At 45.1% G+C, this 57,671-nt stretch carries 49 protein-coding genes and 1 tRNA gene (2 of these 50 only partly in view); 26 read left to right on the top strand and 24 right to left on the bottom strand.

All coding sequences use genetic code 11. From position 1 onward, the window contains the following. Nucleotides 1-969 carry the 3' portion of a hypothetical protein gene (locus FKN16_RS03410; RefSeq protein ID WP_046873906.1) on the top strand. It extends 204 nt beyond the left edge of the window, so the window shows 969 of its 1,173 coding nt (coding positions 205-1,173); its start codon lies beyond the left edge, outside the window; its stop codon occupies nt 967-969. Nucleotides 970-1,035: 66 nt separating this feature from the next. Here FKN16_RS03410 and FKN16_RS03405 read toward each other — a convergent pair whose 3' ends face one another. Further along, complete coding sequence (locus FKN16_RS03405; protein ID WP_065645578.1) at nt 1,036-1,524, bottom strand: hypothetical protein; 489 nt, start codon at nt 1,522-1,524, stop codon at nt 1,036-1,038. A gap of 379 nt (nt 1,525-1,903) precedes the next feature. Here FKN16_RS03405 and FKN16_RS03400 point away from each other — a divergent pair, with 379 nt between their 5' ends. From FKN16_RS03400 to FKN16_RS03355, 10 genes are all read left to right on the top strand, one after another. After that, complete coding sequence (locus FKN16_RS03400; RefSeq protein WP_170901995.1) at nt 1,904-2,533, top strand: PepSY-associated TM helix domain-containing protein; 630 nt, start codon at nt 1,904-1,906, stop codon at nt 2,531-2,533. 21 nt (nt 2,534-2,554) lie between these two features. Beyond that, nucleotides 2,555-3,094: a DUF2271 domain-containing protein gene (locus tag FKN16_RS03395; RefSeq protein WP_124007440.1), complete on the top strand. Its 540-nt coding sequence runs from the start codon at nt 2,555-2,557 to the stop codon at nt 3,092-3,094. A gap of 15 nt (nt 3,095-3,109) precedes the next feature. After that, nucleotides 3,110-3,940, top strand: a complete 831-nt coding sequence (locus tag FKN16_RS03390; RefSeq protein WP_170901994.1) for a DUF4198 domain-containing protein — start codon at nt 3,110-3,112, stop codon at nt 3,938-3,940. A gap of 42 nt (nt 3,941-3,982) precedes the next feature. Further along, the gene (locus tag FKN16_RS03385; protein WP_065645581.1) at nt 3,983-4,303 is read left to right on the top strand and encodes a hypothetical protein; all 321 of its coding nucleotides are present in this window, start codon (nt 3,983-3,985) and stop codon (nt 4,301-4,303) included. Continuing rightward, nucleotides 4,300-4,854, top strand: a complete 555-nt coding sequence (locus tag FKN16_RS03380; protein WP_170901993.1) for a DUF6162 family protein — start codon at nt 4,300-4,302, stop codon at nt 4,852-4,854. Before FKN16_RS03385 ends, FKN16_RS03380 begins: the two co-directional genes overlap by 4 nt. Nucleotides 4,855-4,876: 22 nt before the next feature. Beyond that, nucleotides 4,877-5,803, top strand: a complete 927-nt coding sequence (locus FKN16_RS03375; protein WP_170901992.1) for a zinc ABC transporter substrate-binding protein — start codon at nt 4,877-4,879, stop codon at nt 5,801-5,803. Further along, a complete protein-coding gene (locus FKN16_RS03370) occupies nt 5,803-6,531 on the top strand; it encodes a metal ABC transporter ATP-binding protein (protein ID WP_104972215.1) in 729 nt (242 codons plus the stop codon). The genes FKN16_RS03375 and FKN16_RS03370 overlap by 1 nt, the downstream gene beginning before the upstream one ends. Continuing rightward, complete coding sequence (locus FKN16_RS03365; protein WP_104972216.1) at nt 6,531-7,406, top strand: metal ABC transporter permease; 876 nt, start codon at nt 6,531-6,533, stop codon at nt 7,404-7,406. Before FKN16_RS03370 ends, FKN16_RS03365 begins: the two co-directional genes overlap by 1 nt. Before the next feature lie 22 nt (nt 7,407-7,428). After that, nucleotides 7,429-8,298, top strand: a complete 870-nt coding sequence (locus tag FKN16_RS03360) for a zinc ABC transporter substrate-binding protein (protein ID WP_104972217.1) — start codon at nt 7,429-7,431, stop codon at nt 8,296-8,298. Between the two features lie 215 nt (nt 8,299-8,513). Further along, complete coding sequence (locus FKN16_RS03355) at nt 8,514-9,509, top strand: porin (RefSeq protein WP_170901991.1); 996 nt, start codon at nt 8,514-8,516, stop codon at nt 9,507-9,509. A gap of 214 nt (nt 9,510-9,723) precedes the next feature. On the opposite strand, the gene FKN16_RS03350 is transcribed toward FKN16_RS03355, so the two are convergent. The 4 genes from FKN16_RS03350 to speA all read right to left on the bottom strand — a co-directional run bounded on the left by FKN16_RS03350 (nt 9,724) and on the right by speA (nt 16,661). Further along, on the bottom strand, nt 9,724-11,889 hold the full coding sequence (locus FKN16_RS03350; protein ID WP_145534206.1) for a S9 family peptidase: 2,166 nt from the start codon (nt 11,887-11,889) through the stop codon (nt 9,724-9,726). A gap of 310 nt (nt 11,890-12,199) precedes the next feature. Next, nucleotides 12,200-13,405 (bottom strand): multidrug efflux MFS transporter EmrD, encoded by a 1,206-nt coding sequence (gene emrD / locus FKN16_RS03345; RefSeq protein WP_005393574.1) that lies wholly within the window; start codon nt 13,403-13,405, stop codon nt 12,200-12,202. A 411-nt stretch (nt 13,406-13,816) separates the two neighbouring features. Further along, nucleotides 13,817-14,737 (bottom strand): agmatinase, encoded by a 921-nt coding sequence (gene speB / locus FKN16_RS03340; RefSeq protein ID WP_170901990.1) that lies wholly within the window; start codon nt 14,735-14,737, stop codon nt 13,817-13,819. Nucleotide 14,738: 1 nt separating this feature from the next. Then, nucleotides 14,739-16,661, bottom strand: coding sequence for an arginine decarboxylase (speA, locus tag FKN16_RS03335; protein ID WP_170901989.1), 1,923 nt, complete (start codon nt 16,659-16,661; stop codon nt 14,739-14,741). Nucleotides 16,662-16,972: 311 nt separating this feature from the next. Between speA and FKN16_RS03330 the strand changes: the two genes are divergently transcribed. Further along, nucleotides 16,973-17,698, top strand: a complete 726-nt coding sequence (locus FKN16_RS03330) for an MBL fold metallo-hydrolase (RefSeq protein ID WP_046873896.1) — start codon at nt 16,973-16,975, stop codon at nt 17,696-17,698. 66 nt (nt 17,699-17,764) lie between these two features. Here FKN16_RS03330 and FKN16_RS03325 read toward each other — a convergent pair whose 3' ends face one another. The 4 genes from FKN16_RS03325 to FKN16_RS03310 form a co-directional block, all read right to left on the bottom strand. Next, nucleotides 17,765-18,193, bottom strand: a complete 429-nt coding sequence (locus FKN16_RS03325) for a RimK/LysX family protein (RefSeq protein ID WP_005393584.1) — start codon at nt 18,191-18,193, stop codon at nt 17,765-17,767. Nucleotides 18,194-18,255: 62 nt separating this feature from the next. Next, nucleotides 18,256-19,161 (bottom strand): 30S ribosomal protein S6--L-glutamate ligase, encoded by a 906-nt coding sequence (gene rimK, locus FKN16_RS03320; RefSeq protein WP_005393586.1) that lies wholly within the window; start codon nt 19,159-19,161, stop codon nt 18,256-18,258. Nucleotides 19,162-19,460: 299 nt separating this feature from the next. Continuing rightward, nucleotides 19,461-20,369, bottom strand: coding sequence for a LysR family transcriptional regulator (locus tag FKN16_RS03315; RefSeq protein ID WP_046873895.1), 909 nt, complete (start codon nt 20,367-20,369; stop codon nt 19,461-19,463). 529 nt (nt 20,370-20,898) lie between these two features. Further along, nucleotides 20,899-21,144, bottom strand: a complete 246-nt coding sequence (locus FKN16_RS03310) for a hypothetical protein (RefSeq protein ID WP_170901988.1) — start codon at nt 21,142-21,144, stop codon at nt 20,899-20,901. Between the two features lie 167 nt (nt 21,145-21,311). Between FKN16_RS03310 and FKN16_RS03305 the strand changes: the two genes are divergently transcribed. After that, nucleotides 21,312-22,178: an AraC family transcriptional regulator gene (locus FKN16_RS03305; protein WP_104972222.1), complete on the top strand. Its 867-nt coding sequence runs from the start codon at nt 21,312-21,314 to the stop codon at nt 22,176-22,178. 631 nt (nt 22,179-22,809) lie between these two features. Here the strand turns inward: FKN16_RS03305 and FKN16_RS03300 are convergent. Next, nucleotides 22,810-23,148, bottom strand: a complete 339-nt coding sequence (locus FKN16_RS03300) for a 50S ribosome-binding protein YggL (protein WP_005393599.1) — start codon at nt 23,146-23,148, stop codon at nt 22,810-22,812. A gap of 266 nt (nt 23,149-23,414) precedes the next feature. On the opposite strand from FKN16_RS03300, the gene FKN16_RS03295 reads away from it, so the two are divergent. Beyond that, a complete protein-coding gene (locus tag FKN16_RS03295; RefSeq protein ID WP_170901987.1) occupies nt 23,415-25,451 on the top strand; it encodes a PhoX family phosphatase in 2,037 nt (678 codons plus the stop codon). 99 nt (nt 25,452-25,550) lie between these two features. Here FKN16_RS03295 and ascB read toward each other — a convergent pair whose 3' ends face one another. The 3 genes from ascB to FKN16_RS03280 all read right to left on the bottom strand — a co-directional run bounded on the left by ascB (nt 25,551) and on the right by FKN16_RS03280 (nt 30,547). Further along, nucleotides 25,551-26,942 (bottom strand): 6-phospho-beta-glucosidase, encoded by a 1,392-nt coding sequence (ascB, locus tag FKN16_RS03290; RefSeq protein ID WP_170901986.1) that lies wholly within the window; start codon nt 26,940-26,942, stop codon nt 25,551-25,553. Between the two features lie 191 nt (nt 26,943-27,133). After that, entirely contained in the window at nt 27,134-28,261 is a 1,128-nt protein-coding gene (locus FKN16_RS03285; protein WP_170901985.1) for a conjugal transfer protein TraF, read from the bottom strand. A 213-nt stretch (nt 28,262-28,474) separates the two neighbouring features. Beyond that, nucleotides 28,475-30,547 (bottom strand): ATP-binding protein, encoded by a 2,073-nt coding sequence (locus FKN16_RS03280; RefSeq protein ID WP_170901984.1) that lies wholly within the window; start codon nt 30,545-30,547, stop codon nt 28,475-28,477. Between the two features lie 169 nt (nt 30,548-30,716). Between FKN16_RS03280 and FKN16_RS03275 the strand changes: the two genes are divergently transcribed. Beyond that, nucleotides 30,717-32,066, top strand: coding sequence for a sigma-54 dependent transcriptional regulator (locus FKN16_RS03275; protein WP_170901983.1), 1,350 nt, complete (start codon nt 30,717-30,719; stop codon nt 32,064-32,066). Nucleotides 32,067-32,111: 45 nt separating this feature from the next. On the opposite strand, the gene FKN16_RS03270 is transcribed toward FKN16_RS03275, so the two are convergent. Continuing rightward, the gene (locus FKN16_RS03270) at nt 32,112-33,320 is read right to left on the bottom strand and encodes a diguanylate cyclase (RefSeq protein ID WP_170901982.1); all 1,209 of its coding nucleotides are present in this window, start codon (nt 33,318-33,320) and stop codon (nt 32,112-32,114) included. Nucleotides 33,321-33,423: 103 nt separating this feature from the next. Further along, entirely contained in the window at nt 33,424-34,734 is a 1,311-nt protein-coding gene (gene brnQ, locus FKN16_RS03265) for a branched-chain amino acid transport system II carrier protein (RefSeq protein ID WP_006741250.1), read from the bottom strand. A gap of 836 nt (nt 34,735-35,570) precedes the next feature. On the opposite strand from brnQ, the gene FKN16_RS03260 reads away from it, so the two are divergent. The 5 genes from FKN16_RS03260 (at nt 35,571) to FKN16_RS03240 (ending at nt 40,980) form a co-directional block, all read left to right on the top strand. After that, nucleotides 35,571-36,581: a TAXI family TRAP transporter solute-binding subunit gene (locus FKN16_RS03260; protein WP_005374185.1), complete on the top strand. Its 1,011-nt coding sequence runs from the start codon at nt 35,571-35,573 to the stop codon at nt 36,579-36,581. Nucleotides 36,582-36,669: 88 nt separating this feature from the next. Next, nucleotides 36,670-38,793, top strand: coding sequence for a TRAP transporter permease (locus tag FKN16_RS03255; RefSeq protein ID WP_170901981.1), 2,124 nt, complete (start codon nt 36,670-36,672; stop codon nt 38,791-38,793). 8 nt (nt 38,794-38,801) lie between these two features. After that, nucleotides 38,802-40,034: an L-2-hydroxyglutarate oxidase gene (gene lhgO / locus FKN16_RS03250; protein WP_170901980.1), complete on the top strand. Its 1,233-nt coding sequence runs from the start codon at nt 38,802-38,804 to the stop codon at nt 40,032-40,034. A 149-nt stretch (nt 40,035-40,183) separates the two neighbouring features. Beyond that, nucleotides 40,184-40,501, top strand: a complete 318-nt coding sequence (locus tag FKN16_RS03245; protein ID WP_170901979.1) for a GrpB family protein — start codon at nt 40,184-40,186, stop codon at nt 40,499-40,501. Next, nucleotides 40,498-40,980, top strand: a complete 483-nt coding sequence (locus FKN16_RS03240; RefSeq protein WP_170901978.1) for a hypothetical protein — start codon at nt 40,498-40,500, stop codon at nt 40,978-40,980. Before FKN16_RS03245 ends, FKN16_RS03240 begins: the two co-directional genes overlap by 4 nt. Before the next feature lie 40 nt (nt 40,981-41,020). Here FKN16_RS03240 and FKN16_RS03235 read toward each other — a convergent pair whose 3' ends face one another. The 3 genes from FKN16_RS03235 to FKN16_RS03225 all read right to left on the bottom strand — a co-directional run bounded on the left by FKN16_RS03235 (nt 41,021) and on the right by FKN16_RS03225 (nt 43,992). Then, on the bottom strand, nt 41,021-41,419 hold the full coding sequence (locus FKN16_RS03235) for a cystatin (protein ID WP_170901977.1): 399 nt from the start codon (nt 41,417-41,419) through the stop codon (nt 41,021-41,023). 174 nt (nt 41,420-41,593) lie between these two features. Then, nucleotides 41,594-42,592, bottom strand: a complete 999-nt coding sequence (cydB, locus tag FKN16_RS03230; RefSeq protein ID WP_170901976.1) for a cytochrome d ubiquinol oxidase subunit II — start codon at nt 42,590-42,592, stop codon at nt 41,594-41,596. Between the two features lie 11 nt (nt 42,593-42,603). Continuing rightward, entirely contained in the window at nt 42,604-43,992 is a 1,389-nt protein-coding gene (locus tag FKN16_RS03225) for a cytochrome ubiquinol oxidase subunit I (protein ID WP_170901975.1), read from the bottom strand. Between the two features lie 162 nt (nt 43,993-44,154). On the opposite strand from FKN16_RS03225, the gene FKN16_RS03220 reads away from it, so the two are divergent. Together FKN16_RS03220 and FKN16_RS03215 are read left to right on the top strand one after the other, a co-directional pair. Next, complete coding sequence (locus tag FKN16_RS03220; protein WP_170901974.1) at nt 44,155-45,399, top strand: NADH:ubiquinone reductase (Na(+)-transporting) subunit B; 1,245 nt, start codon at nt 44,155-44,157, stop codon at nt 45,397-45,399. A 298-nt stretch (nt 45,400-45,697) separates the two neighbouring features. Continuing rightward, nucleotides 45,698-47,098: a tryptophanase gene (locus tag FKN16_RS03215; protein WP_048624681.1), complete on the top strand. Its 1,401-nt coding sequence runs from the start codon at nt 45,698-45,700 to the stop codon at nt 47,096-47,098. Between the two features lie 74 nt (nt 47,099-47,172). Here FKN16_RS03215 and FKN16_RS03210 read toward each other — a convergent pair whose 3' ends face one another. Next, nucleotides 47,173-47,784: a DUF2913 family protein gene (locus tag FKN16_RS03210; protein WP_047102823.1), complete on the bottom strand. Its 612-nt coding sequence runs from the start codon at nt 47,782-47,784 to the stop codon at nt 47,173-47,175. Between the two features lie 32 nt (nt 47,785-47,816). Further along, a tRNA-Leu gene (locus FKN16_RS03205) sits at nt 47,817-47,900 on the bottom strand. A 562-nt stretch (nt 47,901-48,462) separates the two neighbouring features. On the opposite strand from FKN16_RS03205, the gene FKN16_RS03200 reads away from it, so the two are divergent. Further along, complete coding sequence (locus FKN16_RS03200; RefSeq protein ID WP_005393641.1) at nt 48,463-49,671, top strand: NupC/NupG family nucleoside CNT transporter; 1,209 nt, start codon at nt 48,463-48,465, stop codon at nt 49,669-49,671. A gap of 54 nt (nt 49,672-49,725) precedes the next feature. Here FKN16_RS03200 and FKN16_RS03195 read toward each other — a convergent pair whose 3' ends face one another. Further along, nucleotides 49,726-50,814, bottom strand: a complete 1,089-nt coding sequence (locus FKN16_RS03195) for a DUF3541 domain-containing protein (RefSeq protein ID WP_170901973.1) — start codon at nt 50,812-50,814, stop codon at nt 49,726-49,728. Nucleotides 50,815-50,883: 69 nt separating this feature from the next. Further along, complete coding sequence (locus FKN16_RS03190) at nt 50,884-51,489, bottom strand: alpha-ketoglutarate-dependent dioxygenase AlkB (protein ID WP_170902008.1); 606 nt, start codon at nt 51,487-51,489, stop codon at nt 50,884-50,886. A 131-nt stretch (nt 51,490-51,620) separates the two neighbouring features. Here FKN16_RS03190 and FKN16_RS03185 point away from each other — a divergent pair, with 131 nt between their 5' ends. Continuing rightward, entirely contained in the window at nt 51,621-52,976 is a 1,356-nt protein-coding gene (locus FKN16_RS03185; RefSeq protein ID WP_170901972.1) for a diguanylate cyclase, read from the top strand. A 388-nt stretch (nt 52,977-53,364) separates the two neighbouring features. Here FKN16_RS03185 and FKN16_RS03180 read toward each other — a convergent pair whose 3' ends face one another. Continuing rightward, nucleotides 53,365-54,921, bottom strand: coding sequence for a DUF3612 domain-containing protein (locus FKN16_RS03180; protein ID WP_104973366.1), 1,557 nt, complete (start codon nt 54,919-54,921; stop codon nt 53,365-53,367). 177 nt (nt 54,922-55,098) lie between these two features. Here FKN16_RS03180 and FKN16_RS03175 point away from each other — a divergent pair, with 177 nt between their 5' ends. Further along, complete coding sequence (locus FKN16_RS03175; protein ID WP_170901971.1) at nt 55,099-55,677, top strand: hypothetical protein; 579 nt, start codon at nt 55,099-55,101, stop codon at nt 55,675-55,677. Nucleotides 55,678-55,781: 104 nt separating this feature from the next. Here FKN16_RS03175 and FKN16_RS03170 read toward each other — a convergent pair whose 3' ends face one another. Continuing rightward, nucleotides 55,782-56,795 (bottom strand): GGDEF domain-containing protein, encoded by a 1,014-nt coding sequence (locus FKN16_RS03170; RefSeq protein WP_005393654.1) that lies wholly within the window; start codon nt 56,793-56,795, stop codon nt 55,782-55,784. 367 nt (nt 56,796-57,162) lie between these two features. Here FKN16_RS03170 and FKN16_RS03165 point away from each other — a divergent pair, with 367 nt between their 5' ends. Further along, nucleotides 57,163-57,671: the 5' portion of a DASH family cryptochrome gene (locus FKN16_RS03165; protein ID WP_170901970.1), read on the top strand. Its footprint extends 826 nt past the window's final position; only the first 509 of its 1,335 coding nucleotides appear in the window; it begins with the start codon at nt 57,163-57,165; its stop codon lies off the right edge, out of view.

The following is a 57,671-nucleotide window of genomic DNA, read 5'->3' as shown; positions in this document are numbered from 1 at the left end:
GGTATTTTTTACTGGCAGAATGAACAAACTCAAGCAGCAATTAAGCAACTTGAGTTGGCAGTCAATAGTGGTTTGCTACAAGATGAGCAAGCATGGCAAACCCGAAAAATGTTGGCAGATATACTGCTGAACGAGCAACGCTTTTCTAAGGCGTTACCTCATTACTATGCCTTGAGCAAAAACATTCCTAAAGGTCAAAAAGCGCATGAGCTATGGCTGCGTATTTCCCAATCTCATTATCAACTGAGTCAGTGGCAAAAAGTGCTTTCAGCAATGGCTCGTTATGAGAAGTTTGGTCAGCCAGACAAGCTTGGCGCATTGTCGATAAAGCTTTCTGCTGAGCTAGAACTGAAAAAGTGGAAGCCGGCAATCTCGACCATCAAACGCTTGATCGCGATTGAACCTGAGCGAATTGAATGGTGGCGCCAGCTTGTTGCTCTTTACCTGCGTGTTGATGACAACAAACGTGCTCTGGACTCTTTGGCGTTGGCAAAACTGAAAGGGTTACAACTTAGCCAAGATGACTTAAAGCTGCTGGCACAATTGTACGCTAAACGAGGTATTCCTGAGAGAGCTGCGTTGGTGATGAACGAGCTAGAGGATGTAAACTCGAATAGTAAACTGAAAGCTCAGCAAGCGACGTATTGGCAAATGGCAAAAGAGTGGGAAGAGTCTATCGATAGTTGGCGTGTTGCTGCTCAGTTAGACCGACAGTATTACTGGAACTACTCTCAATTATTGGTGCAAGAAGGCCACTATAAAGATGCCCTTGCCGCGCTCGATAAGGTCAGCGGTCGTAAAGCGGATGTCGCACTTATCAAAACTCGCGCTTACTACAAGCTTAAGCGGTTTGACGATGCACTTGCTAATGCCAAAAGAGCGGATGAGATAAAACCGTCGAATCAGGCAAAAAGTTGGGTTAAGTATCTATCTCAGCTACGCAAAGTAGAATCGACGCAAAACTCATAGCGAACATTTTTATTAAATACCCGAGCTCAGTCTCGGGTATTTTTTGTCTAAAGTCATAAAGGCTATTTACTGTATGAGCTTTTCATAAAAAGCTAATGCATCAAATGGTCGGGAGAAAAAAGGGCTTTTCTCTATATATTCTTGATGTACCTTGCTCAGTGTTTCAAACTTTTCTCTCGATGTAGGTTCGATATGAAAAGTAAGGCTTTCAGTCGATTCTACAAGCTTTAATGTTGAGGTTCTTGAAGCGTTATTTTTTGCTATTAATAGATAATATGCTAGCTCTTGCTTCTCTTTTAATACACAAGCCTCAAAAGCTTTCTCGCTTAAAAACGGCAGAACAGGAGTTAATGCTTCTATATGCTTCTTTGAATACTCTAGGGTTTGTTTGTCAGGTGTATTCTGGTCTGCCATAGATTCGCACAGCTTTATCTTAGCACCATAATTATCAATAGATTGGCTTACGTTTTTAAACAAACTGGCTTCAAATTTTTCACTTGCTAAAGTGGCACTTGAGAAAAGTGATAAGAGTATTATTACAACATTCTTGTTCATATTTTTCCTTCTGAACTGCACCATAACGTTTGGCTAGCATCAGAAAATCTTCTCTATCTAACCCTACACTAACTTCTTAGCTTACCTTTTTAATCTAGCTTATCGATAGCTTTTAAGCTTTTCATTAAATATACATAAAGGCGCATTTTGGTGGAGTCTATCCCACTTTTTAGTATTGGAAATATCATTAAATTTTGAGTCATTAAAATCAATAGGGTTATTATCTAGAGGGTAGGCAATTGGTCACTCATATTGGCGCAAATAGTTACAACATGCGCCAGCCAAGCTGAATTGAAAAAGTAAACAATGTAAATTAAATGCCAATACGAATGATTATCACCTAAATTATGCTCCACATTTATTGGTGATGATTGTTTCTATGCTGCTTAAAAGCAAAGGTGTTCAAACTTGGGCTCGACGCCTACATATCTATATATCGATGGCTCTTCTCTTAGTTACGCTGTTTTTTGCAATAACTGGTATTACCCTCAATCGCCCCGAATTATTTGAACGCCGTGAACCTATCATTCAACAACATACTCTTACGGTTCCACACTCAGTTCTATTCTCACATTCAGATACTTTTCAACCTAATCGTGAAGAACTGGTGGCTTTTTTGACTAAGGAAACCGAGCTTCGCGGCACTCCCTCTGCGTTAGATGTGTATACCGAAGTTGAGCAAGGTGAGTTGTTACTCGGAGAGCTGTCTTTGGATTTTAAAGGCCCGGGTTATAACGCTACGGTCTTTCTTGATATGACTACTGGTGCGGCAGAGGTTGAAACGACGCACTACGGTATTGTTGCGCTGCTGAACGATCTACATAAAGGGCGCAACAGTGGTGGGATTTGGAAGTGGTTTATCGACGTCACTGCGCTTTTGATGGTGTTTTTTGTTCTAACAGGTGTGTGCTTATTACTGCCTAAGAAGAAGACGCTTAGAACGTCAATGCAATGGATGAGCTTTGGTACGTTACTGTCGCTCGTGATTTATTTTGTTGCTGTTCCATAACAGCTTTTTTAGAGAACACTTATGTTGAACACAGGAAGATTTTTCCGCCGTAATCACTTTTGTAAAGCCGCTTTGATCGCGGCTTTTGCTCCTTTCTCTCTTTCTGCGGCTCCTCTACCAGATAACGCGAAGATCGATTTCGAATTCGAACTTCCAAAGATAGACACTTCAATGTACGCACGCCCTTATGTGGCGGTGTGGGTTGAAAACGATCAGCGTAAACCGGTTAAAACCATTCAGTTATGGGTAGGGAAAGACGAATGGTTAAAAGATCTACGCAGCTGGTGGAGAAAAGCGGGTCGTTATGATCGTGAACTTGTTGATGCGGTGACGTCTGCAACGCGCCCTGCTGGACAGTACCGTTTTGTTTGGGACGGAACCAATGATGCAGGAAAGCGTTTGGAGCAAGGAAATTACACGTTGTACGTCGAAGTTGTTCGTGAACATGGTGGGCGAAACTACTTACGTCAAAAAATAACGCTAGCGGACAGTGACGTGCGCTATGAGCTTAAACCAACACAAGAGACGGGTGTCATCACCGTCAATTATCAAGTTAAGTGATTAAAGGACACAACAATGAAAACCAAAATGAAAGCAGTGGCATTGGCGAGTGTAATGGCAATGGGATTGGCTGCAACAACCACCGCACAAGCGCATCCACGTTGGGTTCTGCCTTCTCACTTTACGGTTTCAAAAGAAGGTGGTGACTGGCTGACATTTGATGTTACTGCTTCTCACGGGACGTTTGTTTTTGATAAGCCTGCGGGTAGTGACCAAGCGTTCGTGGTGATGCCGGATGGCCGTTCTGAGCGTCCTAACTTTGTTGTTCGTGGTAAACGTCGTTCTATGTTTGATTTCTTTTTTACGGAAGAAGGCACGCACAAAGTCGCGATCAATAATCAGCCGAGCTACTACACCCAATACAAAGCGGGTCGTCGTGATACGGTGAAGTGGGCGCGAGCAAACAAAGCTGAGCGTGGTGATGTGCTTCCCGAGCAAGCACGTGATGTGGTTACTCAACTAAGCTACACCCGAGCAGAAAGCTACATTACGGTTGGTATGCCAACGGACAAAGCGTTGGAGATTGAAGGCAAAATGCTGGAGATGAAACCGATTACGCATCCATCGGATATCATTGAAGGTGAACCAGTCACTTTCCAGTTTTTCTTCAATGGTGAGCCACAAGAGGGCGTCACAGCGGAGATCACACGTGAAGGCACCATGTACCGAAACCATCAAGAACAAATCGATGTGGTGAGTGATGAAGATGGCAAAGTGATCTTCATGCCAGAGGTCGCAGGGCGCTACTTAATGAAAGCGAACTACAAAGGTGAGTTAAAAGATAATCCATTGGCGGATAAAGCGAGTGCCAATGTTCACCTTACGTTTGAAACTCAACTTAACTAATCGAATTAGGCTCAGCAATCGCTGGGCCATTTTGGAATCATCATGAATAACACTTCTCTTCTCAAAGCTGCTTTGATTTTTTCTGGATTTACTTCTTTTCACGCTGCTGCACATTTCCCTCTGATGAGTTGTCACTTGGCGCAAGATAAAGTGATTTGTGAAGCGGGCTACTCGGATGGATCGACAGCGGTCGACTACGATGTCGAAATGTACGATTACGACGACAATCTGATCGCCAAAGAAAAAACAGATAAGCGTTCCATCGCAGAATTTACTCACCCTGAAACAGATTTCTATTTGGTATTTGATGCCGGACATGAAAGCCCGGTGGAAGTGGATATCGTTGAGCTGAAAGAGAAATGAGTGTACAGAAAGTTCGCCCTGATGATGGTAACCGAGAAGGAAAGTGGGTCGCACTGACAATCGCAGCAATTCTCAGTTCAGCAGCCATACTTATGCCCTACCATCAGGTCGCGACTGAAAAGCCAGACATACAGGCTCATCAAGTTTTAATCACGGACTTACATCAAAACGAGTTGGGTTTGATCGCTGAACTTAAGCTTGCTCATGAAGAGATTCGTGATTTGCAGCTAGAAACTGGAACTTGGCCTGAGGTCTCTGACATGGAGGCGCTTTGGGTTGCTCCATTCGTAAAAGACCAAAATTGGAAGCGCAAAGGGTCTCATCAGTGGAAACGAATCGATGACGGAGTCTACATTGGCATGAAGACAAATGCCCAAGGTTCTGCCTCTATGCTTCTGGATAGCCGTGGCTCTCAAGCTGATATTTGGTTTAGTGATTCTAGCCGATCGTTAAATGCGGAGGTACTAAGCGATCTAGCAAAACGCCGCCAGCATGGCTGGCAACAAATCGTTCTGTCAGATTTCTCTTCTTCCCATTCTCACGCCCATTAAGACAACATAATTGATAAGTACTATGCTCAAACGCTCTCTTTTACGTCGTATTCTTACAGCCACCGTGTTATTGACGGTGTCTTCTACAGGCTTTGCTGCCGATAAACTCAGTATTGGTATTACGCTTCAACCTTATTACAGCTATGTCAAAGCTGTTGTTGATGACAAGGCGAACATCATTCCTCTGGTCGATGCTGGTTTTAACCCTCATAACTATTTACCGCAACCCAATGATCTTAAACGTTTGAATGAAATGGATGCGATAGTGATCAATGGTATTGGTCATGACGATTTTGCACTGAAAGTGATCAAAGCCTCTCAGCGTGATGATCTCGTGGTTATCGAAGCGAACAAAGAAGTGCCTCTGTTACCGGCGATGGGGCAGTCAGTTGGTCAAGGTGCAGTGAACCCTCACACCTTTGTTGGTCTATCGACCACTATTCAAAAGGTTTACACCATCGCGAGTGAGCTAAGTAAACTGGACCCAGACAACGCTACTTTTTATCGCCAAAATGCTCGTAAATACGCGAAAACTTTCCGCCTGATGAAGCGTGATGCAATGTTGTCTCTTGGTGAGTTGGACACGGCTGGTATGAAGGTGGCGACAACCCATAATGCTTACGGCTATATCCTTCAGGAGTTTGGTGTTGACGTCGCAGCTGTCATTGAGCCTGCTCATGGCGTTGAACCAAGTGCCAGTCAGTTGCAGGAAACGATTGAGAAAATTCGTGAATCCGGCATTGATGTGCTGTTTTATGAGCTCAATATGCCGAACCGTTTTGTTGATACCATCGAAGAGGCGACAGGGGTGCAGCTTTATCGCTTTTCTCACATGACTCACGGTGAGTATGAGGCTGATAAAGTCGAGGTTGAGATGCGAGATAACGTGGAAACGCTCATTGAAGCAATGAAGTTTGTTGCGAGCAAGCGAGCAGGGGAAAAGGCGTAATGACAGGTCCTTCCGTTTCCTTAAATAACGTGGGCCTGAAATACGCCGACAATATTATTTTGCAGAACATCAACGCTGAATTCGAGAGTGCGAAATGCCACGTGATTATGGGGCCGAATGGTGGTGGGAAAACCTCTTTGCTTCGTTCGATACTTGGGCTAACACCATTTTCGGGAAACATTGCACTCAATTGGCCAGAGCAATCAGCTGCATCGGGTAAGATAGGATATGTACCACAAAAGGCGATGTTCGAGGCAAGCCTCCCGTTAACCGTGATGGATTTTGTGCTGCTTAATCAAACCCGTATCCCTCTATTTTGGCGACGTAAAACAAAGCAAACTCAACATGCTCTGGCCCAGCTGGATCGTGTGGGCATGGCAACGCGTTGCGATCGTCGTATGGGGCAACTCTCTGGCGGAGAGCAACAGCGTGTTTTGTTTGCGCAAGCTTTACTGGATGAGCCCAATTTATTGGTTTTAGATGAACCTACAACTGGGATGGACGAGCAAGGTGTTCGGTACCTTGAAGGTTTGATTCATGAAGTCGTTGGAGAAGGCAAAACGGTACTGGCAGTACACCATGACGTGACCGCAGTGCGCCGTTTAGACGCGCAGGTCCATGTCGTAAATCGTCAAATTGTGGCGTCAGGGCACCACTCAGATGTGTTAAGTCCTGATCGTATAGAAACATTATTCAAGCACTACACAGCAAAAGTGGAGGCTGCATAATGGATTGGTTACGAGAGTTAGCGGTTAGCGGCGTTGAAGCTGGGTGGTTAAGCGATAGCTTTTCTTATGCCTTCATGGTGAACGCAATTGTGGCAGCGCTGATATTAGGACCGTTACTTGGTGGTCTTGGGACATTAGTCATCGCCAAGCGACTAGCTTTTTTCTCTGAAGCGGTTGGGCACGCTGCGCTTACCGGAATCGCGATTGGTGTGTTGCTCGGTGAGCCGCCAGAGAATCCGATCATCGGATTGTTTAGCTTTTGTATGATTTTTGCGCTGTTGCTTCACTTTGTTCGTAATCGTACCAATGTACCTTACGACACACTGGTTGGGGTTTTTCTTGCGCTAGCGTTAGCGGTTGGTGCTGCGCTGTTAATGTACGTTGCTCGTAAGATCAACATTCACATGTTGGAGAACGTGTTGTTTGGCTCGATCTTAACTGTGACGGACAACGATATCCTTATTTTAGCGATCAGTTGTTTGATCATATTACTGCTTCTTATTCCTACGTTTAACCGCATTTTGCTGACTTGTATCAGCCCGGATATTGCACGTGTACGCGGCTTTAATACCAGCTTTTATGATTACTTATTTGTCATGATGATCACCTTGGTCACCATCGCCGCGGTAAAGATTATTGGCGCGGTATTGGTTGGTGCATTGCTACTGATTCCTGGAGCAACGGCTAGGTTATTGACTAAACGCATGGGCACTTTCGTTCTCCTTTCTTCTTTATTGGCAACCATTGCGTGTTTAGTCGGAACCATACTGCCGATGGAGCTTGAGCTACCAGTGCCATCAGGCGCATCCATCATCATTGTTTCTGCGGCATTTTTCCTAACAGCAACGGTTTACCGAATTATCCAAAAAGCGTAACCCTTTTTATAAAGTAATGAACATGAAGATAAAAAAATTAGCGATAACTTTTGGTTTGGTTATAGCGACGACACTTCCATCGTTGGCAAGCGCCAAAGACATTTTAACCAGCACTCCCGTCACGTACATGTTGTCTGAGCAACTCATGAAAGGTACAGGGATAGAGACTCAGTATCTGCCTCCAAAGCGTTACGGCGTTGAGCGTCTTGAGAACTGGTTCGCAAATAAAGGTACAGAGCAAGTTAAGCAAGCGGGTCAAGCCGCGACGGTTGCTATTACTCTTGGTGCGATTTGGAAACAAGACCCGACTTATGTTTACGCTCGACAGGGCAACATTCACTTGATTGAAATCGATGCATCGCAGGCCATTTCTCCTAGAGCTCAAGGAGTTGCAGTACTGACATTGGAAAACGGGTCAACATCGAAGTACGCGTGGCTGAACCCTACAAACTTAATCCGAATGGCGGGCATTGTTGGAGAGGATCTACAACGTGTATATCCTGAGCACCAAAAGGCGATTCAAACGAATCAACAGGCTTTTATGCTCAATGTGCGTGAACTGCTCAACCAACAACAGGCAGAGATCTTCGATAAAGGCATCGATTCAGTGGTACTGATGAGTGAGTCACTAGAGGACTTTGCCTCTGGCAACCAATTGTTTGTGGTTGGGCGCGAATTTAAGCCAGAACTCGAGTGGACAGAAGAAGACAAATTATCTTTAAAAGCTCAGTTTGAACAAGATAAAACGCTATGGTTAGTTACGGATAAACGACCGTCGAAAACCTTGACATCGCTTATTAAACCGAGTCGTATACTGCAAATTGATGTTATTGACCGCTGGGGCAGTAAGGGTATCAAAACTGAGAAGCCACTCGCACGTTGGGAGATGTGACACGTAAAAAGCCACAGATTTTATGATGGGGAATGAAAAGTTCCCTATTCTTTTGTGACTTAGTTCAAAACGTGAGCATTAATACCACTGGTTGCATAAGAAAGTGTTTGTTTCATTTCTATTTCATTACTACTTTGTTATGTGTTCGTTGCGATTGATTCGGATTTAATCTGTCTCTAAGCGAACCGGTACAAACAACTATACGGATGTTAACAATGAAAATGAAAACTCTAGCCGTTGCAGTGGCGGCACTAGCATGTGGTTCACAGGCCTTCGCAGCAGAAGTTTATAACAGCGATGGTACATCTTTATCGATCGGCGGTCACGTTTCAGTTGGCGTGGGTGAGTACTACGAGGAAGATGTGAAAGTTCATCAAGTGTCTCCACGTATTAACGTCGCGGGTAAGAAAGACATTGGCAACGGTATCACTATCGACGCTAAAGGCGAATGGGCGCTTAACTACCTAAATGGTGGTGAACAGTCATTCAAAACTCGTCTAGGTTACATCGGTGCAACTCACGAGCAGTACGGTCGCCTTGTTGCAGGTACTCAATGGTCACCTTACTACGATGTCGCTGGTGTTGCGGATCTACCAATCGCGTTTGCGAACGACTTTTTGTACGACAACCACGGCAACCTAGGCTCAGCTCGTGCTGATAAAATGCTTAGCTACCGTAAAGGTTTTGAATTTGGTGAAGGCTTTGCTTTCAACCTAGGTCTAGGTTGGCAAGGTGAGCAAACTTCAGATGCAACAACATACGAGCAACGTGGTCAAGTTGCACTGAGCGGTTCTGTAGCTGGCTTTGGCCTAGGCTACGTATACAGCGGCGGTGATGTTAAAAACGCGACTCTAGGTACTAAGAACGCTGAATCACACCTATTCTCTGTAAACTACGGTCAGTACGGTTCAGGTCTATACGCAGCAGTAGTATACGGTATGAACGATTACTTCTACGAGATGCGTAAAGAGACTTCTCAAATTGAAGCTCTTTTGGCATACGGCGTGAACGATTGGACATTCAGCGTTAACTACGAAGGCGTAGAAGACGAAGAAGACAACAAGACAGTTTCAAGCGAAACTGCGCTACAAGCAGAGTACGCTATAACTCCTGCTTTCGTAACGTTTGCTGCTTACCAGTTTGACCTAGGTAACGATTACACTAGCGAAGAGAACGACTACTGGACTCTAGGTGCTCGTTACTACTTCTAATAAATAGGCCAGTTTCTACTGCCTAAACACATTTATTGTGTTAACGCCTACTCGTTGTGAGTAGGCGTTTTTCTTTCTGCTTTCCGTTGGCTATAAGAGACACTGGTAATGATGTCTTAGGTACCCCAACTCTCTGTTTAGAGAGCGCGTCTATAAAAAATGCCCGCAAGTTGCGGGCATTTTTGTTGTTAGAGATGCAGTTCTATTAATACGCTTATTTTTTATCGAGTAAATCGAGGAAGAACGCGTACTCTAACGCATCTTCTTTCAAGCGCTTAAATCGACCAGATGCGCCGCCGTGTCCGGCTTCCATATCGGTTTTGAACAACAAAACGTTATCGTCAGTCTTCATTTCACGAAGTTTGGCGACCCACTTCATTGGTTCAAAGTACTGTACTTGAGAGTCGTGCAAGCCAGTCGTTACCAACATGTTTGGGTAGTTTTGCGCCTTGATGTTGTCGTAAGGCGAGTAACTCAACATATAGTCATAGTATGTTTTGTTATTTGGGTTACCCCATTCATCATATTCATTGGTGGTCAATGGAATTGATTCATCGAGCATGGTGGTTACCACGTCCACAAACGGAACATGTGCACCGATACCGCGATACAATTCTGGTGCTTGGTTGATGACTGCCCCCATTAAGAGACCACCTGCAGAGCCACCAACAGCGAAGACTTTATCTTTCGCGCCGTAGCCTTGTTCAACCAAACCTTTAGTTACATCAATAAAGTCGTTGAATGTGTTTTGCTTGGTGAGTTTTTTACCATCCTCATACCAAGGACGGCCAAGCATTTCAGAACCGCGAATGTGAGCGATGGCGTAAACAAAGCCGCGGTCTAATAGACTCAAACGTGTCGAGCGGAAAGTTGGCTCAATGGTTGCACCATAAGATCCATAACCATATTGGTAGAGTGGATTCGTACCATCCTTCTTAAATAAGTCTTTACGATACACCAAAGAAACGGGTACTTCTTTACCGTCACGGGCTGTAATCATAATGCGTTCTGATTGGTAATTGTCAGGATTAAAATCACCAAGTACAGGTGTTTGCTTCATGATTTCTGACTCGCCCGTTTTTAGATCGAAATCGTAGTAGGTTCCTGGAGTGGTTAAACTGCTGTAATAAATACGAACTTTCTCGTTATCCAGCTCTAGGTTACCTGTCAAATAGGCTGCAAACGCATCGTCATTAAATGTGAGGGGGAATTCTTTTCCTGTTGAGAGCTGACGTACAGTGACGCTTGCTAGGCCGTTAGAGCGCTGCTCATAGACGAGGTGATCATCGAATAGCTCGAAGTCGACAAGTTGAGTGTTGTCGTCTGCGGCAATCACGTCTTGCCACTTAGAGCGATCGTGCATCTCTTCTTGCTTAACTTTCATCAAACGGAAGTTCACGGCTTGATAGTTGGTATAAATGTAATACCAATCGCCTAGCTTAGAAATGCTGTATTCAATGCCATTTTCACGAGGATAAAAAGGCTTCGCCTTTGCTTTAGGGTTGTTCGCATCGATGATGGAGACGCCGCTGGTTTCTGTACTGGAATGCCAGATATAAATATCTTCGCCATCTTTGCTTTTGCTTAGTGAGGTGTAATAGGCGCTGTCGGTTTCTTCAAAAATCAACTCATCACTGCTTTGTGGCGTGCCTAAAACATGACGATACACTTGGTAGCCCAGCAAGGTCTGTGGATCTTTTTTGATGTAGTAAAAGGCGTTGTTATCGTTCTGCCATGCAATCGCGCTTGAGGCGCCTTCGATTTCATCTTGTAGGTAATTGCCTGTTTTCAGGTCTTTGATCTTAAGAGTGTAAACGCGGCGGCTTAATGTATCTTCGCCATACGCTAGTAAGTTTTCATTCGGACTAACGTACAAGCCGCCAATACTGAAGAACTCATGTTCTTTTGCAAGTTCATTGACATCTAAAATGACTTGCTTGTCTTTGCCTGCAAAGTCTTTAGCTCGAAGGTGAACTTCGTATTCGTTATCTCCGGTCACTTCACTTGAGTAGAAGTAGTTGCCTTTACGCACAGGAACGGAGTTGTCGTCTTTTGCTATGCGACCTTTAATTTCTTCAAATAGCTCATTTTGAAGAGCTTCAGTGTGCTTGAGAACGGTTTCCGCATACTGATTTTCTTGCTCTAGGTGCTGCAAAATTTCCGGATCTTTACGTTCGTCGTCACGCATCCAGTAGTAGTTATCAACGCGAGTATCACCATGAATAGTCATCGCGTGAGGGACTTTTTTCGCAACCGGAGCTTGAGTTTGTTGAGCAACGATCTGTGATTGGGAGTATTGAGTCATGCTGGGAGTTCCTTGATTGCTGCATCCGGCGACAAGCGCGACCGAGACGGCCAACGTAGTTAAAGTGAAACGCATCTGTTTTTGTCCTTATTATACACCCAAGTGGCCTCATCCTGAGGGCTGGGCTTTCATTTCGTTAGTGGTTTTCAGTTGTCCATTCTTTGTTATGAGGTATGCCAAAAAGTGAGAATCCTCAATATTTCCGAGTTGGCTACTCAATTTGAAGGGAGCTGAAAACACATTGTGTAAGCAGCTGTTATTTTTAACAAATATCAATTCGAAAGTTAAATCATTCTCATCGGGAAATCGATATAGTGTGATATGAAAAAAGGGACACACTTGTTGAGTGTGTCCCTTTTGGATTTTGAACGTTAGTCGATAATGATCAGATGACTTGCGGCACTTCGTTTGAGTGGTTGTGCGCTCGATTTACCCACATGAGCCCAAGCATTGCAATTACCGACATTGCCATCATCAAAACACCTAGTGGCATCTGGTTATGCGCTGGAAATAGTGATGCAAGCAAGGTCGCAATACCTGCTCCCAAGTTTTGCATGCCACCCAATGTCGCGCCTGCTGTTCCTGCATGGTATGGGAATGGCGCAATTGCTCCGGTTGTTGCTGCTGGGAATAGGATACCCGCACCCAAAAAGTACACGGTTGCGCCACCAACCAGCGTTAACGCCGTGGTTAAACCAAACAAGCCAGGGATGAGCACAATAGCAGAGCCAACAAAAATCGATACCAAGCCCACATTTAAAGCACGACGCTCAGAGCGACGCTGCGCGATGTAGCTAGATAAGCCCGCACCCACCAAGTAACCCGGGATCGGCAAGATAAACAGCAAACTTACTGTGGTCGCTGGTAATGCCAATACACCACCTAGCAATACCCCAGCTGCTGCCTCGAACACACCTACGCCAGCAAACGTCGCAACTAGGCAGATCAAAAAGCCTTGGAAGCGGCGATCTGATAAAACGTGTTTGTAGCTTTTGGCTACTGGTTCGAACTTGCGTTTCTCTTTTGGTAGCGTCTCCATCATGCTGGTCATCATGGTAATCACCACTGCAATGCCAAACAGCGCTAAGAATAGGTAGCTAGAGCGCCAGCCAAACGCTTCGGTTAAGTATCCGCCAAGCACGGGGGCCAACAATGGTGAGAAAATCACACACATGCTGATTAAGCTATTTGCTCTGTGTAGCTCAGAACCTTCAAAACAGTCGCGAGTCAGAGTGCGTGACATCGCACCACCGCAGCCAATACCTAAACCTTGGATGAAACTACCAATCAAGAACCATTCAAATTGGTGTGCAAAGAGCGCCACCAATGTACCTACGATGTAGATAAGTAGGCCTGCTATGATGATTGGCTTGCGACCTAAGCGGTCCGATAACGTACCGTACACGAATTGCGATAAGCCATATGGAATTAGGTAACAAGCCATCACCGCTTGAAGTGATGACGCAGACACCAAAAACTCACCCGCCATATGACCGATTGAAGGCACGTACATTGTTTGGGTCATTTGACCCACGGCAGTCAATATTGCGATTAAAAAGGTAAGTTTCGCTAATGGAAACGAAGCAGACATTTGCGTATCTCTCCAAAAAATTTAAGACGTAAAAACCCTTAGCGCTCTAATGCAGAGTGCCAACAGACTTTTGGTGTTACGGGGCTATTTGCGCGAGATATTAGTCTTTGCGTGTACAATTAGCAATCGAAAAGTGTGAAGTTGAGCAAGATAAAAATCTATAATATGCATTAGAAAAACTAATCTTAATTTGCATTCGGAAATAGGCTGCTTTTCTTTGTTGAATTACGTTAAATCTCTTATTTGTTGTGAATGTAAACCTACTTATAGGTCATTGGTTTTTATGGTTAAAATCGAGGGGAGAAGAATTGTTTTGGTTAGCCAGAGCAAGACATGGTTCGAACGAAGAAAAGACTGGAGAAGGCACCATGAACAAAAAGGGAGCCGAAGCTCCCTTAGAAATGATTATGTTTATTCGCGGCCAGATGCGTATGCGTAAAGCATTTCTAGCGCGATGGTTGCTCCCGCTAATGCGGTAACATCACTGTGGTCGTACGGAGGCGATACTTCTACAACATCCATACCCACAATATTCATACCGGCTAAGCCACGAATGATCTTCAGTGCTTTGTCTGAGTTCAAGCCACCACAAACGGGTGTACCTGTTCCTGGTGCGAAGGCTGGATCCAAGCAGTCGATGTCAAAAGTAACATACACTGGCTTATCTGCGACGGTACGACGAATCTCTTCTAAGATCTCGTTCACCGACATGTCATTCGCTTGCATCGCATTAATCACATTAAAGCCGTGATCCTGCTGTTTGTATTCAGTACGAATACCGATTTGTACGGAGTTCTTCGCAGAGATCAAACCTTCTTTCGGCGCATGGTAGAACATTGTACCGTGGTCGTATGAACTGCCATTTGCGTAGGTATCCGTATGAGCATCAAAGTGAATCAGAGCCATTTGACCATGATGCTTCGCGTAGGCACGCAGGATAGGCAGTGTGATGAAGTGGTCACCGCCCAATCCCAACATGGTTTTACCGCTTTTTAGAATTTCACTGGTTGCCGCCTCTAGACGGTAAGTGAAATCTTCCGCATCACCGCAATCGAACACGAGGTCACCCGCGTCGATCACTTTCAGCTTATCCAATACGTTGAAGCCCCACGGGAACTTCTTACCTTCCCATGCCAAGTTGACTGAGGCACGGCGAATCGCATCTGGCCCCATGCGTGCGCCTGGACGACCAGATGTAGCCATGTCCAGAGGAACCCCTAGCACCACAACGTCTGCGTCTGCCGATACCGGATTACGAATGTACGGTAGACGTAAAAACGACATAGAGTTGGAGTAAAGCGAATAATCGGTTTTAGTAAACAAATCATTCATATCAGAAGTCCTCTAAATAGGTGTATCCCGCTAGACCTTGTTCTAGTTCTGCTAGGATTTGTGCTTGTTCATTGGCTTCAACTCTTTGGGAAACCAATTGTTTGTAATTGTCACGAATCGCATCCACGTCGATATGAACGTAGCGCATCATGTCTTCTACACTATCACCTTCATTGATGTAACTGATCTCAAATTGACCGTGTTCATCAACATTGACTACTGCACTGTGGGTGTCACCAAATAGGTTGTGCATGTCACCAAGGATTTCTTGGTATGCGCCTACTAGGAAAAAGCCCATTAGGTATGGTTTGTCTTTGCTCCAAGCTGGTACAGGTAGCGTACTCTCGATGCCTTGACCATCAACGTAGTGATCGATCGCGCCATCAGAATCACAGGTGATGTCCAACATTACCGCACGACGCTCTTCCGCATCGCCAAGACCAGAAAGTGGCAGAACAGGGAACACCTGATCAATACCCCAAGCATCTGGTAGAGATTGGAAGAGAGAGAAGTTCACGAAGAACTTATCTGCAAGACGTTCGCTCAACTCGTCCAGAATCGGACGGTGGAAGCGATTTTTAGTGCTCATCTTGCGGCTTAGTTCGAAGTAAATGCGCAGTGATAGTTGTTCTGCCCACGCACGTTGCTCCAAGTTAAGCACGCCAGTTGCGAATTGAGAGTGTACCTCTGCCAAATCACTTTGGGTATCGTTGTAGATCTCAATTAACGCGCGAGCGTCGGTACCATCTTGTAAGTTCTCCCAGTTTCGCCACATGTTTTGTAGCAATAGTGGAGCATCTGCGCCAAGTTCATGCACTTCTTCCGGTTGGTATGTTTCTGTACCAATTACGTTAGAAATCAACACAGCGTGGTGTGCTGTTAGTGAACGACCGGATTCAGAAATGATCACTGGCATCGGTTGTTCGTATTGCTGACACACGTCGCCCACTGTGTTGACGATATTACGTGCGTACTCTGCAAGGCCGTAGTTCATCGAGTTCGATGATTGGCTGCGTGTGCCGTCGTAGTCGATTGCCAAACCGCCGCCCACATCGAAGTATTCGATGTTTGCACCCAGTGCGCGCAGTTCGCAGTAGAAACGTGCAGACTCATTCACACCATTACGTACGTCACGGATGTTTGCCATCTGTGAGCCAAGGTGGAAGTGAACCAGTTGCATCGCATCTAGGCTGCCTTCGCGTTTCAGACGTTCAATAACGCTAAGCACTTGCGATGCAGACAAACCAAATTTCGATTTTTCACCGCCACTTGCTTGCCATTTCCCCGCACCTTGAGAGGCGAGGCGAATGCGCAAACCAAGGCGCGGTTTTACGCCCAAGCTTTTCGCTTCTTCTAGCACCAGATCCAGCTCAGAAAGCTTCTCTAGTACGATGAATACCTTGTGGCCCAGCTTTTCACCGATCAGTGCAAGACGCACATACTCACGGTCTTTGTAGCCGTTACACACGATCACGGAGCTGCCTTGTTGAGCCAATGCAAGTACTGCCAACAATTCTGGCTTGCTACCCGCTTCAAGACCAAGCTGTTTGGTTTCTAGTTGAGCTTGGCTCGCTAGAATTTCATCCACCACTTCACGTTGTTGGTTTACTTTAATTGGGTACACCAACAGGTATTTGTTTGGATATTGGTATTCTTCAATTGCTTGGTTGAAAGCGTGGCAAATTCCATGCACACGTTGGTGCACGATTTGCGGGAAGCGCACTAATACAGGCAGATTTAACTGCTTCGCTTCTAGCTCATTTACAATGGCACTGAAAGGGATTTGATGTGCACGATCACTACGAGGTGATACGTAAACCTCGCCTTGGTCATCAATACCGTAGAAACCTTGGCTCCAGTAGTGAACGTTGTAGTCCGCGCGGATGCGGTCTAATTTAGTTGCTTTTTCCAACTCGATTCTCACAAAAATGTACTTAAGTCCTTAATTAATTAGAAGGAAAAGTACAAAAAAGCAAATCATGAGGCATTAACCTCATACCCTGACACGAACTCCGTGTGCGCGCATTAACGGATAAAAGTGCCGCTGAGTCTAATGATTAAAATCTATCATCTCGATTATGATTTCTTGTCGTGCGCTGATGTGAACATTTGTTTACCAGAGCGTCCATTCAGCTGTTATAGTTGGTCTGACCAGCAAGGAAGCGGTCATGAAAAATCTCACTCAAATAAGGACATATTTTGCAGCTGCACAGAATTCAGGGATACATTCAGACCATGTATCTCGCCGAATATCCCGATAAATTAATGTTGCTTGATGGTGCAAGTCGAGCAGATATTCCTCACCTTAAAGATTTTATTGAACATCAACTCCATCGTCCTTTTTCTGACCTAAAGTTGGTCGTTGTAACTCACATGCATCCAGACCACGCTGGTGGCGCGCACAAACTGCGTGATTTAACTGGATGTAAGCTATTGGCCGCAAAGCGAGAGAGCCAATGGTATAGCGGTGTAGATGGTTGGCTAATGCATTTGACCGATTTGATGTTAGCGCGCTGGATGGCGAACCGGATGCGTAAACCAAAGCAAAACCTGTGGTATTCGCGCAAGTTAAAGCCCGATATCGAACTTATCGATGGTGAGTGTATTCCGGGGTTTGATGATTGGCAGGTGCTAGAAACGCAGGGACATACCGATAGAGATTTGTCGGTTTATCATTCTGAACAAGATGTATTGTATGTGGCGGATTTGATGGTGCAGGTTAAGAAACACCTGATTGCGCCGTTTCCCATATTTCATCCAAACCAATATCGCCAATCATTAAAGCGTGTGTTTGAGATGAATCCGCAATGTTTGCTTTTGGCGCATGGGGGAGAGGTGACTTTTGATGAGAAAGCGTATCAGCACATTCTGCATACTGCGCCGACTAAGCCGATGACCCATTGGCGTGTTACAAAGGTCAAAGCGAAGGGCTTGTTGTTTGCGCTATTTAGCAGGAAGTAGACGAAGATAAAGCCAGACGAGTGATGCTCAACAAAGATGCTCGATCACTCATCTGAAGCTACGGGGTTAAGATGCCAATAAATGAGATTGGCTAGGGTCTACCAGCACTTTGTCTGCCATGCCCTGACGACCTAACAGCATCATGTAAGTCATTTTTTCACGGTTGGTCAACGTAATGTCGATTGGCCATTGTTTGTCACCCATGCGCAGCATGGTGGTGATAACGCAGCGATGCTCAAAGGTACCGTTTGAAGATTTAACTTTACGGTTTGCCTTTAGCTTCGCTGTGCAGCGAACCACTTGTTCTAAATGATAAACATCCGGGTGCAGATCGAATGCAACGTAAGACTGACCATCTTTTTCAAAGCAATCAATGTTATCTACATGCAATGAAGATGTTTGTGCGCCCGTATCAATTCGCGCTTCAAGGTGAGTAATCCCTAACTCAGGTAAGCAAATAGCTTCGGCGTTCCCAATGATCATTTTCTGATTCATAGTGTCATCCTAGCGATGAGTAATACGAGAGCCTACTGAGCAGGCTCTCACTCAAACAATTATCAACCTTTACCACGAGTACGGTTTGCGTGTGGTTTTGCGTTTTTCTCGATAAAGTCGAAAATCATACCAGCAACGTCTTTTTCTGTAGCGAGCTCGATACCTTCAAGACCTGGTGAAGAATTCACTTCCATTACCACTGGGCCGTTTTTAGATTGAAGGATATCTACACCGCATAGGTTTAACCCCATGACTTTTGCCGCGTTAATCGCAGTAGCGCGTTCTTCTTTGCTTAGTCGCACTAACTGTGCAGAGCCGCCGCGATGTAAGTTAGAGCGGAACTCTCCTTCTTTCGCTTGGCGCTTCATCGCTGCAATCACTTTATTACCGACAACAAAGCAACGTATGTCTGCGCCTTTAGCTTCTTCGATGAACTCTTGCACCATGATGTTTGCTTTCAACCCCATGAATGCTTCGATCACGCTTTCTGCTGCTTTGTTGGTTTCAGCAAGCACAACACCGATGCCTTGAGTTCCTTCTAGTAATTTAATCACTAGAGGTGCGCCACCAACATTTTTGATCACGTCCTGAATGTTATCAGGGTGGTGAGCAAAGCCAGTGCGCGGCAAGCCGATGCCTTTACGCGATAACAGTTGCAACGAGCGTAACTTGTCACGAGAACGGCTGATCGCGACCGATTCGTTGACACAAAATGTGCCCATCATTTCAAACTGACGTACAACCGCGGTACCGTAGAATGTGATGGATGCACCGATGCGAGGAATCACAGCGTCGTATTGTGGCAATTCTTCACCCTTATAGCGGATCTTAGGGTTGTTGCTCGTAATGTCCATATAACAGTGCAGAGTATCGATGACGTCTACTTGATGTCCACGCTCTTCACCTGCCTGTTTTAGGCGCATGGTTGAATATAAATTCTCATTACGAGAGAGAATAGCAATACGCATGGCAATTCCTTAGTAAGTCAGTACCAAATTAAAAATATAAGTATAGAGTATAGAATGCAGCAGGTATGTGATATTTAGGTGATATTACCTACTGACTTCAACGATTTAGATGTGTGGTTGGACAACCACTTCGTTAGAGGTGCGCACCTTAGGTTTTTTTCTCGCGAGAAGAAAACGAAAAAAACTCGTCGTTACGACAAAAATAATTTGTTGAATCATCGGGCATTCTCAGCGTCGTAAGCCGGAAGTTGTCTGTGGACTTTTTTAAGCAAACGGATTACGACGATTAAAACGCTAGGCTATTCTGTAGTTTGTTTTGAGTTTGTGATGACGTCCAATAACACATCTTTAATTGTTTGATAGCGCAGTGGCAGAACACGACTTCGTTTGCGAACTAAAAATAACTCTTCACACACGGTGTTTTTCAGTTGTGCGATGTGCAAGGTATCTTTTTGTGGGAAGTTGTCGACAGCACTTTGAGGCAGCACGGTGAAGCCGAGTCCTTTACTCACAGGTAGTAAAATTTGGCTTAATTGATTCACGTAGCCGGATAATGGTAAATCGCTCATCTTAATTTCTTGGAGCTCTTGTTCCGCGCATTGGTCAAAAAATAGCGTCATGTAGTGCTTGGCATCAGGATGGGCAATGACACCACAGTCGTGCAAGAGTTGTGGTGTTATCTGCCTTTCGCGGTATTGATTAGGTAGGACTAAGCACAACTGCTCCTTACCAATTCTTTCACTGTGAAATAAACCTTTGTGAGGAACATCAGTTACGATTCCAATATCAATGCTTCCTTCCGTTATTGCATTGAGAATCGAGTGATTGGGTGCGGCTTCTAAATGCAGCGATAAGCCTGGGTGCTGTTTTTGCTTTTCTAAAAGAGGGCCATACAGCATCAATGCCATTGCGCCAGAACAGGCCAGTTTACAGTGACCTGAAAATGCATCATCAAAACTGAGTTCTTCGAGCAACGCTTTCTCTCTTTCTTCTAACTCCAGCGCGTAGGCGTAAACAATCCGACCTTGCTCTGTTAATTCGAAGCTTTTGTTTTCACGTTTGATCAGCGCATGCTGACAACTTTGCTCTAACTTTTTGATGTGTTGGCTGACACCAGGTTGGGTCATAAAAAGTTTTTCTGCCGTTTGTGTGAAATGACCGACTTCAATCAATGTCTTAAATGTATGTAACCAAACAGGATTAAGCATAATGTGAGATTTGCTGTGAGCTTGCTGAAAGACGTAGAGAAAATGATAGCACGGCACGAAATAAATCGACGCAAGAGAATCGGGTACCTCGTGAATAATAAATAGCAGGCAAAATAAAACCCCGCCTGGTTTCCCAGACGGGGCTTATTCTCTTTCGCAGCAATCCGGCTACTATAGGTGCTCCCTGCATCTATCCTTGATTGTGGTTAAGTCCTTTAACCGAGTTCCTTGTTCATCGCCTTCCTAGCGGTGTCCATTCTTGCCTATCATCCTGACGGGCGAACTCTATCCTAGAGCTTAACTACATCCTTGCTGATAACTCATCCTAAGCTACCAAATCTTCATCCTGAAGATACCTAGTCCATTAGGCTTTTTTCCTGTTCCCGCCAACATCCTGTCGACACAATCAGTATTGATGTTTTGCTGATTACTCTCAATTAGCTAGGTAAAAAAACTTTGGCAGTGAATATTGTGTGAAATGGAATAAGTGATAATTTTCAATTGCTTATATTTATTTTTCGATTTTGTCTTAGTCAATGATGGTCGTTTTGCTTACATTGCTTGTGAGAGATCTCGCACAAGGTGTCGAGCAAATATCCGAACTGGCGTCGTTTACATCCTGTTTAAGAATTTGCTCAAGATCACAACTCGATTTGTAGCCATAAAATTTGGCGATAGTGTTAGGTGGAATTTCCATTTCTTTGATGGCGAATGTTGCCCATTCATCACGTGTTTTGTGCAGGACTTGGCGTAGCTTGACAGTGAAGTGACTCATGAAAGCCTCCTTAGTTATCTTGTCTTTCAAGGCAACAATAAGGAGCGTGACGACACAAAGTTGATAGTATGCCGCTTAATATCAATACTATTTCGGCGTGATGAAGATTAAGCTGGCAATACTGATATTATTTGAGCGTGAAACAATACTATTTTGTGGAGTAGCCAATGGCACACATCGAAAAAGTACCACAAAGACCAGGTTTTTCTTGGCGCTATCGTCGCATTGATGAGCCAGAAAAAGAGTACGATCTCCATTTTCACGATGATGTGTTTGAATTAGTCATCCATCGCCACTTCACTGGTAGTTTGCATATTGGTCATCACGAATTAGAAGTGACTCACAACCAAATGCTATTGATCGCGCCTGGTGTGCCTCATTCAATTCACTCCACATTGGTCGAGAGCAATTGCGAGACTCATGTGATTTGGTTTAAGCGTGAGTGGATTGCCAATTTGATGTTCTATTGCGCAGAGCTTAGAAAGCTTGATCCGCTTTTAAAAGCGGCCAACAAAGGTGTGGTGTTTTCTGAGCGGACAGCTCAGCACGTTGTGGATCTTCTGCATGAGCTCATGACGTTTCCTGCAATGGAGCAACTCTCGAGATTTCTCCATGTTTTGTCTTTGATTGCTCACGATGAAGGGGCGAAAACACTGATGACTCACTCTTACTTATCGATGAGTGAACACGAATTACAGGAAAGAGAACGAGTGGCAAGTGTCAACGCGTATCTCGAACAGCACTTTGCTAGCAAAGTGACGCTCGCGAACTTGGCGAACCATTTATCACTGAGTGACAGTGCGGTCACAAGATTGTTTCAAAAGCACTTTAAAGAGCCGTTTAGCCAACGCCTAATGAAATTGCGGATCAATCATGCCGCAGATTTGCTGCAATCAACGCCTTTGCCGATTGGAATTGTGTTTGAGAGAGTAGGGTATCGAAACCAAGCCCTGTTTAATCGTCACTTCAAAACGTATAAAGGGCTTACGCCACGCGAGTACCGCCAGCAATATCAGCAGCGAATCCAGCCGTAATTGGGTTGCACACAACTGCGATCACGAACGCGAAAAGAGTTACTCGGCTGAAAGTGATGGGCAATTGATATCTTACTTGCAAAATTTTTCAGGAATCATTATTAAGATTCAGTGACAGATAATATAGGGAACTTGATTGCCATTTTTCTGTCATATCTGGTGAGTAAGTTAACCGTGTCAGAGAGATAATACGCCGTTTACTAGCCAAAGGTGACTGCAAGAAATCGTTAATTATCATTATGTTGTGAAATTGGTCACGGTTAAATAATTGGTTCCCTTATAGATTGAAGGGGATTCGACCTTAGACAATAAGCTCCATAAGGAGCGTTACTTATATAAGATGAGGGATTTTACTATGAAAAAGACTAGAAGAGCTCAGCTACATCGTGTGCGTATTCAATACTGGGAAGACACGAAAGACGCACCAGCTAAAAAATCATAGTTAATGATACCTAAAGGCACGAGCTGGCAGTGGAACGCCGTTTCCCGCTGATTGCCAGCTCAAAAACGCCACAATCACATTCACTCCGCACAACTTCCCAGCACTCTACTTTTACTATCACACACTTCCAAAAGTAAAAAAGCCAGTCCGGAGACCAGCTTTTTATTATTGTCAGTATGACTCTGTAACTTACAGGTAGTTTGCGTCAACCAAGTCGCCAGCTTTTGCGCTTTTCACTTCTGGACGCGCTTCTAACCATGCAATAACTTGTGCTTTTTGCTCTTCAGTAGCACTGCCGTAACGGTCAGTAGAGCATAGGAAGCCTTCAAACAGTTCTAGACCACCGCCGCCGAAGCAAAGGCCAAGCCCATCAATGTAGTCTATAAAGTCATCAACGAATGCATCGTAACGGTCGAAGTCGTTGATGTCTGTTTCACAGCTGATCTCGAAACCTAGGATTGCGAACTCACCTAAGAACAGCTTTTTACGGATACGACGGCTCTTGTTATCGATCTTGTCTAATTTCATGATTATCTCTCGTAGATGATTTGAATTCGTACACCTTATACCTTCTATCACACTTTAGCCCAAGTAAAATCAGAATGAAGCGATACAGTTGGTGATTATGTGACCAAAACTTAATTGCTCAATTGGTAACGCTGCTGAGTTTGCTGCACTGCTGAAACACAAGTTTCATATGTTTTAAGCACTTTTGTCATTTTTCTTCTCCAAACTTCTTGCCGTTCAACTAATCACTTATTTATTAATTAAACTATAAGATCGGGAAAGTAAAAATGAGCAAGGAAACCTTTGACGCGACGCGTTATAACCAAAGTGAAAACAAACCATTTGAAGAAGTATTAGAAGCGAGCCTATCTCGACGCAGCATTCTAAAAGGTGGTTTAGGTATCAGTGCGATGACAGCGTTTGGTGCTTTCGGATTGGCTGGTTGTAATTCGTCTGACTCAGGAAGTACAGTAAGCAGTGGCTCGGGCGTATCTAAAGCCGTTCTTAACTTTGAATCTATCCCTGGCTCACTCACTGACGCCGTTTCAATTCCACAAGGCTACACCGCACAAGTACTGGTACCTTGGGGTACACCGCTGAATGCTCAAGGCAGCGCGTGGAAAAATGATGGCAGCAATACCAGCTCAGACCAACTTAACGCGTTGGGCATGCACCATGATGGCATGCACTTTTTCCCATTAAATGACAGTACGACCGACGGTCTGCTTTGCATCAACCACGAGTACATTGATACATCAGCACTGCATCCAAACGGTCCGACGGTTGAAAATGGCGTACGTACCATTGTAGATGAAGTGCGTAAAGAGATTAATGCGCACGGTGTGTCAGTGGTTCGCATTCAACTGGAAGACAACATGTGGAAGTTGGTTGATACCGATCCACTAAACCGCCGTTACACTGGTGCGACAGCAATGGACTTATCTGGCCCAGTCGCGCACACGTCACTAACCGTCACTCGTTTCTCGCCAGATGGCAGCCAAGCACGTGGTACGTTAAACAACTGTGGCAACGGCTACACGCCATGGGGCACTTACTTAACTTGTGAAGAGAACTGGCCAGGTTACTTTGTTAACGCCGGGACTCGTACAGAAGAACAAGATCGCATTGGTGTTGATGACCAAAGCACACGCTACTTGTGGGAAACACTTGCAGGAAATGCAGAAGAGCGTCTTGATGAGTTCTCTCGCTTTAATGTGGCTCCAACAGGAGCAAGTGCAATGGATGATTACCGTAATGAAGCCAATGGTCACGGTTACATCGTCGAAATAGACCCTTACACGCAAAACTCGCGTGCGAAGAAGCGTACTGCACTAGGTCGTTTCCGTCACGAAGGCTGTACTTTTGGTAAGCTTGAAGAAGGCAAACCAGTGGTATTCTACTCTGGTCACGACTCTCGCTTTGAGTACCTATACAAATTTGAATCTGCGGCAGCGTGGGACCCTGCAGATGCAAACTCGGAAAACCGCCTAGCGACAGGCGATAAGTATATGGACGAAGGCACACTGTATGTTGCGCGTTTCAATGAAGACAGTACAGGTACTTGGTTGCCGTTGACGCTTGATAGCGTAACAAAATCTGGTGGTACGTTAGCGGATCACTTCAACTCATTGGCTGAAATTATCATCAATACGGCAGGCGCGGCTGACCTCGTTGGGGCAACTCCAATGGATCGCCCAGAGTGGTGTACGGTTGATCCATTCACAGGCTCGGTTTACTTAACATTGACGAATAATACGCGCCGTACTGATGAAACCAATCCTGCGAACCCACGTTTGAACAATAAGTTTGGTCACGTTATTCGTTGGGATGAAGGGGCTTCAGCTACAGACTTTACTTGGGATATCTTTGTCTTTGGTGCGCCAGCACATGGTGATGCAGATACTAACCGTTCTGGCCTGAATGAGCTAAACCAGTTTGCTAGCCCTGACGGATTAGCGTTTGATGGCCGTGGTATTTTGTGGATTCAGACCGATAACGGCGCAGATGAAGTTACGTCTTACACTAATGATCAAATGTTGGCCGTTGTGCCATCTAAGCTAACAGATGAGAATGGTGACCAAGCAGTGATTGGTGCGGATAACCAAGCGGAGCTTAAACGCTTCTTTGTTGGACCAAATGGTTGTGAAGTGACAGGCTTTACTATCAGCCCTGATTACAAATCATTGTTTGTGAATATTCAGCACCCAGGCAACTGGCCATACAGTGAAGATGCCGCCGAAGAAACGCCTGCTGGTGTTTCTGTGCGTCCACGAGCTGCGACGGTTGTCATTCGACGTGAAGACGGTGGAGAGATTGCAGTTTAATCTCTAAATGCATTAACACCTTAAAATTCAAGCCCTGCAAATGCAGGGCTTGATGGTTTAGGCGAATGCCTAGTCGCACTTTATATCCAGACAACAGGCTTAGCTTTTCAATGAACCGCCTGAAGTACGAATCACGTCTTGATACCAGTAGAAGCTCTTCTTGCGTTTACGCTCTAGCGTTCCTTGCCCATCATCATGACGATCGACATAAATATAACCGTAACGCTTGCTCATTTCGGCTGTTGAGTTAGCCACCAAGTCGATAGGCCCCCAGCTGGTGAAGCCCATCAACTCAACGCCATCAAGAATCGCTTCGTGTGCTTGAACCAAATGATCATTAAGGTATGAAATTCGATAATCGTCTTGGATTTCCCCGTTTTCATCGAATTCATCACGAGCGCCTAAGCCATTCTCGACGATAAATAGCGGTTTTTGGTAACGATCGTGAAGGAAGTTAAGCAAAACGCGCAGGCCTTTTGGATCGATCAACCAGCCCCATTGGCTCTTTTCAAGGTATGGGTTTGGTACGCTATCGACGATGTTACCCACTTCTTTCTGTTTCGGATCGGCACTCGCACAGCCACTTGCGTAGTAGCTGAAGGAAATAAAATCGACACTGGCCGATGCAATTTCTTCTAAGTCGCCAGCTTCCATTTGTATTTCAATGCCGTTTTCACGGAAGTAACGTTTCATGTAGCCTGGGTACTGACCACGAGTCTGCACATCACCGAAGAACAACCACTTATTGTTTTCATGCATAGCAGCAAGCACATCATCAGGGTTGCAGGTGTATGGGTAGTTGATTGCGCCAAGCAGCATGTTACCAATCTTGCCGTTTGGTACGATTTGCTGACACAGTTTTACCGCTTTCGCGTTTGCGACTAGCTGGTGGTGAATCGCTTGGTAAATCTCTTGTTCACTGGCGTCTTCTTGCAAACCCACTCCCGTAAATGGCGCATGCAGTGACATGTTGATTTCGTTAAAGGTAAGCCACAGTTTGACCTTATCTTTGTAGCGTTCTAACACGGTTTTAGCGTAACGCTCGAAAAACTCGATCACTCGACGATCGCTCCAACCACCATAATTCTCAACCAAGGCGTAAGGCATCTCATAATGAGAAAGAGTCACAAATGGTTGCATATTGTGTTTGGCTAGCTCATCAAAAATTTTGTCGTAAAACGCCAGTCCTTCTTCGTTTGGCTCCAGTTCATCACCATTAGGAAAAATACGACTCCAAGCGATGGACAAGCGCAGGCAGGTGAATCCCATCTCTTTAAACAGGGCAATATCTTCTGGATAGCGATTGTAGAAATCGATAGCAAGATCTTTGATACCAGGCGTTCGTTCTTCACGCGTTTGATGCGGGCTCAGAATGCCGTTTGGCAACATATCTGATGTTGATAAACCTTTCCCCCCAAGGTTGTATGCCCCCTCTACCTGGTTTGCCGCAATGGCACCACCCCAAAGGAAATTATCTGGAAACTTAATCATGTTTCTCACTCTTTATATTTAGGAAATGTTTGTGGATTTATTGCTTGAGAATAGTGTAGGAGACATCTCGATACTTGTAGCGAGATCGTGTTTTTATCAGTTCATCACCAAACGTCAGTAATGATAAACATTGAGATATAGGATGGTTGTTAACAATGCCAACCTAAGTGAATTTAGGTTGGCATTCGTATTCAAAACGTAAATGCTAAATTCGCCGCCGCGCCAAACTGGTTATCGCCAGCGTAAGACCCTGCTAGGTCTACACTGATCACATCAAAAGGACTGATGCCAATGCCACCTGTCACCGAGTTATCGAGGTTATTTTCTAGGTCAACTTCATAACCAGCGCGGAGTTGAGCCCATCCCCAAGCATTCCCCTCGATACCAACGCGAATAAACTGCGTGTCATCGTCGAGCTCTTTAAAGCGCTTTTGTTTGGTGAGATCGGCGTCTAGGCTCAGAGCTACATAGTCCCCGACATAGCCGATACCAAGGGTCGCTTGTGGCGTGAGTTCGTAGGTATAGTTGCCTAGTTTTGTTTCTATATCTTGCTCGAAGACGTCTTTTAACGAGAGACCAGCTCTGAATGCATTGTGATACCAAGCGACCCCAAGATCCATATTGAACGTGTTCTTTGATACTTCACTTTTGTCGTAATCCTCGATATCAAAGTCATCTAGTGTTGTACGCTGCGTATAGGTTTTAAGTTGTTGGTATTTGGGCGTAATACCAAATGCGAATTGCTGCCCACCTATCGTGTATGCGCGAGCCAAGGCAACGCCATATTCCGCACTACCGAAAGCCGCTAGGTCGACGGCAGAATTGAGGTATCGATCTGCGGTGTTTGTTGAATCTGAGATATCGGGTGCCGCAAGTATCTCCACATAACCAGCGCTAAAAAGGTTTACCGACATGTAGCGTGTCGGAATCGCAATCGCGAGGCTCAGACCGCCATTAATGACGACTGGAGCACTCTTATCTAATTGATCGAGTAGTCGATTAAGTTCGGCTTCGTTCGCAGGTGTGGGAATGCCCTGAATACTATCGTAAAGGTCTTGAACATCATCAACGGCTGATAAAGCTTCATTCTCATCGTGAATATTGACGCCGAGAGCAGGAATGAGTAGGCCGATATCGTCATTTTCTCGATAGAGAGCGCCTAGGGCTGGGTTGTGTAGAGGAGCGGTTAAATAGTCAGCGGAAACGACGCCTGTATTTCCCATTCCGTGACTTCGAGCGTCTGCTGCGTAAGGTGCTGCAAAAGCGTGAGGTGATAAAATAAAAAGCGCCCCTGTTGCTGCTAAAGTTAGTTTTCTCATAACGCATCCATTCTTACTTTAAATAATTACTTATCAATAAATTAGATGGTGGGAGCTAAAACTTGGTGTCAACCACCAAAAATTGTGCTGATGAATAGCATGTGGCGATTCATCAAGTTAAGCGTAGGTTAGGCAACTCGCTTTATAAAGTCGATCAGGGTTTATTGCTCTTTAATTGTGTGGAGAAAAGCTGAAGAGGTGGATGGTATTGGGTTAGCTACGATGAGGAGCGAGCTTAAACATTAAGGTGAAGGACATGCCTTTATCAGCGTTGAGCTGCGCACTGACTTTCCCTTGCATATCTCGCATATTGTTGGCGGTGATGGAAAGTCCTAACCCCAGTCCTTCACCAATTTTTTTACTGGTTTGGAAAGGTTCGAACATGGTATCGAGTTGGTCTGAAGGTACCCCACACCCATTATCACTTACCACGACCTCAACATTATCGGTAGTGGGTGTAACGGCAATCATTAACTGTGGATCTTGGGTCTCTTTCATCGCATCTAATGCGTTGGAAATTAGGTTGCCGAGCACTTGTTGTAGGCGTTGCTCTTCGCCAATGATATTGGGTAAGTCGTTGGGAATGCGTACCCGAACATCTACCTTCGCGAGTTGAGATTGATAGACGCGTAGCGTCTCTTCTAAAGCGTTTGTCAGCGATATCTCGTGCAGTGTCTCTGGTTTATTGTAGGCAAACGTTTTTAGCTGACTGGTCATGCTTGCCATGCGGTCAATCAACTTTTGAATCAACTTGTTATTGGCTTTCATCATGTCTGTTTGTCCACGTTCTGCTAGCAACTCGTTGGTGGTTAAAAGGGTACGCAGGCCAGTCAATGGTTGGTTTAACTCGTGGGTAATCGCGCTCGACATTCTGCCCAATGCTGCCATTTTGCTTGATTCAATCAATTGCTCTTGGGCTTGTTTTAAAGCTTGAGTTCGCTCTTCCACCCTTTGAGCTAGCTCTTGGTTAATCAGCTGCAGCGATTGTTCCGCTTTTTTACGTTTGCTAATGTCGATTACGGTAGCAAGAAAATACTGCTCACCGTGCCATGGGAAGCTAGTGAGTGAAAATAGTACAGGAAATACGCTGCCATCACTGCGTCGCGCCATGGTTTCTACAGCGCTAATCTCTGCCAGTTCCTTATGCTTTGGCAGATCTCTAAGCAAAGTGAGTGTGGTTGAATTTGAATTACCTGCATCAAATAACTCCCAGGCGAAGGTATGACGATTCACACTTTCAGGAAGACAAAAAAGGCGTTTTGCCATTGGGTTGAGGTCGAACAATAGACCTTGTTCATCAATCAACAACAAACCAACATGTGTTTTATTGATCATCTGTTTAAGTCGGCGTTGCGATTCTTCTAGTAAGGCTTGAATACGCTGCTGATTGAGATGCTTTTGTCGACGCTGTAAACCAATGATCACCAACAGGATAAGGAGCAGGAGGAGCGCTGCGATGCTCCATCCAATGACACTAATCGTTTGCTGAACAGGTTTGGTCGGAATAAGGTAACTGACAAACCAGTTTAAGTCGTCCAGCTTTACTGTGTGTGCAAAGTAGCGCTGCTGATTGAGAGTCCAGAAATGAATCACCGTATTGTCATACAGCGTTTGAGTTTCGGCTTTGACTTGGTTACTCGGTTCATTAAACCAGTCGGCGTTATAGTTTGTACTGCTGGAGAGGAAGAAGCGTTGATGGCGATTTTGTAGCGTGATGATGTCTTGGCTAGTGATGGTCTGCTCCGTTAGCAAACTCAGGTTGATTTGAACAACAACGATGCCCGCTATCTCCAAACCATCAAAAATTGGTGCAGAGAGGTAGTAAAGCGGACTAGAACCTTTTGTTTTATTCACCAGTGAGACGCCTTCTCCCTGACGTTGTATTTGTTCGACAATTGCACGGCGGTCAGAGCGGCTGAACCGTTCATCGATCAGACTCGATACCAACACTTCTCCCGAGGTTGAAAGTATCAACCAACCCTCTGTATTCGCGGCTTTATCGAGCTGTGTCAGTTGTGCTTGAAGTGGCTCGTAGTAGTTTAAATTGCCTTTCACAAACGCAATTGTTTCTGGGTTATTCGTGACGAGATAGGGAAGGTGATAGAAACGTTTTAATGCTCGGCGGACTTCACCAATGTAGTCGAGGAGTTTCTGTTGTGCTTCTTGTTGAGTTTGGACGCTCAGCCATTGATGGGCCACCTCTCGGCTAGCACCGTAGAAAAAGATCACCAGCGCACTGATCAATACGGCGGTTAGCCACATTTTCCCATTCTTAGTGCGCTGCATACGGACTCCGTTTGGCTGAACATAGTTATCGTAGTTGGTAGTGAAAGAGTGAGCTTAACTGATTGGATGTTAAAGAATTGTAATTAAGAAGTGGGATCTAGCTCCTTTTCTATAGCATGGTTTTTGCTAACTTTAGCAAAGACTTCTATCACCGATCAGGCAGTAACTCATGACTTTTGACGACATTCCGCGTATCGCCCTAATTGAAGATGATGACATCGTTCGTCAAGCAACAAGCCAATGGCTGCAATTGGCGGGGTTTGACGTCATAGCTTTTAGCTCGGGGGAGGAAGGCAAAACCGCCATTCTGAACCAAGAGTTTGATGCGATAATTAGTGATGTTCGTTTGCCAGATACTGATGGAATTTCGATTTTAGAGAGCCTTATTGCGAATCACATTCCAACACCAATGATACTAATTACTGGTCATGGTGATGTGGATATGGCGGTGAATGCGCTACAAAACGGCGCGTTTGATTTTATTGAAAAACCTTTCCAGCCGGAGCGTTTGTCTCAACGTGTGACAGATGCGGTCGAGAGCCATCGCGCGCAAACATCGACGCTTCACCGCCAAGAGTATCTAGCTAGCGTGAGTGGTTTAGAAGAGGTGCTCATTGGTCAAAGTCGAGTGATGCAGCAATTACGCGAGCAAGTTGCGAAACTGGCGAAAATCGATACTAACGTGATCATTTACGGCGAAACAGGTTGTGGTAAAGAGCTGGTGGCGACCAGTTTGCACAATGAAAGCCAACGCAGAACCCATCATTTTGTGCCAATCAACTGTGGCGCCATTCCTGAGAACCTGTTTGAAAGTGAGCTGTTTGGGCATGAAGCTGGGGCATTTACCGGAGCGGGTAAAAAGCGCATTGGCAAATTGGAATACGCGGATAAAGGCACCTTATTCTTTGATGAAATCGAGAGTATGCCGCTGTCCATGCAGGTGAAAGTGCTGCGTTCATTACAGGAACATACAGTTGAGCGCGTTGGAGGCAATCAACAGATCTCGGTTGATTTACGAGTGATCGCGGCGGCGAAAGAAGATCTCAATGATCATGAAGAGTTTCGGCAAGATTTATACTATCGGCTCAACGTCGCGCAAATTTATTTGCCGCCACTCAGGGAGAGAGAAGAAGATTCACTGATTTTGTTTGAGCACTTCACCTTGCAAACTAACCCTGAAACCAGACCATTGAGTGATGCCGACAGAAACGCTGTGCTTTCCTACGCTTGGCCTGGAAATGTTCGAGAGCTGCGAAACGTGGCTATGCGTTTTGCTTTGGATGAAACGGTATCCGTGATGGAAATTCTCTCTAGCCGTCCTTCGTCAACCACGGAGGAGACGCAAGTGGGTGTTCCACTGGTTATTCAATTACATAATTTTGAGCGCAAGGTGCTGCATGATTCATTGGTCAGGCATCAGGGACGCATTAATGAGGTGATGCAGGAGTTGGATTTACCTCGTCGAACTTTGAATCAAAAGATGCAAAAGTTTGGTTTAAATCGCTCGGATTATACTTAACGCAATTTTTAAGCTGACTTACCGCTATGGGCGTCACAAATATGATTATGCGCTTTTCGAGGGAGTCGGGACAAACTTATAAGTTAGGCCTTTCCCTTCTCCAAACAAGGTGACTTGGTTTCTGCCCGTATGTTTAGAGCTATACAGCGCTTCGTCAGCTTCAGCAACGACATCGTGGAGTGATTGTCCCTCAGATAACTCACTGATTCCAAAGCTCATGGTGATCTCATTTTCGAATGACTGCAGTGAGGCTTCTGTTTCTACCGCTAGGCGAATTTGCTCGGCAACAATTTTGGCTCGGTGTGCTTTTTCAAGTAAAACAATCATGAACTCATCACCACCAAATCGTACTGTGCAAGCTGACTCCGGGAGGTGTTTCTTAAAGATAGCGGCAATCGTAGCCATGACGGAATCGCCTACCGTATGGCCATAATGATCATTAATCGCTTTGAACTCGTCCATGTCGGTCATGATGATGCTTATTGATTGCTTCCGTTTGTGCGCTTGATTAACAAGGTTTGGAACAATTTCTTCCATCGCGCGACGATTATGAAGCCCTGTGAGGGCGTCTAAATGTGAGAGATCATTGATTGACTGTATCAAGCGGCCATTAATTAGCCACAACATGCTAAAGCTCATAGCGACAATCAGACAGATGCTAAGTAAAAACGTCATCTGGTGGATAAAACCTGCGGTCATAAAATTTGGCACTTCATTGGCGAAAGCGCTCCAAAGTGCTCTGAAGCCCATAAAAATACTGAAGCAAAAGAAGGAGCACGCCATCACTATGGTTGGGAGTTTTTGGTCTTGCTTGGTGCCTTTCAGCATGGCGATCCCACTAAAAAACGTAACGATGCAGATATAAACACTTAAGTAAATGATACGGCTTTTAATTGAATGGTCATGGAAGGTGAAATAATAGAACGAACCGCTGAAAATGGGCGTTAAAAAAGCGAGTGAGTGGGCCAGTTTTAGAGGGAATTGACGAAAAATGCTCACACTGTAAAGCGTAAGCAAGAAGCCGATTAATATGAGCGTATTCGCTATGACGATGGTAAGCCAATCTGGTGCAGAGCCTCTAAATCCTAGTAAAAAAGGCCCAAAGCCAATAAATAACAGCGAGAGAGAGAAAGTCTTTAAACCTTTGATCTTTTTTTGTGTGTATTGGTAACAAAGTAGACTGATTGAGTAAATGCAAGAGAACAGAATAACGATAAAGTTGAGCGTTCTGATGTCTAAATACTGATTGTCCATAAGCGCTCCACATCAATCCATAGTTCAGGCAACTCCTTTGCCTGATATCAATAAGCGAACTACATATTAACTTACTTATTGAGTGATGTCTTATGTTAAACGGCTATTCATTTACCAGCTCGAATTGTTCGGTTTGGTTGGTTTTCGTCGTAAACAGTAGACCAACAATCATCATCAATACGCTAGGCATAATCCAGCTAGCAAAGTCATTGTACAGAGGCATGTAATTACCCATCCACTCATCGGTGGAATCTGGCATGTAGCCTAGGATGTGCAGCGCATCAACACAACCAAACGTTAGAGCAGTGAACGCCGTCGCGACCACCATGATTTGCGACATCTTGTTACGCACTGGTGCCATGATCATCAATGCAATCGCTACTGGGTGAAGCGCCACAACCGCTGGCAATGTGATAGCCAATAGTTGCTCTAGACCTACGTTAGCGATTAAACCTGCCAATACCATAGTCGTGACAACGCAGCCTTTGTAGTTCACTTTGCTGAAAGTGTTGTCGTAGAACTCACTGCCTGCGGTGGTTACGCCGATAGCAGTAGTCAAACACGCCAATACCATCACGGCACCAAGTAATAGTGAACCAAATGCGCCGAAGTGGCTGAAGGTGAATGCCGTTAAAATGTCGCCACCGTTACTGAATTCAGAACCCAAGTATGAGCTCGTCGAGCCAATGTAAGCCAATGAGATGTAAACGAATGCCATGGCAACCGCGTACATCAAAGCTGCGATTAGCGTGTATTTTGCGGTGGCTTTCGGGCAATCCACACCCATGCTGCGAATCGCGCGGAAGATGATCCAACCAAAACCGATAGAGCCTAGCGCATCCATGGTCATGTAGCCTTGAGTCAAGCCTTCAGCAAATGCACCAGATACGTATGGTCCCGTTGCGGCAGTTAGCTCGCCTGCAGGAGAAACCAAAGCAGTCACAGACATGATGATTAAGATAGCCATCAATGCAGGCGTTAAGATCTTGCCTAGGTTGTCGACCAACTTACCCGGATATAGGGCAAATAGAATGGTGATGGCACAGAAGGCAATAGTAAAAGGCACCAAAGCGGCATCACCAAACATTGGTGCAAAGCTAAATTGGTAAGCCACGGTAATCGCACGTGGGATTACAAACGCAGGACCAATCACGATAAACACCATCACCCAAAAACTGGTCGCCAAAGGTTTAGGTAGGGCAGCGGTTAATTTGTCTGAACCGTTTACGATAGCCACCATCACCAGCGCCATCGCAGGCAGACCTACACCCGTCAAGAGGAAGCCAGACATCCCGCTCAGAAAGTTTTCACCTGCTTGGTAACCCAAAAATGGAGGGAAGATCAGGTTACCTGCGCCTAAGTACATGGCGAAAGTCATGAAGCCCAAAGCGGCGATATTGCGTGCGCTTAACATTGTTATTCCTCTTATGTTTCGCTTGGAAGAAACTGAAAGGAATGGGAGGAGTATGTGGTGTTCCCGTCAGCTTCTTCTCAAGCTGACAGAAAGTTTAGATATAGCCTGTCAGCTCTGAATCAGTTTCAGAGAGAGCAGGAGGATCGCAGCAGCAACGCCAGATGGGCGTTTTAAAGCGAATTGTAATTGCGCAGTTGCTGACATGGGTGATCCTTAATGACGAAAAAATACCAAGGAACACGTTTGCCTTGGCGTGTTGTTACCCTAACGAACATAGGGCTATTGGCACAACCCCGAAGTAGAAAATAAGTTGATACGGTCAATGTTTGTTTCTGAACTGGTGGATCGAACTGGTTTTTAAATTCAAAATTAGAATAAATGACTTTTCATTTCTGTAACATGGCTTGTTTTGCTGTATTTTTGTGCTATTTGTAGTCGTTTAGGCTATAAACCTCTGCTGATAAAGTGAGCAGTTTAGAATGATGCGCTTTTTCTTCTTATTGTTAAGACGCTCATTAGTTGCAGTTCAATCCAAAATTGCATCGGCAAAATATTGCTTATTAGTGAATCGTGCATTTATTTTGTCTTGATCACATTTTATTAACCTTTTGCGATCTAGGCGTGCAACCTTCTTCTCTTCAATGAGCAAGATCTTGCTCATTACTTTGCTATCAAATCAGCATGATTTTGCTCATTTTTGATGTCTTTCAGCACTTAGTTCAATAAATACAAAGGGTTAAAAGTTGGCATTTCAATTGCTCTGGAGAATGTGTTGTTAATAAAGATTTAACGTGATGTAAATCCCCAATCGTGAAACGACTACACGGAGAGTAATAATGAAAATGAATAAGCTGGTAAAAGCTTTGGCTGTCGCTGTGACTTCTTTTGGTATTGCTGCTAACGCTGCGGCAGAAGATCGTAGTTACATTCTTGCAACGGCATCGACAGGTGGTACTTACTACCCTGTGGGCGTAGCGTTGGCGACGTTAAGCAAAGTGAAATTGGCACCAAAGCACCACTTCTCCCTTTCTGCAATCAGCTCTGCGGGCTCTGGTGAAAACGTCAAACTGCTGAACGAAAACGAAGCACAGTTCGCGATTCTACAAGGTCTTTATGGTGCGTGGGCTTGGTCTGGTGAAGGTCCTTATGAGAAGAGCGGTCGTCAAGAACAACTTCGTTCAGTCTCTATGCTGTGGCAAAACGTTGAGCACTTTATTGTTCGCTCTGACTTAGCAAAAACTGGCACAGTGACTGACCTGAACAACCTAGATGGCAAGAAGTTCTCTATCGGTAAGAAGAACTCTGGTACTGAGAACTCGGGTCGCCAAATCATGAAAGGTCTGAAGGTAGACCCTGATAAATTCAATCTTGCTTACATGGGCTACGGCGGCAGCGCGAGCGCACTTCAAAACGGCACCATTGATGGCATGAACACGCCTGCAGGTGTGCCTGTTGGTGCGGTCACTCAAGCTTTTGCTGCACTGGGTAAAGATATTTCGATTCTTTCGTTTACTGATGAGCAAATCAAAGAGGCGAACGGCAACTACAACCTATGGACGAAGTACGAGATCCCAGCGAACACGTACCCGGGTCTAGATAAACCGATCACCACCATTGCACAGCCAAACTTCTTGGCAGTTCGTGAAGATATCTCGGAAGAAGACGTTTACCAGCTAACCAAAGCGATCTACGAGAACCTGCCTTTCCTACAAGGAATCCACAAAGCAACAAAAGCAATGGCGATTGAGAAAGCGATTGCTGGCTTGCCAGTGCCTCTTCATCCAGGTGCGGCGCGTTACTACAAAGAAATGGGCATCGAAATCCCATCAGATCTAATGGCGAAATAACGCCTACTTCGCCCCGAGTTTTGGCTCGGGGTATTTTATCCCTACCGATTTCTAAGATGGAAAAAGCCGCCAGAGCTTGGAGTATGAGATGAGCGACTCAATAGAAAAGGAATTGCAGAAGTTTGAGCTGCCCACGCGCACTGATTTTCCGTGGGTAACCACCACAATTACAGTGTTTGGCGTGGTGTTGTCTGCTTTGCACATTTGGTTTAATACCTTATCGACGTTACCAGAGTTATGGATTTCCGCGACCCACTTTGCTGGCTTTGCGGTGATTTGTGCGCTTTGGTATCCGGCTCATATCTCTCTCAAGCAGAGTAAGATTGCACTCGGCATCGATGTGTTAATTGCTATGGGCGCGGTCGCGTGTTTGCTCTACATTCCCTATGCCGAAGATGCGCTGTATGAACGCGGTGTGAAGTTCGTGACCAGCGATTGGGTCTTCGCCATCATGGCAATCCTGATCGTGATTGAGCTGATCCGACGCACCATGGGTTGGTTTATTCCAGTGCTGATTGTGGTGTGTTTAAGCTACGTTGTGCTTTGGGGTAAGTGGGCGACAGGTATTTTCCACTTCCCGGGTTTGAGCATGGAAACCTTGCTCTACCGTAGCTTCTATTCTTCTGAGGGCATGTTTGGCTCTATCTCGCGCATCAGTTGGACTTTCGTATTCATGTTCATTCTGTTTGGTGCGTTTCTTGTGCGCTCTGGTGTCGGTGATTACATCATCAATGTGGCACGTGCTGCGGCTGGTAAAATCATCGGTGGTCCCGGTTTTATCGCAGTGATTGGCTCGGGATTGATGGGCTCAGTATCTGGATCTAGTGTGGCAAATACGGTTTCAACCGGTGTTATCAGTATTCCTTTGATGCAAAAAGCAGGTTTTCCTTCGCGCTTCGCGGCGGGCGTTGAAGCTGCGGCATCGACAGGTGGTCAGTTGATGCCGCCAGTGATGGGCGCGGGTGCTTTCATCATGGCGTCTTACACGCAAATTCCGTATGTTGATATCATTGCTGTTTCTTTCATTCCTGCCCTTATCTATTTCTTGTCTGTTGCGTTCTTTGTGCGTATTGAAGCCAAACGCAGCGGCGTTCAAAAGATCACGACCAGCGATGAATCTTTACTGAAAGTGTTGATCAGCGGTTGGCACAACCTTATCCCGCTGGCGGTATTGGTTACTTTGTTGGCTCAAGGCTTTACGCCAACTTACGCTGCTGGCTTGTCGATCATTTCTGTGGTCGTGGCTTCTTGGTTCTCGAAAGATCACAAGATGGGACCAAAAGCGATCATCGAAGCACTTTCGCAAGGCGCGAAAAACATGGCGACAACTGCGGTATTGCTGGTGGGTATTGGTTTGGTGATCAACGTGATCAGCACAACGGGCATCGGTAACACGTTCTCATTGATGATTGATGGCTGGGCGAATGGCGACTTGTTCATCATGATCGTTCTGATTGCGCTCGCTTCTCTTGTTTTGGGTATGGGATTACCTGTAACAGCGGCGTATATTGTATTGGGCACACTGTCTGCCCCTGCGCTTTACAAGTTGATTGCGGAAAACCAATTGCTTGAATTGATGGTGTCGGGTCAATTGCCAGAACAAGCAAAAGCCATCTTCATGTTGGCGGCGCCAGAAAAGCTGGAACTGCTTAATGCTCCAATGGCGTTGGAAACCGCGAAAGAAATGGTGGCGCTAGTACCTGCGGACTTTATGGAAACTCTACTAGAGCAAAGTTTGGGTATAGAAGCAGTAGGCTTGGCGTTGCTGGCTGCTCACCTCATCATCTTCTGGTTATCGCAAGACAGCAACGTTACGCCTCCAGTGTGTTTGACCGCCTTTGCTGCGGCAACCATCGCGAAAACACCGCCAATGCGTACCGGTTTGATGGCGTGGAAAATTGCCAAAGGTTTGTATCTTGTACCGCTGTTGATTGCTTACACAGGCTTAGTCAGTTGGGATGTGACGTCAGTGATTACCGTGGGTTTCTTTGCCATCATCGGTACCTATGCATTGATTGGTGCGATTGAAGGTTACTTGGAAGGTCCTCTAAACATTCTGACGCGTCTCTTGTTGGTTGTGGTGGGTACTTTGCTGGTTTGGCACGACATCCCAATGTTGGTTCGTGTAGCAAGCTGCGCGGTATTTGTCGCGGTGTTCATTTACAGTGGTCGCAAGTTCAAATTGCAACAATCTCAACTATCGGTTTTATAAGAGGTCGTATGAAATCAGTCTATGACTACATCATTGTTGGTGGCGGTATCGTTGGTGTGTCGACAGCATGGCAACTGCAGCAACGTCACCCAGACAAATCCATTTTATTGGTTGAGAAAGAGTCCGGTTTTGCCAAGCACCAAACCGGACACAATAGCGGCGTGATTCATGCCGGGGTGTACTACGCGCCGGGCAGCTTAAAAGCGGATTTTTGTAAGCGTGGGGTAGAGCGAACCATTTCGTTCTGCGCCGAGCACGATATTCCGGTGGAGAACTGTGGCAAGTTACTGGTTGCGACCAACGAGCAAGAAGTCGAACGCATGAATGCCCTCTATGAGCGCTGCCATGTCAACGGAATTGACGTAAAGCTACTCGATGAAGTTCAACTCAAGCTGGCTGAGCCAAACATCACGGGATTGGGCGCGATTTATGTCAAAACCACTAGTATTGTCGATTATCGTTTGGTCACTGAACAGATGGCGGAAGAGTTCAAAAAGCTCGGTGGGCAAATTAGCTTGAGAACCAAAGTGGTGGCTGCCGAAGAGAAGGATGAAGAAATTCAACTGACCTGCATTTCAGACGGTCAAACTATGCAGCTCAATGCCAAATTCTTGGTCACTTGCAGCGGCTTGATGGCGGATCGCATGACTAAGATGATGGGTATTCCAACCGATTTTCAGATCATCCCTTATCGTGGTGAATACTACCGCTTAGATAGCAAACATGACCAAGTCGTGAATCATCTTATTTACCCAATCCCAGATCCTGATTTGCCTTTTTTGGGTGTCCACCTCACTCGTATGATTGATGGTAGTGTGACCGTTGGTCCAAATGCGGTGCAAGGCTGGAAGCGAGAAGGGTACGATAAGGTTAACTTTAGCCTACAAGATACCATGCAGATGCTCAGCTTCTCCGGTTTCTGGAAGGTGACACAAAAGCATCTAAAAACTGGACTGGATGAGTTTAAGAACTCGTGGTGGAAGCCGGGCTATCTCAAGTTGGTCAACAAATATTGCCCTAGTATCAAGGTAGACGATCTCAAACCATATCCTGCGGGTATTCGCGCACAAGCGGTGTTATCTGATGGCACCTTGGTTCATGACTTCTTGTTTGCTGAAAGCGCCAGAAGCCTGCACGTTTGCAACGCCCCCTCTCCTGCAGCGACATCTGCAATGCCAATTGGGGAGTACATTTGCGATAAGGTGAATGAGAAGATAGAGGCGAAAACCGAGACGGTTTAACAGTAAAAAGCCAAACTAGAAGTACACCAGAAAAATTATGACTCTATTTGTTGGGTTATTAGTGTCGGGTGTGCCGGAAGTTTGGCTTTTACTTTGGTGGTTGGGTAACTTCCTTTTTATGATACACGGGTTTATCAGGAGAGGGATGGATGAAATTAGGTTTAGCCAATCACAAAGTAGATGTCGTTAAACATGACCCTGCATGGCGACAGGAGTTTGCACGCAGCCGATCTGAACTGGCGTTAGTGACGGAGATGATGTCAACTCAAATCGAGCATATTGGCAGTACTGCCATTTTGGATATGCCTGCCAAACCTATTATCGATATGGTACTAGGTATTGCGCACTTTCCTCATGTTTCTCTAAAACTTTCTTTGGTGGAACAAGCTGAAATTACCATCGAAAAATATACGGATGCTAAGGTAAACTTCGTACGTAAAGTCATAAATGAGTTGAAGACAAAATGAAGAAACGGCTTGGATTCATTTTACTTTGTAGTGCATTTCATTCTTTTGCGTATCAACTGCATGAGCGCGACGAGAGCTATGTATTAATTGGTCATGAGCTCAGTGCTGGCTATATCGTTTATGTACCAGGCTCTATGGAAGCAGAAATTACCAATGTGTTTAAATTTGATTGTGAAGGCAGTCGTGTTGAAGCTGTGAAAATTGGTAGCGAGATTAATAACGCTGCGACATATGGCGAGCATCTCCAATACTATTTCTTTCTCGTGAGAGATCATCAGCTTCACGTTCCTCTAAGAATTATTGAATCTTTTAAAACGGTTGATAAAAAGTCAAAAGAGGTTCTATCAGAACATTTACCTTTCACAAAGCATGATGACCTTGGGTTAGCTTGTGATTTGATTAGACCTCAGGTTAAAAGCTATTACTTTTCCCAAGCTTTTGAAGCGATACCTAAACATACCCACAGTAAAGGCGACTGACTCAGTCGCCTTTACTGTTTTGACTGTAGAGCTGTAGTGTTTATTGCTCTTTGGAGCAAAGCTCACCTTTCTTGGCGTGTCTTTCTATCATGTAATCGCCTCGGGCACTGTGCAACACAATCGCATTCCAGACTTGGCCATCTTGCAACTCGAACTCAAATGCATAATGGGTGCCGCCGACCATTTTCGTTCTCACCTCATGAATTGCTTTCAATTTATCATCGGCATTCATTTGATAAAGCACCATGTTGAGTGAGCGTCTGGCGTCAGGAGTTGCCTCAGCAAGTTGCCAATGACCCTGCTCGTTTGTTGCGGAGCAAATAGACCGCATTTTACTTTTCATGGCGGATGACATCTGCTTGTCTACGGCCAATGCATTTGGTGAAAACAGTGGAACCGTCAAAGGAATCAAAGTTACCAGAAACCGCTTTAAGGTCATAAAAACACTCCGTTGTTTTACTCTTGCTTGAGTATAGACCTCAATGGCTTCAGATGTGGTGCAGTCGACTCTGGGCCTACAATATCGCAGTTCGTATCAACGAACTGATGATAAACAAGGCGACCACGCTTGCCAGCCAAATGCCAATGAACCACAAAATGGGCTTTAGTTTCATCAGTGATATCCTTCTCCACGTTTCATCTTGCCGCGGAACACCCAGTACGAATAAGCCGTGTAGGCTATGATCAGAGGAAGTAATACCACCGCACCGGCAAGTAAAAATGCCAAACTTTTGTCTGGCGCGGCGACGTCTTGATAAGTGAGTGCGAATGGGACCAAGTAAGGGAATGTACTGACACCGAAACTCATCGCGGACACAAGAAACAGGCCGATCGCAAGAACGTAGGCTCGGACGGCTTTGTGGTCGAGTAAGGCTTTGAATAGCTGCCAAATAAGTGCCGCTGCAATAATTGGTAAAATGAAAAACAGTAGCGAGTTTGGTAATGAGAACCAACGTTCAAATACGATATTTTGGCTCAATGGCAGCCACAAACTGGCGATGAATATACAGGCTACCATCGCTAGTCCCCATCGTCGCGCGACCACGTAATAGCGCCCCATCAGCTCTTCTGGAAGCTTGATTAATAACCAGCATGAACCGAGCAGAATATAAGCACAAACAAGCGCCAGGCCACAAAATACGCTAAATGGTGAAAGCCAATCAAACCATCCACCTGCGTATGCTCGTTCACTAACCTCTATACCTTGGAGCAGGGTTCCGAGCATAATGCCTTGCATCAATGCCGCGGTGAGTGAACCAATGAAAAAAGCGCTATCCCATAAAAACTTTCCGCGTTGTGTTCGGAAGCGATACTCAAAAGAAACCCCGCGCAGAATTAACCCGAGCAGCATTAAAATCAGGGGAGCATAGAGTGCTGGCATAATGACCGCGTAGGCGAGGGGGAACACGGCAAAAAGCCCACCACCGCCAAGAACTAGCCAAGTTTCATTCCCATCCCAAACAGGAGCGATGCTGTTCATCATCATGTCGCGCTCTTCATCGTCATTCGCGCTGAGGAAGAGGATACCAATACCGAGATCAAAGCCATCTAACACGACATAAATCAGAACGGCTAGCCCAATCAAAGCGTACCAAATTAATGCGTAATCCATGAGCTAGCCTCCTAGGTTAGATGGTTAGAGTGTGCGATGGCATCGGTTTTCGTGCCATCAGGAAGTCGGCTGTCTAAGCCTTCTTCATAACGAGTTGGAGACTTGCGCATCAAACGTAGGAGATAGAAGAAGCCTGCTCCAAAAACCACAAAGTAAACCACGATGAACGCCGTCAGGGAGACGCTCACCGCGGCGGCATCAATAGGCGATGCCGAATCGGCTGTGGTTAAAAGACCGTATACGGTGTAAGGCTGGCGACCGACTTCGGTGGTTATCCAGCCTGCTAAAACTGCAATGAACCCAGCTGGGGCAAACAGCACACAAATACGTTGAAGTGCCCTTGAATCAAAAAGTTCGCGACGTGTTCTTAGCCATAGGCTCCACAAACCAATAACAAGCATGCCAAAACCAAGCGCGACCATTATTCGGAAAGACCAGAAAACGATAGATACAGGAGGGTGTTCCTCCTCTGGAAAAGCATCTAAGCCCTTTACTTTGCCGTTGAGGTCATGAGTTAAAATCAAACTACCGAGTTTGGGGATTTCCAGTGCGTATTCCATACGTTTTTCTTCATCGTTAGGGATACCGAAGAGGATCAATGGCGCGCCTTGGTGAGACTCATAGTGCCCTTCCATCGCGGCGACTTTGGCGGGTTGATGTTCAAGGGTGTTTAATCCATGCATGTCTCCAGCAACGATTTGAATTGGTGTCACGATGGCAGCCATCCACATTGCCATCGAGAACATAATTCTGGCTAGAGGGTTATGGTTTGCTTTTAATAAGTGATAAGCGGCAATGCCCGCTACAACAAAGGCGGTAGTGAGGTAAGCGGCGAGCAACATATGGACGAGCCGATAAGGGAAGGAAGGGTTGAAGACAATCGCCCACCAGTCTTCTGGGATAAACTGTCCGGCTTCGTTGATACTATAGCCCGCTGGTGTTTGCATCCAACTATTAACCGAAAGTATCCAAAACGCAGACAAAAACGTCCCGAATGCAACAATACAAGTCGCGGCGAAGTGAAGCTTCTTACCTACCTTATCCATACCGAAAAGCATCACGCCTAAAAACCCCGCTTCGAGGAAAAACGCAGTAAAAACTTCATAGCCCATTAGCGGGCCTAGGATTGGGCCTGTTTTGTCGGCAAATACGCTCCAGTTGGTCCCGAATTGATAGCTCAACACGATGCCACTCACCACACCCATACCAAAACTGATGGCAAAGATTTTGAGCCAGTATTTATAGATCTGCATGTACTGTTTGTTGCCCGTTTTTAAGTACAAGCCTTCTAACACGGCGAGGTAACTTGCCAAACCAATCGTAAACGCTGGAAAAATGATGTGGAAAGAGACAGTAAAGGCAAATTGGAATCTGGCTAAATCGATGGCGAGTGTATCCATGGGCATTCCCTTTTAAGTTTCGAATTAACAGTTCGCCGAATTAGAAGAGATGAGGGAAGAGCGACGAACAAAATGGAATACGAAGAAGGAAGGCTAAGAGATTAAAAAACGATCGCTTTTTACGGCAGTGCGTACCATCTTTTAGATAAAGGAGGAGTTGTTATGAGCCTTAAACACTACTTTGAGAAAGCGACACCTAAGTTTGGCCCTGGTGGGAAGTATCACAAGTTCTATCCATTGTTCGAAGCTGTCGAAACCATTTTTTACACGCCTGGTAAGGTTAACCAGGGCATGACTCACGTTCGAGATAGCATCGATTTAAAACGTATTATGATCATGGTGTGGCTGGCGGTCTTCCCTGCCATGTTCTGGGGTATGTACAACATAGGTCAGCAGTCCAGCGATGCTTTGTTGTATGGAATGGATCAAGCCTCAGCTCAGCAAGCGCTGGCTTCTTCGTGGAAACTGAGTTGGGTATGGGGCTCGTTAGATGCGGTTTCACAGGCGGGGTGGGCAAGTAAAATGTGGCTTGGTGCTACTTACTTTCTCCCGGTTTATGCGACGGTGTTTATCGTTGGTGGTTTCTGGGAAGTTCTGTTTGCTATTGTGCGAAAGCACGAGGTAAATGAAGGTTTTTTTGTCAGCTCTATACTCTTTGCGTTGATCCTTCCTCCGACAATTCCACTGTGGCAAGCGGCTTTGGGTATCACTTTCGGTATTGTTGTGGCGAAGGAGATTTTCGGTGGTACGGGGCGAAACTTCCTAAACCCAGCTCTGGCAGGGCGCGCGTTCTTATACTTTGCTTATCCTGCCAACATGTCCGGCGGTGCCGTGTGGGTCACGGCTGATGGTTACTCTGGCGCTACTCCACTTAGCCAATGGTATGAAGGTGGGCAAAGTGCCTTGATAAATAATATGACGGGACAACCAATTTCATGGGGAGATGCTTTTGTTGGTAATTTGCCAGGCTCGATGGGTGAAGTCTCCACGTTATTGATTGCACTAACAGGCTTGGTTCTTATCTTTATGAAGATTGCGTCGTGGCGAATCGTTGCAGGCGTGTTGGTTGGTTTAGTGGCGGCTTCATTATTATTGAATGCGATCGGTTCGGACTTTAACCCAATGTTCTCCATGCCGTTTTACTGGCACTTCGTGATTGGTGGGGTCGCGTTTGGTACCTTCTTTATGGCGACAGATCCCGTCTCGGCGGCTTTTACCAATGGCGGTAAATGGGCATACGGACTATTAATCGGTGTGATGACGATTTTTATCCGAGTGCTGAACCCAGCGTATCCAGAAGGCATCATGTTAGCGATTCTATTTGCTAACTTATTCGCGCCACTTTTCGATTATTTAGTCAAAGAAAGTAATATCAAACGCAGAATGAAAAGGGCGAGACCTTCTTAAAATGAGGGTGACTTCACTGAAAGTTGATTGAAAACTGCACTATATTGAAAAGGTCAGAAACATGGGGTTTCTGGCTTTTTATTTTTATCAGGAGGACGAAGACGATGAGAATAAAGGATATTCTCGATAGCCGTTTGGTGCTGTCGTTCTGGTACAACCTAGACTACTGCTTGTCTCTTCTTAGTAAAATCTCTTCTCGTTGATTTCCTCAATGCAATCGCATTGAAAAGCATTCTATCTATTTGTTTTTTAGTCTTACGTGATACCGCGTAGGGCAATGCGTATAAGGAAATTAACAATGAAACGTATTCCAGAACCTTTCCGTATCAAAATGGTTGAGCCAATCAAAATGACGACTTTGGCAGACCGTGAAGTCGCGTTAAAAGAAGCGGGTTATAACCCATTTCTTCTTCGTAGTGATGATGTTTATATCGATTTGCTGACTGACTCTGGCACTGGTGCCATGAGTGATAATCAGTGGGCTGGCATCATGATGGGGGATGAATCCTATGCGGGGAGTCGAAATTACTACAACCTATGTGATGCAGTGGAGCACTTCTTTGGTTACAAGCTCACCGTGCCTGCGCACCAAGGGCGTGGTGCCGAGCAAATTTTGTTCCCAGCTTTGATTGAGCGTATGCGTCAGGTGCGTGGTGGTGAAACTCCAGTATTTATCTCGAACTACCATTTTGATACCACAGCGGGTCACATTGAACTCAATGGCGGTAAAGCGATTAACGTGGTAACGGAAGAAGCATTCGACACCACTACGCCTTATGATTGGAAGGGCAACTTTGATATCGATAAGCTGGTGGCAACAATTGAAGCGCACGGTTCACATAACATTTGTGCGATTATCACCACGATTACTTGTAATAGTTCCGGTGGCCAGCCTGTGTCGATGGAAAACATGCGCAGTGTGTACGAAATCGCAACCAAGTACGATATTCCAGTGGTGATTGACTCGGCTCGTTACTGTGAGAACGCCTACTTCATTAAGCAGCGTGAAGAAGGGTACGAAGATAAATCGATTCTGGAAATCATTCGCGAGATGTATCAATACGGCGATATGTTGACGATGTCGGCTAAGAAAGATCCGATGGTAAACATTGGTGGTATGTGTTGTATTCGCGATCATAAAGAGTTGTTCCAAGCAGTGCAGACACGTTGTGTACCCATGGAAGGATTTGTGACATACGGTGGTATGGCTGGGCGTGATATGGAAGCGCTCGCTCGCGGTTTGTATGAAGCGGCGGATGAGGATTTTCTTCACTACCGAATTAGCCAAGTTCAATACTTAGGTGAGCGCTTACGTGAGGGCGGTATTCCAATTCAATACCCAACGGGTGGTCACGCGGTGTTTGTGGATGCCGCTAAGATTTTGCCACATATTCCAACGGATCAGTTCCCTGCGCAGGTATTGTGTAATGCCTTGTACTTGGAAGCGGGCATTCGAGCAGTAGAGATAGGATCGCTGCTGCTTGGTCGTGACCCTGATACGGGTAAACAAAAAGCGTCAGAGTTAGAATTAATGCGTTTGACCATTCCACGTCGTGTCTACACAAACGATCATATGGATTACATTGCGGATGCGATTATCGAGCTGAAAAATCGTGCACATGAGTTAAAAGGGCTCACTTTTGAGTATGAACCACCAGTGCTGCGCCACTTTACTGCTCGGTTTAAAGAAATCGATTAATTAAGGTTTGAATATAGAAAAGCAAAAGGCCGCGAGTTTCGCGGCCTTTTTCGATTTGTTTCTTAGCGTTACAGTTACGCCAACTCTAATGTAATGCGAACGAACTGATCGTCCTGGTACTGCACTTCATAATTGAATGTACCACTGGCGTAAATGCTGCCAAGGAAAAGTGAGCGTTGACTCATTGGTCCACGGAACAGCATCGAAATAGGAGCGATTAGGGCGTTATTATCATCGAAGTGCTGATTTAAGTTCTCAGAAAGCACACACAGCAAACAGCCGTGTTGGTCGTGAGATAAGTCGACGTCTTCCGGTCGAGATAATAATACGGTAGTCCCCAACTTCTTCTCAATTTCGTTAATCAACAGCAAGTAGCTATCTAGATCAGGTTGAGGGTTACGTGGTTTATCTGCACCCACGCAACGTTCGAGTAACGCTTCCAGATTTCCGTTCTCGCCTTTTGCCTGTTGAGTCAAAGACTTTAACGGCTTTTTAATCAGCTTATAGCGATTACTCTTCAGTTTTGGCTTCAGCCATTTCTGCAGTAAGTCGTTACGCTCTTTAAGGGAGAGGCCATGCGAGGACGCGTGAATTTTAAAGTGCAGGTGCAATAAAGCGTGAACCGCAAGCTCACTCAGAAGTTGGTTAGCATCTGTAGACTGTCTTGCCTGCTTAGAACTTTGCATTACACTCGAACAAAATTAGGGAAGAAGGATAATGGTGCCGAGAGAGGGACTCGAACCCTCACACCAAAGGCACTAGCACCTCATGCTAGCGTGTCTACCAATTTCACCATCTCGGCATCATGATGCTCTGAATACTCAGAGGCCTCGAAAAGAAGCACCGCGAATTGTATAACCAAAATCCATCTGTTGGCGAGAGCAAAATGACGAATTTTGGATCTTTCGAGTTTGATTGCGTATTTATTGGTCACTTTTGCGTTTTTTACCATCAAAGTCTGTCCTTATGCCCTTACTTTTATTAACAGTATGACGACAAAAGAACGTTTTTGTCTGAATTTTGAACGCTTGAACGTTTGCGTAAATAAATGTGATGAATATCTCTTTTTGTTGGCTATACTTGCGTCCCGTTTAAGCGGGAATTAGGGTTTAGTTGTTCAGGACCCTTACCCATACAAGCCGTCACATGGAGCAGGCCAAGCAATACGCTCGCCAGCAGTGAATGACCCCACGGACCGGACCAGCTACGTTCAATTGCTTGTATAAGGTAAAAATAAGATGTCGAACTATTCGTTCTGTCTACATTCTGGATCTGAAGGCGAGTTATCACTCGCTGCGTTGTCCCTTTCTTCTGCCAATTCCTTTGGCTCTTTTTTCTTTTTCAACGTTCAGTAGGTCCAACTCATGAGTGTTCTATTTAGTCTATTTGGTATTGTTGCACTGCTAGGTTGTGCTTTCCTACTTTCTGAGGGCCGTTCTTCCATTAATTGGAAAACCGTATCTCGCGCCTTGATGCTACAAATGGGATTTGCTGCCTTAGTGCTTTATTTCCCGTTAGGTCAGGCGGCGCTGGCGAGTTTAAGTAATGGTGTCGCGGGGCTACTCAGCTTTGCTGATGAGGGGATTAAATTCCTCTTTGGTGACCTCGCTTCTTCTGGCTTTATCTTCGCTATTCGTGTCCTTCCTATCATCATCTTCTTCAGTGCTCTTATCTCCGCCCTTTACTACTTGGGCATCATGCAAAAAGTGATTCAATTTATTGGCGGCGCTATCCAGAAGTTCTTGGGCACTAGCAAAGCAGAGTCTCTGGTTGCAACAGGTAACATTTTCTTATCTCAAGGCGAGTCCCCACTTCTTATTCGTCCATTTCTTTCGAACATGACTCGCTCTGAACTGTTTGCTGTGATGGCTGGTGGTATGGCTTCAGTGGCGGGCAGTGTGCTTGGTGGTTATGCCGGTTTAGGTGTCGACCTAAAATACTTGATTGCGGCAAGCTTTATGGCAGCTCCAGGTAGTTTGATGATGGCAAAAATCATTGTTCCTGAACGCCAAACGCCAAGCGATTACAACGATATTGAGCTAGATAAATCAGAAGAAAGCAACGTTATTGATGCGCTAGCAAGCGGTGCCATGGGCGGTATGAAAGTGGCCGTTGCTGTTGGTACCATGCTTATCGCTTTTGTTAGTGTTATCGCGATGGTGAACACGGGACTAGAAAACTTAGGTGACATACTTGGTTTCTCTGGTGTGACGCTACAAGCGATTTTTGGTTACTTGTTTGCACCTCTAGCGTGGTTGATTGGTGTGCCAAGCCACGAAATCCTTGCTGCGGGTTCATACATTGGTCAGAAAGTGGTGATGAATGAGTTTGTTGCGTTCATCGATTTTGTACAGCACAAAGCGACGCTGTCTGAGCATACTCAAGTCATCATCACTTTTGCGTTGTGTGGCTTTGCAAACATTGGTTCAATTGCGATTCAGCTGGGTTCTATCGGCGTGATGGCACCTGAGCGCCGCAAAGATGTAGCAAGTTTAGGCCTAAAAGCGGTTGCTGCTGGCACACTCGCTAACCTGATGAGTGCGTGCTTAGCGGGCATTTTCATCTCGCTCTAATTTAGATTGAAGATGCACACTAAAAACCCGCCTAAATGGCGGGTTTTATTATTTCTAAGGCTTAGGTATTAAGCCGTAGGGTATTGATTTAAAAGCGTCAGGGTGCTCTTGATAAGTTGGCGCTTTATGTACCCCTTTCCAATCGAGCAGCATGATGGCTAGCACATTACGGTGCTCGCCGTACTTGAGATCAAAACTCCCATCGACCGATGGAATCATCCCTTTTTCAGCGTTGATTGCGTGACGAATGTCTTGGCGGGTTTTCTCGACGACCGGATCGTGATCCAAGCCTGCTAACAAAAACGAAATGCCGACTTCTGCAATCACGTCTTCTTTGGCGCGCAGTAGGATAGTGTCGATGTTGTTGCGAAAGTAATCATAAATCCATTGGTGTTTCTTTTCGCTTACTCGCTCCTGATAATACTGTGAATCGGCAAAGATGATGTGCGTCATCCCATAGAGTTTGTTCCAATACTGCTGAGCTGAAAGCATCTTATCTTTATCGTCGGGGTAGGTGTTACGGAAGGTTTGAGTGAATTCCTCAACCACATCTTGCTCGCCTAGCTGACGAAGCCAGTAGACTTGGTTTGCAAGCTGAGCTGCCCATGCTTCTATCATCTCTTTGTCCGTAACGTAACGCGAGAAATCGTAGCGCCTAATAATTTTTCTCAGCGTTTTGTCTTTCTTATGTTTCAGACCATATTCGTTTGCTCTTGCCATTGCGCCAAGTAAATCCACGCCAAGATAAAGATATTCAGGATGGTGCTTAGTGACGGTATAGCGTCGTTGCCCTCGCTCACTTTCTTTCTCTTGATACGCGGTCAGTCTTTGTGATGAATAAAGAATAATGTCTTCAGGTTCAACGACTTCATTAGCAAATCGGTTTAATCGGCTAGCTACTTGTGCCATGTCGGTCCAAACGGCAGCGTGATATTTCTCATCTAACGTCTGGCGGTACATGCGTAAGCCAAAGTGCCCCTCTTTAAACGCAGGTAAAGTGAACAGTTCCTGCTCGTAGGTACTACGAATCAACTGTGCTGATTGAGCATTATTTAGGAGCGGTATCTCTTCCTGTGATGCCTGAACAGCAAAGGTAAGTGAGCAAGATAGTAAGACCGCTAAGCTAAGAGGTTTGATACGCATAAATCCATTCCCTATGAAGTCCTGAATCTAAACCTACCATCAATATTAATTAAGAATGTAAAAGCTGAGTCAATAGTTAAAAATCTGTCGAAAAGTCAGATTGATACGTTCACCTTTGGTTTTCGCGGTTTTTGGTACACAGTGTTTCCAGTGATGTTGGAGCTCGCCAGCCATAACCAGTAAGGAGCCGTGAGAAAGCTCATATTCAATCTCAGTTTTACAATGTAAATTTCTGAGCAAAAATCGACGTGTTTCACCTAAATTCAAAGAGGCGATAACCGGGTTTCTACCTAGCTCTGGTTCATTGTCTTGGTGCCAGCCCATCGAATCTTGGCCGTGTCGGTATAGGTTGGCAAGTACAGAGTTGAAGGCTACATCCGCAATCGACTCACAGCGCACTTTGAGCTGAGTTAATTCAGGAGTCCAAGGGTGAGGCTGCAAGGTTAAGCCTGAGTAAGTATATGCTGCATCACCGTGCCACGCTTGTAAACGAGGTTGAAGTACTGACTTGCCGAACATGGTAATGCGCTCTTGATGCCATGGCAGTGTTTCCAGAAGTTGGTCAAAGTAGTGATCCGCTTCTAGATGGCTAAGAAAGTAAGGATCGTAATAGAGTTTACCCCTTTCTACTTCTTGCCACTGAGTACCGCCAAATAAATCGCCTTGTTGATGCATCATCTCATACCTAAAACATAAAAAATTTTAATCACTGTTACCTTTCCGATTGGGATTGGTTATTCTTGTGATAATAAGAATTTTAACAATAAATAAAAATCTCGTAACGATATACGAGTTGTGGGGAGAAAATGCGTTATTTACCCAGAAAGCGATGCTATTTTGCATTGTTCTTCCTCAGTTTTTTCGCTTTATGCGTTGGGGTTATTGAGCTGTTGCATCGAAATCAGCAAGAGCTTCACCAAGAGCGAGTTCAAGTTGAGGCCAAAGAGCAACTTTCCACCCTCCGTTCCAATTTGGAAGCGGTACTTATGGCGGATATCTATAAAGCCAGTACCTTGGCGACACTCATTACTTTACTTCCTAAAAACCAAGAAGACGAATTGAACATTGCGGCTCACCGTATCCTGAGCAAAAGCAAACATATTACGATCATTGGCATTGCGAAGAATGATGTTATCAGTCATATATTTCCCCGCCAAGGTAATGAGCGTTTAATCGGCCTCGATTACCGAACGGTGCCACAACAGTGGGTACAGGTGCAAAAAGCTAAAGATATACAAGAAATATTTATAGCAGGGCCTGTCAACTTGATTCAAGGCGGCAAAGGTTTGATCGTGCGGGTTCCGGTTTTTCTTGATCCACCGTTGAACCAAGATTATTGGGGGGTGATCAGTGCGGTGATTAATTTTGATGCTCTGATGCGAGAAACTGGCGTGATCGATTTCTCTTATCGCTACCCTTTGATGATTCGTGGTTACGACAGTGGCGGTGCTTTTGGTGACGTTTTCTTTGGCGCACTGAGTGAAACCAAAAAGCAATACGCGAAAGAAATGGTTCATTTTCCTTATGGTGGATGGAGTATGGTGGTTTTCTCCGGAGACAAACTCGACCGTCAAATTCCTTGGCATCAGCTTTATTTAGCAAGGCTTATCGGTTATCCCATTGTTTTTGCACTGAGCCTCGCGCTTATTGCGATTTATCGCTTATACACCATTGCGGATGATAGAGCACTGCATGATGAACTGACGCACTTACCAAACCGTCGCTATTTTATGAAGTTTTACAAGCAGCAGTTTGAAATAGCGAAACGTTACAAAAAGCGTTACAGCTTCGCCTTAATCAATATAGATCTGGATAGGTTTAAACATATTAACGATACCTATGGTCATGACGCAGGCGACAAGGTCTTAGTCGCTACGGCTGAAAGAGTGAGAAGCTCTCTGCGTAAATCAGATATAGTGGCCCGAATGGGAGGTGATGAGTTTTTAGTTGTCGTTCATAACCCTGGGACGGAAGAAAATGTTCAGTCTCTGCTACAAAAGCTCAGGTTAGCTTTATGTTCGACGCCCGTGATTTACGATGAAGCGCTCATTTACCTGAGAACCAGCATTGGGTACGCGATATTTGATCCGGACATGTCATCTCCAGAGCAAATGATGAAAATAGCCGATGAGAGAATGTATCAACAAAAACATGGCGGATGAACCTGAGCCCAGTTTCAATCAGGGCTTTGGAGCAGTGGTAAGGTTAAGAATCCGAAATCTCACCATCATTTGGGTATAAGAATATATGACTTTACATGTTAATAGACTCTTTGCTGAGAGAGTCATTATTAGCAGTGCATGAAGTGGCATATTTGCATGTTGTTGCATTTTGCAAATGCAGTTTGCGAAATTTATGGTCGATAAAGCAACGATATGCATCTGGATCTATTAAAAAACGGCCTTTTTAAAGTTGGCACGCATCGTGCTTTATCTAGAGTGACCCTTATTAAGCCGAGGGTCACCTAGCCAACTGACGTTGTTAGTGAATACACATTGTTCACAAGTATATACCGCCAATCACGATTATTGTGATTGGCGTTTTTTCTTTCTAGAGACCAATAATATTCACGTTGTCACCTGTCTCATCGGCTTCTCCGCACTTACTGTAACAACTAGGCTGCCTTGGACAAACGGCCCCTCTTGAGCAGATTAGCCTAGCTTGGGTTTGAATACCTCGTTCTATCCAATTGATGTTTAATATCTTAGCGATGGTTGTTAAGTCTTTTTTGATGTGGGGAGGAATGACACTACTTCCGCCGGAAGCGACACAAAGTGACTTCAGCTCTTCCGCAATAGAAACCGCATCACCACCTTGTGCAGAAATCGCAGGGTTTAAATCTATCCCCGCGCACAACACTCGGTTGTTCCCCGCAGGGTCAAATACGTTGACTGATTCACAACAGTAAATACGTGGCTCGTCGCCCACATTCAAAATCGAAATTTGCGCTGAACTGGTATCCAAAGGTTGGGCTAGACGTCTAAATACGGCCCAATGTTGGCAAGGATCGTTCACTTTGCGCATATTGCCCCAAGGAAGCGGGATGCCATTTCCACGATATACCGCTTTCAACTTGCCCGGACCATAGGCATCAAAGTAGTGCCAATGAGGGTACGGAGAAACCACGGTCATACGACGCATCGCAACGGAAGGAGAAACGCCGGCCTTTTTGTGAACATCAATTTCGTAACCGGAACGGTCAAGCAACTGACGAAATGGTACTTTGGGGCAAAGCAAGGCACCAGCAAAAAAGCTGGACTCAAAATCGCGCCAAGCTTGTAGGATATCTTGCGAGTTGAGCTCAGAGTTGGAAACTGGGCTGTCCATTTGCTCCCAGTTGTTTTGATGCCCAATAGACAAAACGTTATTCATTGCATCACTGCTATGGAGCACGCGATGACCGATGTATACCGCCAAGTCATATTTCAATCGGGTTGGGTAGTCACGCATTCGTTTATTGAGATAAATGGTACCAGGTGGCTCCATAAAAGACGTAATCAACTGTTTGGCGCTGACGCCCAGTTCATCAATCACATCCTGTGGTGCTCGGTCTACCCAGCGAATATCCAACCCCATGCTTTTCGCAATATCTATCAGATCTTCTACCGATAGATTCAGGCGTTTCAAGCCGACCTCTTCGGCTGCGCGTTCTAAATCAGGAAAATGGTTTTGATGGTTCTCTTGGTGCGCACGGATCAACAAGTGGGCGAATTGACGTCCAGTAATACCTGTTTGAGACAACATCTCTGGAATCGCGATTTGGAGAATATCATTGGAGAACAAAAAGCTCGGCTCCAATGCCATACCGTTGATACCGCCACGATTCCCTTTGTTGGGGGTAATGGCTTCTAATTCCGGTTCATCATCTAAAAACCACGCAGGATCTTTTTGAAAAACTTCCGCGATTACTTCGAGCATATCAATACTCGGAACGCGTTTTCCGCGCTCTATCATCGAAAGGTAAGATACCGACGGTGCGTACTCAGGATTGATCCTTACACAGCGTGCAGATAAATCCTCCATAGTTAAATGGTTGTTTTTCCTTAGGTTGCGAATTTTCGTACCTAGAAAATGGGACTGACGAATAAGGCTTTTTGACACAGACATTTTGTAAAATTCACATTGTAAAATTTTTGTTGTGAAATTGTAGTCAATATTTCGCTAGTCTACATAATAAGCAGGCAAGGAAATTAACCATCAACTTCACAGAATTGCCTGAAACTTAAACGAAGGAATTAAGTTTTTACTCTAGGACGAGTTTTTTTTAAGTGCGAGGATATGACGATGAATATGCTGAACTTCGATAAAAAAGAGATGCAACAACAACAACGCCCATTTATCGCTGAAGCTGTATTTGCCGTCGAAGCGGTAAGTGCTGAGCAGCAGAGCGAGAAGCAAGTAAAAGCGAAGCAACTACTAGACCGCATGTTCCCATTGGAGAACGGGTCGCACCAAGATGTATCAAGTTACGTAATTGATTACCGCCATGTATTGGCTTACTTCAAAGACGGCACACACAGCGGCCTGGAAAGCCCAAAACACTTTGTGGCGTATACGGGTGAGAAAGAAGATCCAAAATCGATCTTGTTTAAAGACGATTCAGGTAACCACGTAGAAGTGCTATTTGGCTGTCATAAAGGCACCGGTTGTGTGGAGTTGATGGATATTGATGACATTCAACTGGAAACACGCACTACGTTTAATCCTGAACTAACGGGCAATGCGCCGACGGCGATGCGCCACTGGATCAGCCTAATCAAAGGCGACAAAAAAGGTAAGCCGATGGCATGCAGTGAAGATAAAGAATACACTGCGAAAAACGGTGACGACTATATTCTAAGCTACTGCTACAGTGTCGATTAAGATGTGAAGCGCCAGATAAATAGACCCCGCACTCAATAGTGTGGGGTTTTTATTCTATTTCGAAAAAGTCGGTCCTATTAACCAAGCTTACATAACAAATTGATTTAAATGGGCATCACGCGGTTACGACCGAGTTGTTTTGCCTCATAAAGTTGCTTATCGGCTTTATTGACCAGAGCTTCAGGTGTATCACCCACCTCATATTCTGCTACCCCAAAAGAAGCGGTAATGCTGTGAACTTGTGTACCAGAACGCTTATCTCTGATGCGCAGTTTTTCTATCATGCGGCGTAGTGTGTCTGCATATTGGCGAGCAATTCGCAGAGATTTATTGGGCACAATTAAAGCGAACTCTTCACCACCAAAACGATACGCGCATATTCCATCTCGACAGCTTTGTTGTAGTCGACGGGCAATGGCTTTTAGTACCGTATCGCCGAAAAGGTGGCCATAATTGTCGTTAAATGACTTGAAATGGTCGATATCAAGCATGATCAAGGTCATTGCTTGATTTGATGCGATAAGCGAAGACAGATCTTTATCAAAAGCTCGACGGTTGTAAAGGTTGGATAGACCATCAAACAATGCGTCTTGCTGTACTTCAGCCAGCTGATTTTTGAGGCGAGAAATTTCTTCACTCGCATTAGTTAATTGGCTATTCAAAAACTTTGTCGAGTGACGAATTTCGTGTGACTCTGCGACAAGTTGACGAATCACCACCATCACTTCTTCAATACTTAAGCTGTTGTCTTCAACTTTTTCTAGCTTATTAAAACTTTTGTCTACCATTTCAGAAAAGGAAGAAGTATCTGAAAGTGTATCGCTCATCGAGCTGGACACTTCATGCAGCAGAACTTCTACATTGGTTCTAAGATCTTCAAGGCTAGTTTCTGCTTTACTGGCAACATAGTTGTTATAAAGCTGTTTATTGGTTGCAGGCGGGCAGATACCGTAGTTTTCTAACACCGTATCCAACTCAAAGTTGAGTTCAGGAATGGTCTTGTCAACGTAGGTATACCAAAGCGCATAGTTGGCTGGCGTGGCAGCAACATGATTTTTGATCATTAGTGGGACCGCTTTTTTCAAATTAGCGGTCGATTTTTTAAACTCGTCGGTCATTTCTGCGATGGTACTAGCAAAATGGAATTGGACTTAGATTAACGGATATTAACCAATATCGCTTTAATTTTTATCATTTTTGCATGGTTTATATAAAAAATGAGTGATTAAGACCGTTATCAATATCGCCAAATTTTAATTTTATAAAATCTTAGTATGAAACATGTGCAAACGATGTTTTGGTGTTAAGGGCATCTAAGATGACCAGCCAATTGGTTTAGTGAGATTGTCAGTAACCTAATGATCGTAAAGCTCTATTGCCCGTACAACAACGAGTGGAATAAAAGACTTAGCGCTTAGGCTATTTGCAACAAGAACGCGGGACTCCGAGTTTACAAAAAACGAGTTTACAAAAAGAGGGTGCGACTTGGATAAGAAAATAGGACTGTATTGGTTCACTAATGACCTGCGTTTGCATGACAACCCGCTGTTGATAGACGCTTGTGCAGAAATGGATGAGTTAATTTGTTTGTATTGTCGCCCCTCGGTGACACCTTACTTGCAGCATTTTGCGCAGGAGACCTCTTTAGGGCGTGCGAAATTGCAGTTTCTCGAGGCATCGCTTAATGAACTTAATCAATCTTTAGCTAAATTGGGGCAACGATTATGGACGGTTGAACTGACGCCCTATCAAGCGATCAAATATGCCATCAGTCATGTCGGTATCACTCATATTTATGCTGATGCGTTTGCTGGTTCGGATGAGCAACAGGCTCTAGAGCGTGCAATTGAAGGCACTCCCCATGTGAACATCAAACAGCAAGCGATCCGCACTTTGTTGTGCGAAGAACAGTTGCCATTTGAATTAAGGCAACTGCCTGCGACCTTCACGAAATTTAGAAAGCAGGTCGAAGGTTTAGACCTCTCTCAACCTTA

Source organism: Vibrio sp. 11-4(1), from assembly GCF_013048625.1.
GTDB lineage: Bacteria > Pseudomonadota > Gammaproteobacteria > Enterobacterales > Vibrionaceae > Vibrio > Vibrio diabolicus.
Note: the sequence above shows the minus strand (reverse complement) of the source record. Positions and strands in the feature narration are given on the sequence as shown.

What these genes read in the sequence shown, in the direction of transcription:
- FKN16_RS03405 (WP_065645578.1), bottom strand. Translation starts at nt 1,524, where the DNA reads ATGAACAAGAATGTTGTAATAATACTCTTATCACTTTTCTCAAGTGCC.
- FKN16_RS03400 (WP_170901995.1), top strand. Translation starts at nt 1,904, where the DNA reads ATGCTGCTTAAAAGCAAAGGTGTTCAAACTTGGGCTCGACGCCTACAT.
- FKN16_RS03395 (WP_124007440.1), top strand. Translation starts at nt 2,555, where the DNA reads ATGTTGAACACAGGAAGATTTTTCCGCCGTAATCACTTTTGTAAAGCC.
- FKN16_RS03390 (WP_170901994.1), top strand. Translation starts at nt 3,110, where the DNA reads ATGAAAACCAAAATGAAAGCAGTGGCATTGGCGAGTGTAATGGCAATG.
- FKN16_RS03385 (WP_065645581.1), top strand. Translation starts at nt 3,983, where the DNA reads ATGAATAACACTTCTCTTCTCAAAGCTGCTTTGATTTTTTCTGGATTT.
- FKN16_RS03380 (WP_170901993.1), top strand. Translation starts at nt 4,300, where the DNA reads ATGAGTGTACAGAAAGTTCGCCCTGATGATGGTAACCGAGAAGGAAAG.
- FKN16_RS03375 (WP_170901992.1), top strand. Translation starts at nt 4,877, where the DNA reads ATGCTCAAACGCTCTCTTTTACGTCGTATTCTTACAGCCACCGTGTTA.
- FKN16_RS03370 (WP_104972215.1), top strand. Translation starts at nt 5,803, where the DNA reads ATGACAGGTCCTTCCGTTTCCTTAAATAACGTGGGCCTGAAATACGCC.
- FKN16_RS03365 (WP_104972216.1), top strand. Translation starts at nt 6,531, where the DNA reads ATGGATTGGTTACGAGAGTTAGCGGTTAGCGGCGTTGAAGCTGGGTGG.
- FKN16_RS03360 (WP_104972217.1), top strand. Translation starts at nt 7,429, where the DNA reads ATGAAGATAAAAAAATTAGCGATAACTTTTGGTTTGGTTATAGCGACG.
- FKN16_RS03355 (WP_170901991.1), top strand. Translation starts at nt 8,514, where the DNA reads ATGAAAATGAAAACTCTAGCCGTTGCAGTGGCGGCACTAGCATGTGGT.
- FKN16_RS03350 (WP_145534206.1), bottom strand. Translation starts at nt 11,889, where the DNA reads ATGCGTTTCACTTTAACTACGTTGGCCGTCTCGGTCGCGCTTGTCGCC.
- emrD (WP_005393574.1), bottom strand. Translation starts at nt 13,405, where the DNA reads ATGTCTGCTTCGTTTCCATTAGCGAAACTTACCTTTTTAATCGCAATA.
- speB (WP_170901990.1), bottom strand. Translation starts at nt 14,737, where the DNA reads ATGAATGATTTGTTTACTAAAACCGATTATTCGCTTTACTCCAACTCT.
- FKN16_RS03330 (WP_046873896.1), top strand. Translation starts at nt 16,973, where the DNA reads ATGTATCTCGCCGAATATCCCGATAAATTAATGTTGCTTGATGGTGCA.
- FKN16_RS03325 (WP_005393584.1), bottom strand. Translation starts at nt 18,193, where the DNA reads ATGAATCAGAAAATGATCATTGGGAACGCCGAAGCTATTTGCTTACCT.
- rimK (WP_005393586.1), bottom strand. Translation starts at nt 19,161, where the DNA reads ATGCGTATTGCTATTCTCTCTCGTAATGAGAATTTATATTCAACCATG.
- FKN16_RS03315 (WP_046873895.1), bottom strand. Translation starts at nt 20,369, where the DNA reads ATGCTTAATCCTGTTTGGTTACATACATTTAAGACATTGATTGAAGTC.
- FKN16_RS03310 (WP_170901988.1), bottom strand. Translation starts at nt 21,144, where the DNA reads ATGAGTCACTTCACTGTCAAGCTACGCCAAGTCCTGCACAAAACACGT.
- FKN16_RS03305 (WP_104972222.1), top strand. Translation starts at nt 21,312, where the DNA reads ATGGCACACATCGAAAAAGTACCACAAAGACCAGGTTTTTCTTGGCGC.
- FKN16_RS03300 (WP_005393599.1), bottom strand. Translation starts at nt 23,148, where the DNA reads ATGAAATTAGACAAGATCGATAACAAGAGCCGTCGTATCCGTAAAAAG.
- FKN16_RS03295 (WP_170901987.1), top strand. Translation starts at nt 23,415, where the DNA reads ATGAGCAAGGAAACCTTTGACGCGACGCGTTATAACCAAAGTGAAAAC.
- ascB (WP_170901986.1), bottom strand. Translation starts at nt 26,942, where the DNA reads ATGATTAAGTTTCCAGATAATTTCCTTTGGGGTGGTGCCATTGCGGCA.
- FKN16_RS03285 (WP_170901985.1), bottom strand. Translation starts at nt 28,261, where the DNA reads ATGAGAAAACTAACTTTAGCAGCAACAGGGGCGCTTTTTATTTTATCA.
- FKN16_RS03280 (WP_170901984.1), bottom strand. Translation starts at nt 30,547, where the DNA reads ATGCAGCGCACTAAGAATGGGAAAATGTGGCTAACCGCCGTATTGATC.
- FKN16_RS03275 (WP_170901983.1), top strand. Translation starts at nt 30,717, where the DNA reads ATGACTTTTGACGACATTCCGCGTATCGCCCTAATTGAAGATGATGAC.
- FKN16_RS03270 (WP_170901982.1), bottom strand. Translation starts at nt 33,320, where the DNA reads ATGGACAATCAGTATTTAGACATCAGAACGCTCAACTTTATCGTTATT.
- brnQ (WP_006741250.1), bottom strand. Translation starts at nt 34,734, where the DNA reads ATGTTAAGCGCACGCAATATCGCCGCTTTGGGCTTCATGACTTTCGCC.
- FKN16_RS03260 (WP_005374185.1), top strand. Translation starts at nt 35,571, where the DNA reads ATGAAAATGAATAAGCTGGTAAAAGCTTTGGCTGTCGCTGTGACTTCT.
- FKN16_RS03255 (WP_170901981.1), top strand. Translation starts at nt 36,670, where the DNA reads ATGAGCGACTCAATAGAAAAGGAATTGCAGAAGTTTGAGCTGCCCACG.
- lhgO (WP_170901980.1), top strand. Translation starts at nt 38,802, where the DNA reads ATGAAATCAGTCTATGACTACATCATTGTTGGTGGCGGTATCGTTGGT.
- FKN16_RS03245 (WP_170901979.1), top strand. Translation starts at nt 40,184, where the DNA reads ATGAAATTAGGTTTAGCCAATCACAAAGTAGATGTCGTTAAACATGAC.
- FKN16_RS03240 (WP_170901978.1), top strand. Translation starts at nt 40,498, where the DNA reads ATGAAGAAACGGCTTGGATTCATTTTACTTTGTAGTGCATTTCATTCT.
- FKN16_RS03235 (WP_170901977.1), bottom strand. Translation starts at nt 41,419, where the DNA reads ATGACCTTAAAGCGGTTTCTGGTAACTTTGATTCCTTTGACGGTTCCA.
- cydB (WP_170901976.1), bottom strand. Translation starts at nt 42,592, where the DNA reads ATGGATTACGCATTAATTTGGTACGCTTTGATTGGGCTAGCCGTTCTG.
- FKN16_RS03225 (WP_170901975.1), bottom strand. Translation starts at nt 43,992, where the DNA reads ATGGATACACTCGCCATCGATTTAGCCAGATTCCAATTTGCCTTTACT.
- FKN16_RS03220 (WP_170901974.1), top strand. Translation starts at nt 44,155, where the DNA reads ATGAGCCTTAAACACTACTTTGAGAAAGCGACACCTAAGTTTGGCCCT.
- FKN16_RS03215 (WP_048624681.1), top strand. Translation starts at nt 45,698, where the DNA reads ATGAAACGTATTCCAGAACCTTTCCGTATCAAAATGGTTGAGCCAATC.
- FKN16_RS03210 (WP_047102823.1), bottom strand. Translation starts at nt 47,784, where the DNA reads ATGCAAAGTTCTAAGCAGGCAAGACAGTCTACAGATGCTAACCAACTT.
- FKN16_RS03200 (WP_005393641.1), top strand. Translation starts at nt 48,463, where the DNA reads ATGAGTGTTCTATTTAGTCTATTTGGTATTGTTGCACTGCTAGGTTGT.
- FKN16_RS03195 (WP_170901973.1), bottom strand. Translation starts at nt 50,814, where the DNA reads ATGCGTATCAAACCTCTTAGCTTAGCGGTCTTACTATCTTGCTCACTT.
- FKN16_RS03190 (WP_170902008.1), bottom strand. Translation starts at nt 51,489, where the DNA reads ATGCATCAACAAGGCGATTTATTTGGCGGTACTCAGTGGCAAGAAGTA.
- FKN16_RS03185 (WP_170901972.1), top strand. Translation starts at nt 51,621, where the DNA reads ATGCGTTATTTACCCAGAAAGCGATGCTATTTTGCATTGTTCTTCCTC.
- FKN16_RS03180 (WP_104973366.1), bottom strand. Translation starts at nt 54,921, where the DNA reads ATGTCTGTGTCAAAAAGCCTTATTCGTCAGTCCCATTTTCTAGGTACG.
- FKN16_RS03175 (WP_170901971.1), top strand. Translation starts at nt 55,099, where the DNA reads ATGAATATGCTGAACTTCGATAAAAAAGAGATGCAACAACAACAACGC.
- FKN16_RS03170 (WP_005393654.1), bottom strand. Translation starts at nt 56,795, where the DNA reads ATGACCGACGAGTTTAAAAAATCGACCGCTAATTTGAAAAAAGCGGTC.